The following is a 57,671-nucleotide window of genomic DNA, read 5'->3' as shown; positions in this document are numbered from 1 at the left end:
TTAAAAGCGGAGTTTAAATATCTGCTTATGGGTGGAAAATTTAGTATAATACCAAGCATTAAAAAAGAAAGTGTTCAAATAATAAGCATCCGTTTCGCATACTTTATATAAAAGTCTATTTGACCAAAAAGATAATTTACAACATCAAAAATGGTATTAAATTTATTAATTCTGGCTCCTGAATTAAGAATTATAAATTATAAATTATAAATTCAGAATTCTATTCTAATAACTGCTTTAATTTTTGCTCATTCCAAAGTGACTGATATAATCCAGTTTGCTCTACTAATTCTGCATGATTTCCAGTTTGTATAATTTTGCCTTTATCCATGACAAAAATTCTATTGGCAGTAGCAGCAGCAGACATTTGATGAGAAATAAAAATTACAGTTTTCTTTTGAGTTCCAGTTGATAAATTTTGCAAAATATGAGTTGCTGTCTGATTATCTACGCTGGAAAGTGCATCATCTAAAATTAATATTGGGGCATCAACTAATAATGCTCTTGCTAATGCCGTTCTTTGTCTTTGTCCTCCTGATAAAGTAATCCCTCTTTCTCCAACTATCGTTTCATATTGTTGGGGAAAGGTGAGAATTTCTTCGTGAATTTGTGCTTGTTTAGCAGCCACTTCTATTTCTATTTGTTTTGCTAATGGGTCGCCATAACAGATGTTATTTTTAATTGTTGTACTGAAGAGAAAACTTTCTTGAGGAACGTAGGCGATCGCCCTGCGTAAATCTGTTAATTTTAGTTGAGTTATGTCATAGCCATCTATAAATAGTTGGTCAATATTAATATCTAAAAGTCGAGGTAATGTATTTGCTAAAGTTGATTTTCCTGCACCAATAGAACCGACAATAGCAATAGTTTCTCCTGGTTGAATCAGAAAATTAATGTTGTCTAAGGCTGGTGTTTTACTACCCGGATAAGTATATGTTAACCCTTGGCTTTTTACCCAACCTTTTACCACTTTTGGAAAATCTAGAGGTGATTCATGGTCTTTAATTTTCGGTTCAACTGTGAGAATAGCTTCTATACGATCAATACTTACTTCTCCTCTTTGATAAGCAGTAATAGTAAAACCTAGTAATGCAGTGGGAAAAACTAAACGCTCAACATAAAGAATTAAAGCTACAAAATTACCAACCGTTAATTCACCATTTTCCAAGTATATTGACCCATTCATTAGCAATATTAATAAACTTGAACTTGCTAAACTAACTAGAATAGGAAAAAGAATATTACGAGTTTTAGCCAACTCTAAATTTGCCTCTAAAAGTCGCTGATTATAATCACTAAAACCTTGTCGCTCATTTTCCTCTTGAGCATAAATTTTGATAAGAGAAATACCATTCATATCCTCTTGAATCAAATCGCTCATATTAGAAAGTTCTTCTTGTACAGCTAATTGTTGACTCTGCAATTTATTACTAAATATTTTCACCAGTATTAGCATGATAGGATAAACAGAAACTGCTAATAAACTTAACCGTACATTAATAGAAAGCATAACTGGCAGAGTTAAACCATAAGCAAAAATTGTATTGCTAATACTTAATACTGCAAAACCTAATAACCTGCGGATATTATCAACATCACTTGTGGCGCGGTTAATTAAATCTCCTATTGTATTATTACTAAAATAGGATGGCTCTAATTTTAAGAGTCGATTAAAAATCTTTTGTTTGAGGTCAAATTCTACCTGTCTCCCTACTCCAAATATGAGTATGCGCGATACTATTCTAATTACCCACATAATGGAGGCAAAAATTATAATTGCTACTACATAGTATAAAAATTCATCAATTTTAGTTGCTACTTTTAAATCATCTATTGCTTGACTAATTAATTTGGGAATATAAATTCCTAAACTATTGACTATTAGTAGAGAAAAAACTCCTAATGATGACTTTTTCCAGTGGGGACCTAAATAGGAGGCTAATTTTTGCAGTCGTACTTGAGAAGATTGAGCCATAGTAATTATTTTAGATTTTAGATAATGTTATGATTGTAGATATAGCAGAAGGAAGAAGGAAGAAGGAAAAAGGAATAAGGTGTTTAGTTATCTACCAGAGAAGGAAAAATCTGGCTTTGTCTGAGTTTTAAGCTTTTGATCTGTCCTAACATTTCCTTCGACTGCTATAGTTTAAAGATACAAAAAAAATTAACTAGCTATCAGCTTTTAGCATTTCCGTACCGGAATGCTCCGCAAACAGCTAGCTTCTTGCAGAGGAACTGCGAAATTCAGCTTTTAGCAGCTCTGGTTAAATCCCCTGTAACCCCAAGCGCAGGATTGTTTAGGAGGGGTTTAAATTCCCTTAGTTAGCTTTAGAAAAATAATCTTGCTGACTGCTGACTGCTGACTGCTAACCGCTTTTATATTAAAAATCCATGAAAAAATTGTTAGTTCTTGTTAAAAATGAGCTGTATCAATTGAAGAAGAAAAAAAGTAGATAGGAATACTGAAAAACTGTCCCTCCGCCTCTACAAACTCCAAGCAATTGTAGACACCGAGGGCTAAGTGTGAGGTATTAAATCTATAAAGGAAAAGATAAATGTATGGCTCCTAAATAATTTTTTCTCAAATTAAACTCAAAATATTACTAAAATTATCTTAATATCTTAACCATAATATTTGCCACAATAGGAATAACAAATATGGGCAAGCAATTTTCTCTTTCGTTTGATGTAAAAGACGATAACACTATCGAAACTGAATCTATTAAAGTTAAACTCGAAGCACCAAAAGAAACCGCCAAAAGCGCCTCCCGGACAAGATTTTGTGATTAGATTGTTATTGATATTTTTAGGTATTTGGTTGATTGTTACTTTTTTAGTGCCTGGTGGTAAAAAAAGCATAAATGAGCAGCCATCTACTCCTGCTTCTCCTGCTTCTACTGCTTCTCCTTCTAATTCAGATAACAATCCAACAACTACGTCCTCTAGTAATTATGACCCATTAGAAATAATATCTTTGGAAGAAGATTAAGGTATGGCAGAAGAAAGAAGAAAGAAGGAAGAAGGAAGAAGGAAGAAGGAAATATCTGGCATTGTTTGAGTTTTAAGCTTTTGATATTTCCTAACCTTTGCTTCGACTGCTATAAATTCACTACAAATTATTTAGTGAATTTTTTGAATATAAATTATCATCAAAATCATTATTAAAGATCATAAAAATGCCCCTCTGCTATTCCAATTTTTTGAGGGGCATAAATTTAGATTTTGTTTCAGTAAAAACATAAGCATTTCCTGCGGAATGCTGCGCAAACAGCTATTAGCAGTCAGTTAGCCTCCTAGGTCGGAACTACGTTAACAGCAATTAGTAATGAGTAATTACTTCTAAGGTTTAGGAAAGGGACTTTACCAGTAATTTTTATTCAAATTCAATTTCAAAGGTTGCTTTTATCTTCCTCCAAATTAATAGCTGAAGTTCGCAGTTCCGACCATAGGAAGCTAGCTAATAGCTGACGGCTGAATGCTTATGTAAAAACAATATAGTTAGTTGAAAATACTTCCTCAAAAACCAGGAGCTAACCAACCGCGTAGGAAGTAGTAAAATAAAGCTAAATATTCTTCCCAAACTTCTGTAGTTAGTAAAAGTGCTTGAGCATTAGGTAGAAAATCTGCTAGTACAAAACGATAGGAAGAATCTTCATAAGGATTTACAGTATTAAAATCTGTTGGAGCTGGAATAACCCTCATTCCTATATCAGTAAAAGTTAAACTAGCACGACGAATATTAACAGCAGAAGTAACAAGAATAACTGCAGTGTCTAAACCTTTTGCATCCAAAATTTCCCTTGTTTCAATGGCACTTTCATAGACAGTCCTTCCATCTGGTTCTAGAATAATAGCCCCTCTTGGAACACCCAATTCAATTAAAATGTTCTTGATATCTACAGCTTCAACCGTACTATTATCATCTCCAATTCTCGGACCAGCACTTACTATAATATAGGGAGCTAAACCTTTCTTATATAGTTGAGATGCATAAATAATCCGCTCTGCTGTTTTAGTAAGCTGAACTTGTATTCTGTCTGGTATTACTGGCTGAGTTGTTCCCTGACCCAATAATACAATCGCATCTGCTTTTTCGTCACAACAAGCTGATACAGAAACAAGTTCTATAGCGTCCTCTTCTGCTTGTTGAGCTGCCCATACAGCAAATACTGGCGAGCTAGAAATTATCAGAACTATTAAAGCTGTAATAATCAGAGTTGGAGCTGGACTTTTTATCCCCCCATTCGATATGAGAGTAGTGGCATAGATCAAAAGTATAATCGAAAAACCAAGTGGTTTAAAAGCAAAAGCTAGAAACCTAAAAACAGCAGCTCCTACTGGACTATCTGGTGCATAAAATGCCAGTATTAACAGAATAATTGAAAATACTAACAACAACTTAGAAATTAAATTTTTCTTATCTCCACCAGAACTATCCCAGAGTGACTTAATTATACAAATTAACAGTATTAAGAATACTATTCTTGTTAAAATTATCAGCATAATTTTTTGATTTTTTCCTTAGAAAAGTTTGATTGTTTGCTTAATCAGCTAACTTGATTGATGCAGTCTTTCTCATAACATAAAAAATAAGGCGTTGCTGAATTATTGTATAATTTTTAGTGGTCAGTAATCAGTAGTTAGTAGTCATTAGTTAGTAGTTAAAAGAGACGCTCTATTTTTACTTACTATTAATATCTACTCACTCATCAGTTTCATACCTTACTTCAGCGAAGCTAAAAATAAAAATCAACTTATTTTATCGGTACTTAAGTTGAGCATTAATTGCTTCCGTCACTGTTTGGATTACTTTAACACGAGCATAATGTTTATCATCACCCCCAATTAAAGTCCAAGGTGCAGTAGGCGTACTTGTAAGCTCAATCATTTGATTAACAGCTACTTCATAAACTTCCCACTTTTCTCGATTGCGCCAATCCTCCTCTGTAAGCTTATACTGCTTAAATGGGTCATTTTGTCGCTCAGTAAATCGCCTTAATTGTTCCTCCTGACTAATATGTAACCAAAATTTGACCAAAACATAACCTGCACTGGTCAATTGTCCCTCAAACTCATTAATTTCCTGATATGCACGTTGCCATTCTGACTCTGTAGCAAATCTTTCCACCCGCTCCACCAAAACTCGACCATACCAACTGCGGTCAAAAATACCAATATTTCCTGCTTCTGGCAACTGTTTCCAAAACCGCCAGAGATAATGATAGGCTTTTTCTGACTCCGTTGGTGCAGCAAAAGCACTAACTACATAACTTCGGGGGTCTAAATTATCCGTTAATCTTTTAATTGCCCCACCCTTACCCGCAGCATCCCAACCCTCAAATATTACCAGCACAGGGATTTGATGTTTGTAAATTTCCAATTGCAGTTTATTCAAAAGTGCTTGCTGCTGCCGTAAAGATTTTTTATACTGTTTTGGAGATAAGCTTTGGGTCAAATCTACTTCAGCTAAAAAATCTGGTTCCCTTGATTTGAGCTGTTCTTGAAGAGGATTTTTGAGTGGTGTGGCCTGAATCTGCAGTCCATCCAAAGCTTCGCTCAAAGTTGAGACCATTTCTGTCAGAACTTTGACTCTTGCCCAACGTTGAGAGTTTCCTTCCACCAATGTCCAGGAAGCAAATCCTGTGTTGGTATGAATCAGCATTTCTTCAGCAAAAACAGTATATCGTTCATAATTTTTTGCTTGTTGCCAGTCTTCACTTCTGACCCGCCAAGCTTTTAAAGAATCAGCAGCAGTTTTTTTTAAACGCTTCTTCAATTCTTTTTTGCTCAAATGAATCCAGAATTTAGCGATCGCCACCCCATTATCCACCATCTGACGCTCAAAAGCATTAATTTGCTCTAATCTTATAGGAATTTCTGCCTCTGACACTCTTTTAAATAGTCGCTCTTCCAGGACATGAGTGTACCAGCTATGATAGAAACATCCAATTTGTCCCGCTCTCGGAAGTCTTTGCCAAAACCTCCACATAAAAGGATATTGTCGTTCTTGTGCTGTAGCAGGCCAAATTGGATGTACCACAAATCCTCGCGGGTCCATATTTCCCACTATTTGTTGAACTAAAGCACCTTTACCAGCAGCTGCCCAACCTTCTAATACTATCAGCACAGGTAATTTCTTTTGCCAGCAAGCTCTCTGTAGGGTTCTTAACTTCTGCATTAAAGCTTCGAGCTTGCTTATATAAGTTTCTTTATCTAGGGACAGTTCTAAATCTAAGGTTTCTAACATCTGTCTTTTTTTATCAAAATAATTGGGTCAGGACTTACGCAAATCAACCTTGAAAACGCCATATGTAGGGGCGAATGGCATTGGCTAACGCCAAGCTCCGAATTGCGCCCTCACTGGATTTAGTGTCTGTGCGTAAGTCCTGTGGGTTTAAAACCCCGCCTTTTAAGGCGAAATATAGCAATGAGCGCTGGTATATTCACAAATTGCAGGAGAGGCCAAATAGCTAAAAGTCTTATATTATCGGCAATTTATTCCCCCAGATGAGCTGTTACCTGCGCACAGCGAAATATTTTTGGAGCCTTACTCAAATCCCCTACTTCCCCTCCTGGGAAGGGTTAGGGTGGGTTCACAAATGAGTTCTGACTTCGTTAAGTGGGCCGGGACGGTCTTCAAACTAGGAGCCAATATCCTTTAGTTTGCTGCACCATTCCACTTATACTGGTGAGGATAGCAAGCTTTCAGCCTCCATCATCCTAAGATTTATGTTGCCTTAATTTAAGGCCAAGATTCTAAAACACATTAATTGCAACACTATGTTAAATACAACACTTAAAAGCAAATTCCAAGCATATCTTCCCTTGAAGAAAGCACTCTCAAGAGTGGCACTCGGTCTAGCAACCCTGCTATTTACGGTAATCTTTTGTGTCGCAACTCCCACTGCTTCAGCAAGCGAGATCGATGACTATATCAGTCAATATCAGCCAGTTATAGAAACATTGCATGGACTACAAGTAACTGAAAAAACAGTAACGATCTTAGTGACTAGCACTGGCTGCACGAAGAAAGAGGACTTCATAGCCGTATTGGACAAATACCAGCCTCCGACTGCCACATTCATCCGTCTGATACCCGATTTTTGTAGGGCTGCTTCCAGGGCTATTCCCATTACATTCTCCCTGCAGGAAGTGGGTGCGACAGAGTTCAAAGTTGCCAATACTGTTGACCCCAGCCCCAGCTTTTAGCCCGGCCCCAGATGGGGTGCATTTGCATCAAGCAAGGCTGGCACATTCGAGGAGTAGATATTAGACATCTCCAAAATCAAAAATAAAATCAATTCTTACCCATAAATTATCAATTATTCCCCTCCTGGGAGGGGAGGGGCGAGGGGTGGGTTCCCTGTTCCCAGCTCCGGTGTTCCCTGTTCCCTCTTTTCTGGAGATGTCTATCAAAAATGGAGTGAGAGGACTCCCGGTATAATCTTCGATTTACCGGGAGATGAATCGCGACCAAACAAAAATAAGCACTCCATTGAGATAGAAGTATGATATAATAGGCATATGATACCATTGAGGTGTCACTGCGGTCGGGCAGACCGTGGACTAAATTGACTGTGTAGGCGTACTGTCGGGGACTGGCAACAGTCTAGATAAGTGCCACTTAAGCAGTAAACCTAAATCGTGAGGTTTGGGAATCTCCCGTTATAATCTTCGATTTAACGGGAGAGGATGTCAATGAGCTTCCAGAAATTTGATGAGTAGCCCAGAAACCTGGTTTCTCCTAAGAAACCGGATTTCTTAATTCGATGCACCTCTTGTCCCAGTTCCCCAGGGTCAGGACCCAGTTAAAATAAGCTCAACTTATACATTCTATTTAAAACCTTATGAATTAAACATCTTTACAAAACGAAATAAACTAGCTATATTATTAACAACGGCGCAGGCAAACAAAAAAATACCTGCACCACCGTACCTCGAAAATTTCATACATACATAACAGCAATCATACATACTATGACAACTACCTTACAACAGCGTGAAAACGCTAACGTATGGGAAAAGTTCTGTAGCTGGATTACCAGCACAGACAATCGTTTATACATCGGTTGGTTCGGTGTATTAATGATCCCTACCTTGTTAACAGCTACTATCTGCTACATCATCGCATTTGTAGCAGCTCCTCCTGTAGACATTGATGGTATCCGCGAACCCGTCGCTGGTTCCTTAATGTTCGGAAACAACATCATTTCCGGTGCAGTAGTACCTTCCTCCAACGCTATCGGTCTACACTTCTATCCTATCTGGGAAGCAGCAAGTTTGGATGAGTGGCTCTACAACGGTGGCCCATACCAGCTAGTAATCTTCCACTTCCTCATTGGCGTATTTTGCTACATGGGTCGTGAGTGGGAACTATCTTACCGCTTAGGTATGCGTCCTTGGATCTGTGTTGCTTACTCCGCTCCTGTAGCAGCAGCAACAGCAGTATTCTTAATCTATCCTATTGGACAAGGAAGCTTCTCCGATGGAATGCCTTTAGGAATCTCCGGAACATTCAACTTCATGTTAGTGTTCCAAGCAGAGCACAACATATTAATGCACCCATTCCACATGTTAGGTGTAGCAGGTGTATTCGGTGGTTCATTGTTCAGTGCAATGCACGGTTCTTTGGTAACTTCTAGCTTAGTACGTGAAACAACTGAAACAGAATCTCAGAACTACGGTTATAAGTTCGGTCAAGAAGAAGAAACTTACAACATCGTAGCAGCTCACGGCTACTTCGGTCGTTTAATCTTCCAATATGCATCATTCAACAACAGCCGTTCCTTACACTTCTTCTTAGGAGCATGGCCAGTAGTAGGTATTTGGTTCACCGCTCTAGGTGTGTCCACAATGGCCTTCAACTTGAATGGTTTCAACTTCAACCAGTCCATCATCGATTCTAGTGGTCGTGTAGTAAATACTTGGGCAGACATTATTAACCGCGCTAACTTAGGTATGGAAGTAATGCACGAGCGTAACGCTCACAACTTCCCTCTAGATTTAGCTGCTGTAGAAGCTCCTTCTATCAATGGTTAATTTTTAGTTGATTGAATTATCAAAAGTCCTCTATTTAGAGGGCTTTTTTTTTTGCTTAAAAGCTTAATAAGCAATAGGAAATATCATGTCCGCCTGAATATTTATACTTTGGTGGAAGGAAGACAGAAGGGTTTCTTACAATTGTGACTTACAGCGGTTTTCAATGTCGAAGATTATTCTCATTCACTTATTCCTTCTTTTTTCTTAATTACTTTTTCCTCAAGCTCAAAGAGATTATTTAATTATTAAAGCTAAGTTCTTAAGCCAAGAGTTGTTTCTAGAAATCTAACTTCAATATTTGCAATTTGTTTGCCAATATCATGAAAACCACTTAATTTTTTTATTTCATTGGCATTATTTTCTGATTCTATATTTGCGAAAACACTGAGTTGATGTAGGGCATAATTTTTATCACTATTTTCGAGATAGTTATCTAGTAAAATTTGAAAATGTGCCATAAGCATTTTGTTTGTTGTACATCGGATAATATCTTTGAGGTTTTCTACTGAAAGTTGCTGATTATCATTGTTGGGATCGATTTTAAACTCCTTGCAGATTTGCTCAATAACTATTTCTTGAATATTCATTTTTATTTCTCCTTAATAATTGAGTGACTTGACTCAGATAGATCAAAAAAGAGATTCAGTTTCTCAATTGACTGGTGAAGAGACTTTTACCCTCATTTAACTTACTAACGTACTATTTGTATGATAGCCAAGGCTAGCAATGGGTGTCAAGTATTTGTCTAGATAAATAATATATAATCCGGATAATTAGTTATTATCGGGCGAATTCGCTCTTCTTGAAAACCATGTCGCTTCAGCCCATGGATGAAAAGCTTTCCGGGCGACTTCAGTCGCCTGTAGAAAATAGATGATTTTCTCAAGACATTTTTGAATGTAAAAGGTATGGTAAAAAATCGAAGGCTCGTAGGGGCGTTAACGATAGTTATGCGCAAGCTTTCGGCCGTTCGCCCCTACAATCAATCAGTGATGTTGCTTGGTCAACTTTCCGTGGCTGGCTAGAATATTTTGGTTTTAAGTATGGCAAGTCTACAGTAGCAGTACCACCTAACTATACAAGTCAGAATTGTTCTAACTGTGGGGAAGTTGTGAAAAAGTCTCTGTCTGTAAGAACCCATGTTTGTCCTCACTGTGGGTATGAAGCAGATAGAGATGTAAATGCTGCAAGAAACATCCTACAAAAAGCACTATGTACGGTGGGACACACCGGAACTTACGCTTGGGGAGACACGCACTCTGGCTTAGTTGGAGATATCCTGCTAGGTGATGGTGAGTCATTGAGCCAAGAATCCCCATCTCTATTAGAGTGGGGACTGTCAAATAATTCAGTAGTTAGTCAGGAGAGCTGTCGGATTGGCGACATACATTAGCTGGAAGAAAAGGAAGGATGAGAGTAGGAATTACAGCAGTTTCCGCGCGTTATGAGGTAATTATGTTGATAGTTTTAGGGAGTAGTAGGGAAGATAGGAATTAGGATAGCGAACAAGCACAAAATATTGACCCCGTCAGTTGTACCAAATTAGACATCTCTAGAAAAGAGGGAGTAGTGAATAGGGGGAAAGAATCGATAGTTTCTGTGCGATAATTGATTTGATTTTTTATTATTGGAAATGTCTATTAGTCTGAAATTTGCTGTATCTAGGGATATACCGACATTTTATCAAAATAATTGGGTCTAAAACCCCGCCTTTTCAGGCCAAATGTTTTTGTAGGGGGCTCAAATCCTCGTTACAAAAACAACTTCTGTACGTTGCCCTACTGACGGCTCCTCTATCTAACTTCTAGCTTCTAACTTCTGACTTCTGACTTCTGACTTCGTTAAGCCTATGTTGAATGGAAGTATAGAGTGAGACAATTGTATAACCGGATTTCATATAATTTATCAAACCCCATATCCCCTGCTAAAATAGAATTTAGCAATGGCTAGCAAAGGTTAAAGGTATGAAGAAACGAAGACCGAGAAACTCTGATGGGACATTTAAAGAAGACCCTGAAGCCTTGACCAAAAAATCTATAGGTCTGAGGATTAGCAAAAAGAAGATGCCCAAGTTAGAGAAAGTTGCGAAACAGAGCGGAATATCAACAACAGAAATTTGTAGAATGATTATTGAGGAATGGCTTGATTCTCTTGAGTCTAAAGATGAGCAAAAAAGGTCTATGATTTTTGAGGGGAAGTTATTAGCCCCCTCGGAGATTATGTGTCCAATCAGGTAAATCAACCTCTATCTTCAAAACATAGCCCTAAGAAACTTCACAAACAAAGAGCTTTAGAACTTCATCAGGGTGGGCTTAATTATCAGGATATAGCTGAAAAATTAGAGTTTGAGGGTTATAGAAATCTTGACTACTCCCCGGACTCAAGTCACGGGGATTCTAAGTAGATACTGCGCAACAGGATAAATCGGTGTTGCTCCGTCTATTCTTAGCTGACTAAAGATAAACTCTCTGGGGACAAGTCAATGTGCCCCTACACAGTTGGCTTAAGTCTAAACTTAGCTTTCTGTTTACTTTTGTGATGATATTTGCAGCGACCTTACAGTCTGCATTAATACACCAATTATTACTACTTCTATACAAACCACGCTTTATTCTTTTTCCTGTTAGAGAAGCTTGTCTGAAAGACTTAGGTTTCCAATCATTGGGTTTTTCACCATAAATAGGCAGATCGTCACCATCTAAAAACGAAGGGGCGAATGCCATTCGCCCCTACAAGTATAACTTTCTTCGGTTTCTATAAATATTATTCCATATTCATCACACAACTGAGCTATTCTTTCTTTGAGTCTAGCTGTGGCAATTGGTACAAATTCTGAATTACTTTTTTTTCCTATCCCCCTATCCCCTCTTAGTAAGGGGGGAATTAAAGGGTGGATATCCTTTATTCCAACCAAAAACTATTGTACCCATAAGATTTTTAAACAATGATTAATTACTATTCTGGCTGCTTTATTAATACCGTCACGGATTTGGCGGTTACGCTTTTCTGTAATGGCAGCTAGTTTATTTGACCAAAATCCAGTCGGTTGATTTTCTTTAAGAGTTGATACTTGTTTGTTGTACCAACCCACCCCTATCCTCCCGGGAGCAGGGTCTATTTATTGTCACGAGAGAAAAAAGAAGTAGGGGAGTGGGGGATGGGGAGTAAGGTCCATTCATCGTCACGCGATCGAAAAATTGTATCCTTTGAAATTTTGAGATTTTGTGCATCTTGCTAGGTGAGTTAACCAAAAATATACAGTTGTAAATATTCTAGGCGCGACAATGAATTAGCCCTGGGGGAACTAAAGGGGTGGGTGTTTCCCATCTACAACCCGCGCTTGTTCCTACATTCGATACACAGGTCAACCAATTATTTAAACCTTGGTCTATTCCTAAGAAATTTTCTTGATTTAATTGAGGTTTAATTACCGAATAATTAAGGTTTAAAGCCTCTCCTTTTAAGGAGAAACAAGAAAAATTTTCCTTTGATTCAATCCTCTTCCTTTTAGGGAGAGGTAATTATCAATTATCCATTATCAATTATCAATTATTGAACACTTCTTTTTCATAGACACCATAACCAATAAAAACATCTGTTCCTTGGTAATATTCTCAGTTCTTTAATAGCAGAAAATGCTCTTATACTAGGCACTGAAATTAAAAAGCTATCTACTCCAAACCAGCGTTTACAGGTATTCTAAGCGTGGTACTCTAATTTAATTATCTTTAAGTTTTAATGCATGAGTTGGGTAACTAACTGTAGCCATTCCTCCTTTTTTTCTGTAGTTAGGAATCCTTGGTCTGTCTGAGATTTTTCCTTCTCTGTAGGCTTTAATTAGACTATAATAAGAGCCTATGGGATTCAGCTACAGTTCTCAATATTTGTTGTGCTGAAGAGCGAATATAAAACTTTGTAATGATAGTTGTGTTTATAGACTAATTCCTGCGTCAAACTTGCCCAGAGTTTTGTGAGACTTAAAATATAATTGCCGACCATAATATATTCTCATGTTAGTTAGCTTGTGAGACTCTTCGCATAAGAATGTTAAGATAGCAATTAATTCAGAATTTTTATTTACTAAAACTTGCTGACAAGAGTACATTTGAAACGAGGGCTGGAAAATTTATTGTGATAAATAATAGCACAGGACTACTTTAGTTGTCTAGTCTAAACGACTCGGTTGTTTTCATCCCCCGATTAAAACACGGGGACCTTCAACGTGGCTTTTCACTCAAAAAAATACATCGGATTAAAATCCGACGAGTAGCCTTTCATCCATCGCTTAAAAGACGATTGCTTTCATGCTCCGATGTTATTTAGGTAACGAATAAGATATCTTTACTTCATACAAATAACTGCTAAAAATACTACTTAATAATTGAAGTGTTTAATAAGTATAGTATTATTTTGATCCATTGGTCTAAATTATCTTAAATGCTAGATATGAAAGATAATTTTGAGCGATCGCTACTAACATACGTCCAAAATTTTTACTCAATCAAAAACAACTAATTAACCTCATAAGTTTTACTTGATAGGCAACAATATTTCAAATTCAGTTCCTACTCCTGGAGTTGAGTTAATATGTAACTTTCCCTGATGGTTGTCAACAACAATTTGATAACTAATTGTTAATCCTAAGCCAGTACCTTTACCTACAGCTTTTGTAGTAAAAAATTTATCAAAAATTTGCTTTTGAATTTCATAAGGAATACCAGGACCATTATCAATGATACGAATTGAGAGCCAACCATAAATTGCTTTAGTATTTTCAGTAGCAATTACACTACTTTTCATCTCATAATTAGAATTTAATTCTACCTCATTAGCAGATTTATCTACATTTTGATCTGTATTTTCAGATAAATTTTTAACTTCAGTATGAATCCATATTTTACCCGGTCTACTATCAGTTTCTTTTTCTTGATTTTCTTCTAGAGCATCAAGAGCATTCGTAATCAAATTCATAAACACTTGACTAACTTGACCAGAATGACACAAAACCAAAGGTAAATCTCCATAATTTTTAATAATTTCAACTCTACTAATCTTCCAACGATTCTTTAAAATTAATAGAGTACCATCCAAACATTCATGAATATTTGTTTCTTGGTGTTTGGTACCTTCCATGTGAGAAAAATTGCGGAGACTACTAACAAGTTGCATCATTCGGTCAGCCGAAATTTCTATACTATTCATCATCTCCAAGTAATCTTGTTTGACAAATTCAAAATCAATCTCTTCTTTGAAATCTTCAACTTCTTTTATAGGTTCAGGAATATTTTTCTCATAAGTATTAATCAATTTCAGAAAGTCTTGATAATAACCAGACATAAACTTAGAATTACCTGCCACACAATTAATTGGATTTCTCAGTTCATGGGCTAAACCTGCCACCATTTGCCCTAACATTACAAGTTTCTCTGTTTGAATTAGTTGTGCTTGAGTTTGTTTCTGCAATAAATCTTTGGCAAGTTGATGAATATAAGATTGAGCAATAAGTAATTTTTGAGTTTCTAAAACTTGATAATCTTCTGGAGAATTTTCTACAACAACTGGTTCATAAATAAATTCTTGAGGTCTCTTTACTGCTTTATCAGCAGCATCTACAATAGGTGTATCTCCTGGGAAGATTAATAATTCAGACTTAATAAAGTCGTATAATACCTTAACAGAACGATTTAAAAAAATTTCTCTTCCATATTGGCGACTCAACGTTTTGAGAAATTGCTGTTGAGAAACCATACCAATGAATTTACCCGATTTTGTTAAAATAATACCTGGAAGTAGGGGATTTTCTTCAAAAACTTTAGCTAATCTAATTCCTGATGTATCAATTTCAACCCGGATACTATGAAGTTGTAAATCTTTTACTGTGGAACCTAAATCAAGATGGTTATTTAAGTAAGGAAACATAGATAATAAAAATAATTAATGACTATTGTAAAATTTGAGTAACTTGTTCTTAAATCTTTTTCGTTTAAGATATTGAACGACTTTAAATATAGTTCCAGATGAAGTAATAACTGGTAAATATTGATGGTTTTCTGATGCTCAAATTCTTTGTATTAATTCACTCAAAGCATTACCAAATCAGTAATTATTAACTGATGATTAAACACCTGAATTTACTCCCAAACTTGTTTAAGATTGGTGGCCTATATCACCTTGAAATTAAGTGGACAATTTCTGAATCAGCATATCCCAAAATTGCTTTTACAGCAGTTTTGGAGTTGATGAGGTACAAAATTTTAGGACTTTAAGGAGTAGGGAGTAGGGAGTAGGAAGTAGGGAGTAGGGAGTAGGGAGTAGGGAAAAAAAGATTAGCCTTAAAAGCGTACCTTACTATCCTAAAAAGTGCTGTAAGTTTGTGGAATAAAATATTTCGTTTGTCTTGAGGTTCTAATCAAATATGCCGTTGCCTGTTTTTTGAAGAGCTAATTGCCAACATTCTTGAATATTCCGGTTTACAAATATAAACATATTTTACAAAAATTATAAACTATGTATTTTTCCATTTTACTTCAAGTTAAGTATTTATACTAAGCTAACAGATAAAATTTATAAGTTTATTGATAGTTTTCCTCATATTCTTAACCTTTCCTTTACCTAAAAATAATCTTTGTCTGAATTTATATCGAATTTTTTGAGTTATTTATCTCTATATAATTATGCATAAAAATTATTTATATAACTAAGAAAGAATTGGTTAGGACTTATGCAGTAAGCAGTAAGCAGTAAGCTCTCAGCAATAATACCCTGCTTTTAAGGACCTAGTTTAAATGAATATAGACTTTAACGAATTTTGTAGTAAGATTAATTCTAGCTCAATTAATACAGCTTTAAAGCTACACGAAAAGCAATAGCTGAATGCTGTTTGTGCAGCATTCCGCAGGAAATGCTTACCTTATGCAAATGAGGAATATTAGACTAGAAAATGTTTTTCTAACTGCTCCCTTCCCTGTTCTTTGTTATTTGTTATCTGTTCCTTGTTATAGCAATTTGAAAAAGAATGCTATACTTAAATTTGAATTCAATTATTAAGTAATTAACACAGACTGAATAACTTTTTTGATAATTTAGCACGCTAGTTATTGTTAATTATTCTTATCTTTACTTCGATGTACGGACGTTGCATACAACGTCCCTACCCACTCCGCTACTCCCCGCTCAAGAAAATGTAGCAAACATTTATCAAATTGGTATTATAGGCGATCTTTTCAGCTCATTTATAACAATTTTCAATAAAAAAGTATTATATCTATCTAAATAGAAATCGATAATTATTAGCTAAATAATCTTGATTATTAATAAAATTATTTAGACTTACTTAATTCACGAAATAGAGTCAGATTTTTTGTTTGCAAAGCGACATCAAATACTTCTTATACCATTTTCATAAAATATTGCTACAGTGATTGATTTCTAGGTGTTAGGTGTTAGGTGTTAGGTGTTAGTTATGAGAGGGAACAAGTGCCAATTTTCCAATTCTTTGACCCCTGGATTTTACTGTAACAATCTTTCTTGAATTTGGTATTAGATAAAATTTTTGCCTTTGTGTTTTCCATAAGCAATACCTATTTTTGACTTTTGACTCTTTTTTTTTGAACTTTGTCTAACATGAATAATCTCAACAATTAGATTTAAGATTCAGAGTGAAATCCGGTTTCGATCGACACTATAGTGCTTAAAGGTAAAGGGTCAGCAGCAAATGATAGATGCTCACCCTAATTTATTCCTATCTAGAAAGGTTTGGCTCCAAACCTACTATTTTTTGTCAATTCTATTGTAACGATGACAAATATTTTTTATCAATTTAATAAGGGTAAATATATTACCTCTTACCTAGGGCAAACTCAATCTAGACAACTACAGAGAAATCCAATTGGCATCTTTGATAGTGGTGTGGGCGGAATTGGTGTCTTAAAAGAATCATATTGTCAACTCTCCGGAGAGACCTTTATATATTTTGCTGATACAGCACGACTCCCCTATGGTACAAAATCTCAGGCAGAAATCGTACTATTTGTACGTCAAGTGCTAACATGGATGCAAAATCAAGGCGTAAAAATGGCGATCGTTGCCTGCAATACTGCTACTGCTGCAGCAATAGATCGAGTAGCAGTCGAATACAATTTTCCTATTATTGGTATGATTGAACCTGGTGCAAATACAGTTGTCAACAGAGGTAGCAAAAAAATAGGCGTCATCGCCACTCGACAGACAGTCAACAGCAATGCTTATCTAAATACTATTCTTAAATTAGATCCTTCAGTTTTAGTATTTCAAGTAGGAGCGCCTGCTTTAGTACCATTAATTGAACAAGGCCGCATTAATGATGTGTATACTTTTGAGGTAGTACGACAATATCTTAAACCCCTAATTGCACAACAGATAGATACCCTGATCTTAGGATGTACTCACTATCCACACCTACTTCATTTATTTAGAGAAATTTTAGGCAATTCAGTACAGGTAGTAGACCCTGCCATCGCTGTTGTTCGCAGTGCTGCTCGGGAACTTCAACGTTTGGGGATATCAAGCGATCGCCCTCCGCACTGTACTAACTTCTATGTCAGCGGTAACCCAGAAGAATTTGCAAAAAAGGTGCAGCTATTCCTGGGTTTTACTCCGACAGTAGAGCAAGTTTGCTTAGAAGTGGAAAGAGTAGCAGTTCAATCTGAATCTGTAGCTTGACTTATATAGCAGGGAATAAGCAACAGGGAACAGCTCATCTGGAAAAAGCATTTCTAGTACTATTGAGGAAATAATTGATGAATATAGAGTGAGGGAGTAGGGAATATAGGGAAATAATTGATGAATAAAAGTGCAATAATTGATTTAATTTTTGATTATTGGAGATGTATATTTATCTACTTACAGCACTTTTGATGAAGCATGAGGTACAGTTGAATACTAATCTCTAATCTCTATTCCCTAAATTAGTAAAACTTTGTACCTCTTGAAAATATCCTTTTTATTTGGCGCTATTATGAGACTTATATTGTATTCAGCAGCGTCAAATATTTTTTTAGTAGAAATTAGATTAATTTTATTTTTTTAGACATTAATTTTATTTTGTTCTATTTAAATTGAGCCTTAATTAATTGATTTCAATCAAGTTAAATTAGTTTATATGTATCAAAAATAGGTATAAATATATCCTATATGTTCATAAATTGTATTTGCTATGCTAAACTATTCTGCATTAATATGGTCATTAGTGAGGAAAAAAATTTATGGCTGAGATTACAGTTTTAGTTCAGAATGTAGCTTCTGGAGCAAGTCCCAGTAGTAGTATATTCTTCTCTCAGATGTGGGTGGGATTTCATGATGGTGGCTTTGATCTTTTTAATGAAGGCGAAACTGCTACTCCTGGTCTGGAAAGATTAGCTGAAGATGCTACTATTAACCCAACAGTTGGATTTACAACTACCCTATCTACTGAATTTACCAGTAGTGGAGCTGGTAATACTCAAGGAATAGTTGGACCAGATTTTTTCCTAGGAGATATTGGTGTTGGGGGATTTACAGTAGATGAAACTCAGGACAGATACTTTAGCTATGCTTCTATGATTCTGCCCAGTAATGATGCCTTTATTGGTAATGGCAATCCCGTTGCCTTTGAGATTTTTGATGACAATGGTGGTTTCTTAGGAGAGGATTTTTTTGTTACTGGAAATCGAGTTTGGGATGCAGGAACGGAAGAAAATGACGAAATTTCTGGAAATGCAGCAGGACTAGGTCCAATGACTCCAGATACAGGAGTAGATGAAGGTGGAACAGTTGAACTACACCCTGGTTTTATTGGCAGTGTGCGAGAAGGTGGTGGCGCACCAGGGAATATTTTACAAGCACGCTCTGACGCTGATTTCACCACAGACAATGATGGTGCTGGTAATGAAATCGCCCGCATCAGTGTTTTAGAAAATACGGTAGGTACTTCAGGTGACGATCCACTCAACGGTTCCGATACAGGGGATTTTCTCTCCGGTCTTGGAGGTGATGATACTTTAAATGGTTTTGATGGAAGAGACTGGTTACTTGGTGGTAGGGGTAATGACCTGCTCAGAGGTGGTGATGGCGATGATATTTTGGCAGGTCAGATTGGAAACGATACTCTATCTGGCGGTAATAACGATGATATTTTAAATGGTGGTGGAGGTAGTGACCTACTAATAGGTGGTAATGGCAATGATGTTTTGGAAGGTCGGACTGGGTTTGATAATCTACTTGGTGGTGATGGTGATGATATTTTAAGTGGTGGTAATGGTCGCGATCGCCTCAATGGTGGTGCTGGCAACGATACTCTAATTGGTGGTGCAAGTATTGACCGCTTCATCTTCAACAGTAATAGTCCATTCCCGACGGTAGATATAGGTGTAGATACAATTACTGATTTCAATCAAGGGCAAGACTTGATACTCCTTGACAAGACTACTTTTGCTGCGCTCCAAAGTAATGCTGGAGCAGGATTTAGTGTTAATGGTGAATTTGATGTGGTTGCCTCAGATGCTGCTGCTGAGACTTCTCCAGCTTTAATTGTTCAAAGTACAGCAACTGGTAACTTATTCTATAATCCAAATGGTGCTGCAGGAGGTTTTGGTAATGGTGCTCAGTTTGCTAATGTAGATACTGCTTTAACTTTAACTGCAGGCGACTTTATTTTGCGAGCTTAGGAACCATATAAAAATAAGAGGAAATTTCAGAAATTCTCGGTTTAAGTGTTGAGGAAGTTCAGGAAATTTTGGAGTAATAGATATCAAAGCAATGTAGGGATGTTCTGTAGAACATCCCTACTTATTTGTCAGATAATCCGTTCTACTAAACTTACCCAAACTTACCCATACATGGTTGCATGAGCTATAGTATTCTTTAGCTTTATCTCACCATTCTCAAAAGTGCTGTCAATATCAGGAGAAGTCAAAAATTAGGAAAATCAAAATTTTCTACCTTAATACTGTGACGATTTCCCAAAAACAAACAGCACAAAGCCTGCTGAAGTTATTGTCAGTTAAACTCTCTGAGCGAATAAATATTTTTGCGAAATTTAAAATGCTTTGAGCCTCCTAAATTTTGATGAACACTTCCAAGACATAATTACTCCAAGACGAAATCAGACGCGCTAATTCTCGGCGCACCTTCTAATGTCGCGATTTTTCCTCCACCGCCAAAACCAGGTAAAGCACTATTGGGGTTGTAATATAAGTCTCCAGTGGAGCGAACGTAAACGATATCTGCGACAGAACCAGCAACAGCTTGTCTGTTTCTAACGGATGCAAATTCTCGCTCAATGCTAAATCCTTCTCCTATTTCACTGCGGAGGGTAACAAATGTGTCTGTATTGAGAACGATGTCGTCAACGTTAGGTCGAAAGTCTCTGATAGTATCAACGCCCAAGTCGTTTCTCCTGTAAGCTCTATTGCTGCTGAAAATAAAATCATCGGCACCGCCACCACCTGTTAATGTGTCATTTCCTCTGCCACCAAAGAGTTCGTCATTACCGCCACGACCTATTAATGTTAGGAATTTTGAGAAACTTTGCCTCATTTTTTTGTATTATTTGTAGAAAATGTAGTATTCGTTTGTTATAATCCTGGAAAACCTAAAAAATGGCGCTCAGAAAGTTCCCGGAAGATTTATCCCCTGGTTGAATAACGACCCGCGGGTAATAAAGCGGTATTTAATAGTGCTATTATATCCACAGGAGGTGATAATTAATTAATGTATGGATGTCAACAACACCTAGTCAAGAATACCTCAGAAGTAATGGCTGTGCTTGAATACCTATGCACAGAAGCAAATAAGTTGACAAATTGTGGTATTTACTATTGTCGTCAAATGCTATTTAAAGCAGGACGCTTTGTGTCTAAAGCTGAACTAGATTTTGAGTTAAAAAGTAATCTGCATTTTAAGGCTATGCGTTCAGCCTGTGCCCAACAGACATTACATTCTGTAATTGAGTCCTTCAACTCTTATGCAAGACTTGCCAAAATGTTTACTTCAGGTGAACTGGCACAAAAGCCAAAACCACCAAAATACCGCAAAAAGAATGGTTTAGCAGTCGTTAGTTATCCAGCACGCTGGGTCAAGCTAGTGAATGGAATGCTTAAGTTCCCTCTAGGTAAGCAAGTCAAAGCATGGTTTGGAATAGACCACTTTTTATTGCCAATGCCTAGCAACTTAGATTTCAATCAAATTAAAGAATTGAGATTTGTTCCCAGAAACAACTGCTTCTATTTAGAATTTGTTTATGAGCAACCTACACTAGAAAAAGGCCAACCAATAGCAGAAAACGTCTTAGGCATAGACCCAGGATTAAATAACTGGTTAACCTGTGTGAGTAATGTGGGAAAGGCTTTTATAGTTGATGGGAAAAAGGTTAAATCTCAAAATCAATGGTACAACAAGCAAGTAGCCAAAATAAAATCAGGCCAGTCTGGTGACTACTGGGACGATAACTTAGCAGCTATTACTGAAAAGCGCAACCGTCAGATGCGGGATAATGTGAACAAAGCAGCTAGATTTGTGCTCAACTGGTGTATTGAGCATCAAATAGGCACAATAGTTTTTGGGTGGAATCAACGCCAAAAAGATAGCATTAACATCGGCAAGAAGAATAACCAACAGTTTGTTCAAATACCAACAGCCAAGTTAAAAGCCAGGATAGCTGAATTGTCTGAGCGGTATGGAATTAAGTTTGTTGAGACTGAGGAAAGTTACACGAGTAAGGCTAGTTTTCTAGATGAAGATTTCTTACCGACATTTGGTGAAAAACCCAAAAGGTGGGAGCCATCAGGAAAGCGTGTTAATCGTGGCTTGTACCGTTCAGCAACAGGTAAATTGATTAATGCCGATGCTAATGGCGCTGGAAATATTATCAAAAAAGTAGCAACACAGCTAAGTTTAGATTTAGCCAAGGTTGGTAGGGAAGTTTTGATGCTTCCACAACGATATAAGTTGGACGATCTAACTAGAAAATATCGTAAGCAGTGCGTCGCGTGGCAATAGCGCCCGCAGCCAGCACATCCGCTTAGAATTCAGGGTGTTTTAACCCCTGGAGACATCAATTTCTCACTCTTACTTTTAACCTGATAAATATGACCGCTTTCAACTTGACAAACCAAAACCTAGAGACAATTTTAAATCGCGCTTTAGAAGGTTATGACCTATCTACAGCAGAAACACTATTATTGTTATCCCCAACTTCTCAAGCAAATTTCGGAAAACTTCCCTTAACTCAACTTCCCACAGAAATAACTACTATCCAGAAAACCGCAGATAAACTCCGACAACAACAAGTAGGAGATACTGTTACTTACGTTATCAACCGCAATATAAATTTCACCAATATTTGCGAACAACATTGTAGTTTTTGTGCTTTTCGCCGAGATGAGGGAGATGCGGGTGCTTTTTGGTTAGATATTGGTCAAATTCTGGAAAAAGCTAATGATGCAGTACAACGAGGGGCAACAGAAATTTGTATGCAGGGAGGATTAAATCTTCAAGCTAAAATTGCAGGTAAATCTTTATCTTATTATTTGCAAATAGTAAAAGGTATTAAAGATGAGTTTCCTCAATTACATTTACACGCTTTTTCTCCCCAGGAGGTACAGTTTATTGCTAGAGAGGATGGCGTAAGTTATGAATATGTAATTGCTGCTTTGCGGGATGAGGGGGTGGGGTCGATGCCAGGTACTGCTGCGGAAGTTTTGGATGATGCAGTCAGAAGAGTTATTTGCCCAGAAAAAATTGATACAGCGACTTGGTTAGAAATAGTCAGCACAGCACACCGCTTGGGAATGCCAACCACAAGTACAATGTTGTGCGGTCATATTGAAACCCCTCAACAACAGATTTTACATTTGGAGAGATTACGATCGCTCCAACAAACTGCCATTGAGAAAAATTATCCTGCGAGAATAACAGAATTTATTTTATTACCATTTGTCGGACAAGAAGCACCTGCACCTTTGCGTCGGAGAGTGGGGCGCGACCAACCTGTTTTGCTGAATGTTTTGTTATTAACAGCAGTGTCGAGAATATTTTTAGGAAATTGGATTATTAATCATCAACCAAGTTGGGTAAAAATTGGTTTGGATGGAGCAAAAGAAGCGTTGAAGTGGGGGTGTAATGATATTGGCGGTACGTTAATGGAAGAGCATATTACAACAATGGCAGGTGCTGTCGGAGGTACTTGTATGGAAGTCGAAAATTTGCAAGAAGCTATTAGGAGTTTGGGGAGAAGCGATCGGCAGAGGGATACACTTTATCAACCAAGTCAAAAGTCAAAATTTAAAAGTCAGAAGTTAGAAGTCAAAAGTTTTAAGTATTTGTAGGTTGGGTTGAAGTTATGAAACCCAACAAAGAAAGTAACAGTTATACATAGATTTGTTGGGTTGCGCTATCGCTTAACCCAACCTACAACTACAACATATTATACATTTTCTGGCCAGCAATGCCTAAAAAAACAACTAGATTTTTGTTAAAATCAGACAACATATCAAATATGGATGGGTTAGTGATGACAGAAACAAAAATTCAAACTGAACTACCACCGTCTTTTCCAGACCATACCCAACTGCCAGAGTCAGACGGTACATTTGTGAAAAACTTCCAAGAGCATCCCCAAAGTATTATTCTTACAGATTCCATTACTCCTGTTTTGCAGCGTATTCACCCTGATGGAGAATATGCGATCGGACAAGACTGTGGCATCTATTGGCGGGAAACAGACCCTCCCGAACAAGGTGCAGTTTGCCCAGATTGGTTTTATGTTCCTAATGTACCGCCTTTACTTGATGGTCAATATCGTCGCTCTTATGTTATCTGGCGAGAACATATTGCACCATTTATTGCTTTAGAGTTGGCATCAGGTGATGGTGCAGAAGAACGAGATCGAACGCCTGTATCCCGAACATCTGAGGGAAAGAAAATTAAACCTGGAAAGTTTTGGGTATACGAACAGGTTATCCGAATTCCTTATTATGGCATTTACGAAATTACAAGTGGTCATCTGGAAGTTTATCACTTGGTGGATGGGTATTACCAGCAGATGTCACCAAATGAGCGGGGTCACTATCCTATTGAGCGTTTGGGGGTAGAATTAGGACTTTGGCAAGGTAATTATGACAATCAATTTATGTTGTGGTTACGTTGGTGGGATGCAGAAGGTAATTTGCTGTTAATAGGAAACGAACGTGCGGAAATTGAAAAAGCAAGAGCTGAACGTGCTGAGTCTGAACTTGAAAAGGCGTTGCTTGTCCAAAGGAATGCTATTTCTCGGTTGTTGGCAATGGGTTTAAGTATGGAGGAAGTTTCTGAAACTCTTGGTTTGAGTGTTGAGGAAGTTCAGAAACTTTTGGAGTAATAGATATCAAAACAATGTAGGGATCTTCTATGGAACGTCCCTACTAATTTGTCAGATAGACGATTTCCCACAAACAGCACAAAGCCTGCTGAAGTTATTGTCAGTTGAGCTGCTCTGAGCTTGGAAATATTTTTTGGTGATGATCGGACTGCCTTTGAAACCAGGCTAGGCGTAAATTTGTTTGCTAGATTGCCTTGCAGTGGCTGGATTGGATTTAGTATCTATGAATTGCACAGAATCAAAAGTATTAATCCACAAGTGAGCGCCACAACTTGCTGGTTTGTAAGGTCGATAGACGATTTGGCAAGGACCTGAAATATATAACTCATAACCATAATAGTTATTATTGCCGTGTTTGAGTGACACTACAGCTTCCAATTCTGCTGGAGGCTTACCTTTATTACTTTTAATTTTGTGTTGATTGACATGAATCATTTTTGGTGTAGTAGTTTCTTTCTTGCGCCACATACCTTTCGGACCGCGCCGAGCCGGAATTATTACGGGCATTCCATTCTCAAAAGCTGGTATTTCCCAGAATCTACCTTTTTTTTCGGCTCCTTTGACTCTTCCTTGAGCGAGTAAAACTAATAAACGTTGACGAGACATACCTAATAAAAAAGATGCTTCTTTAGTACCCATGATTTTTTCCTCAACTGTTGGACAATAGTTAAATATACTAGAATGGGAAAATATAAAAAAAAAAAGAAGTTACCTGGAAATAAGTATAAACAAAATTATTGGTTTTGTCAACAGGAGAGTTTGCTGAAAAATTATGAGTGTTTATGGTAGGAGGTAGGAGGAATAATTTTCCCCTAATCTTTCTATGGTTGTCTGCCCAAAATCATAATTTTTTGGCCACTCAAAAAGAGAGAACAGGGAATAAGGGAGAGTATTAATAATTTATAGATAAGAATGCCTTTGTTGCATAAAAGTTTTAGAAGCATTATAAAACAAGGATTTATCAATAAATTTTATTAATGATAAAGTATTACACTGCAAGGACTGATATTTGTGCAACAAAGGCAATAAGAATTGATTTTATTTTTGATTATCGAAGATGTCTATTTGATTTGCTCCCATGTAATCAACTTACCATCTTTACCACCACTAATGAGTTTGCCATCACGAGTAAACACTACTGAAGTTACAGCTTTTGTATGTTTATTCCCTACAAAAACAGCGGTTTGACTTTTCAGACTCCAAATTTTAATATTTCCATCATCGTCTCCACTCGCAATTAACTTCCCATCAGAGCTAAAAGCTACCGAGTTAACAATAGCTGAATGTTTTCTTTGGTGGCGATCGTATAATTCACCTGTTTCAGCATTCCATAGTTTGATGATGCAGTTATCACCACCAGTCGCCAGGATTTTACCATTGGGAGAAAACGCTAATGAATTAATAGAGCGTGTGTCAGCAGAAATAGTCATTTTTTCCGTGAGACTTCCTACTCCTAATTCCCAAATTTTAATATTACCTTGTTTGTCTCCACTCGCAAGAATATTGTTCTTTTTATCAACTGCCATACACCTAATTTGAGTATCATGTTTTGGGATAGGTTGAGTTGTTATTTCCCCTGTTACAGTTGCATCCCATAGTTTAATTTTTCCGTCACTCCCACCAGTAATAACTGTCTCACTATCAGGATGAAAAGCTACTGCTTGTACTCTATTGAAGCCGCTTATTCCATTACTCCCCAATTGTTTAAATTCTTCCGTGTTTAAATCCCAAAGTTTGATAATATTGTCATCAAATCTTTCAATGACAGAAGTTACGAGAAATTTACCAGTAGAGTCAATTATAATTGGAGTTGCATTTCCCACCAGTAATTCTATTTCATATAACAGTGTCCTCTCTTCAAAACTTTCAAGACTTTGAATAACTATTTTGTTTTGATCGTATCGAATGGCAATTTCTTGACGATTAGGAGATATAGCAATTGAATTAATTTCTAAGCCAAACCTATTTTCGTCAATAAATTCCTTGATAATGTTAAATTGCCATGACGGAGGAATAGAGCGATCGCCTAAAGATTCTTCCTTAAATTTTTCGTTTTCTGATAATTGTTCGTTAGTTACTAATTTGGCTTGTTTTTGAGGTTTATTTCCAGCAATATAATTTTCTAATTTAATCAGTTGAAAAGGATTATCATCCTTTTCTTTTTCTGATAATGAAAACGATTGAGAAGCATAGGCAGGAATTGGGCTGGTTTCATGCCAAAACTGTTGATAATACTCAATAATTTGCTGGTGAATTTTATCAAAATCTTCTGAAGTTACTACAAGATTTTTTGCAGGAAAATCACCTTTAAAAACAAAACCTTCAATTAAACTAATGACTCTACCAAATGAGTCTTTAAGAACACCATCTCCAGAAATACCTATATCTATTTCCAAAGCTTCAATAATTCGGAAAACTAAAGTTAAATCTCCTACTTTAGAGTTAATAATTTTCCGGTAATATGCAGTACCTTCGTCAGTTATTTCTCCTTCTGCTACCCGAGCAAGTATGAGCGTATAATTCTGTTCGCGCATAAAATTAGGAGCCACAACTGTTCTATAGTCAAGGTACTTATTTCCACTTACTAAAAAACACCAAACTTCTTGATTCATAATACATTTCTCAAATCCGATTCTGGAAAATCAATATCTAGTTGATTTCTAATTGACAAAAAAGAATTAACAGCAGAGTCTAGTGCTGTTTTTTCATCAACAACTTTGTTGAGAGATTTTGCTTGTTTAATACGCAACTCTTCCGTTCTTCTTTGAGCCACTGCTTTTTTTTCTCTAGCAGGTTTTTCGGCAAATTCAATTAAAACTTCGAGAATATCTTCATCAAACCGATATCCTTTAGGTAAAAATTTCTGTATTGTTTTGACTCCCTGACCAATAGAACCTAAAGTTTTCCCGAATTTGTCTCTCCAATTTAATTCTGGCTTAACTTCAATTTCTCTAGCTTGTTCTGCTGCTATTTTTTGCCTCAATTCTTGAACCTTCTTTTCAATGATGTCAGGTAAAGTACAAGCTAAAGGTACTTCAACCTGAAATGGTTTAGGGAAAACACCATCGTTTTTTGCCATACTACCATCTTTGTTTAAAGTCGCAAATCCTTTGCCAACTGAACTTACAGGAATTAGTCTGACTGGAATACCAGCTTGATTTCTAGCTCTGACTAAATTAGTAAACTCCTCAATTTCAAGTAGGCGATCGCGTATTTTTCTGAGGTTATAGTATGGTTCAACAATATCCCATTTACTAATAACAAAATGTACTGGCCTGCGTTGATTGTCTTGCACCTGCTGTAACATACTTGGCAAATCTTTGGCAGCCCAGATCATGTCCGATCTTTTCCCACCCATCAAACCACAAAGTTTTTGACCATCTAGTAAGACTAGCATAATATCTGCGTTCTTGGTTATACTGTTAAACTCCTCATCTTCTTCCTCCATTTCGTCAATTAATCTACCTCCTGCGTAGTCTATATAAGCAAATTTACAGGCATCATAAGTAGACAAACTTTGTGTTTGTACACGACAAGTAAATTCCCATTCCGATACTTCAGACATTCTTGTTCCCCTTGGCCATTCTTCCTCAAAAGCTACTTGTGTGTAGATATTATTCAAACGCTTTCTTTTTTCTGTGCTTTCAACTTTCAGAAAAAAGCCTAGTTTCCCCTGTGTAGATAGCTTTTTGTACATACTTGCTAAGAACACAGTTTTCCCAGAACCCCGTGGCCCAAGCATAATAACTGAGTAAGTATTCATAACTTGCGGATTAGTTCATCTATAATAATGTCCTAATAATCCATCTTTCCTCATAGATTCTGGCTTTGTCAGTTGGAATTGTTGGAAATTTCCCTTCAATTTGCTTGTAGGATTTGTAGGAAATGTACGATTTGTTAGCTATAATTTTCCCAACCCCCTAACATTTCCTAATATATGGATATGGATATTCAAGAAGTTTTGAAGTTGGCTGAAGAGCTAATTTATGACCATACTGGAGAAAATTTAGACTACTTGCAAAAAACTATATTGCAACGTACTTTAGAAGGTCAGACTTACAAAAAGATTGCTGAGGAAACTTATGCTAGCGAAACTCATGTTAGGTATATCGGCGCTAAATTATGGAAAATTTTATCGGAAATACTGGGTGAAAATATTACTAAAGCAAATTTTAGAACAATATTAGAAAATGCAAAAATTTACAATTTGGCTATTGGTAGAGATAACATAACAAATAACATTAATATCTGTCCGTCAAACCCTCGCAATTCTTCAACAAAAACCAACCCTCCACAAACACCAACTCAATATATTATCGACCTAGACAAAGCACCGGAAATTATCAATTTTTACGGTCGCACAGAGGAACTTTCTACCTTATCAAAATGGATAGTGAGCGATCGCCTTCGTGTAATCTCACTTTTAGGAATAAGTGGTATTGGCAAAACTACTCTTTCTCTACAATTAATCCAGGAAATAAATGGGTTTGGAGACCAAACCCCTACGTTTAATTACATCATTTATCGCACCCTCCGCTTTTCTCCCACCCTCACCACAACTCTCACTAACCTCCTGCAAATTTTCGCACCAGAAACAAAAACTTCAGACAATATAGAAACCCTATTATCAGAACTACAAAAATACCTGAAAAAATATCGTTGCTGCATCATATTTGATGACGTACAAAAATTATTTGCTCCAGGAAAACTTGCAGGTCAATACAAATCTGGTTATGAAGATTATCAGGATTTTTTTCAACTACTTGTCACAGTCTCCCATCAAAGTTGTTTGCTATTAATAAGTAGAGAAAAAATCCCAGAAATTACCAAATTAGAAACAGAAAATTATCCAGTACGAACCTTAATTTTAGGAAGTTTAGGAGCTGCTGCAAATGAAATATGCCAAAAACGCCAATTAGCAGATCGAGAATCCTGGGAAAAATTGATTAATAATTATCAAGGAAATCCCCGATGGTTAGATATAGTAGCAACAACAATTCAAGAATTATTTAGCGGTCAAGTAGCAGAATTTATGGAATATGAAACCCTAATTTTACCAGAAGCATTACAAGCAGAATTAGAACAACAATTTGAGAATTTATCTCCTGTGGAAATCAGAATAATGGAGAAAATTGCCAACCAAAACCAACCAATTTCAATAGGAGAAACAATTAGAAAATCAGAACTATCTATTCAGGAATCTGTAAACGTAATTCAATCCCTGAAAAAACGGTTATTATTAGATAGGCAATTAGAGAATAATTTGACAGTATTTACTCTAAATCCTGTTTGGAAAAAATATTTAATATCAAATAAAAAGTAGAGAAACCGGGTTTGTATTAAATCCTTTACCATAGGAAATATATCTCTCATCAATCCGGTTTATTGTAACATTATTATGTAACACAAGCAGATTTTTATGAAAACAAATAATATTTCAAGCCACCCTTTTCAAGAGGATAATAAAAATATTCTATTCAATATTTCAAGCCTCTAGCTTCAGACATAAATACTGATAACTGATAACTGATAACTGATAACTGAAATTGCCTTGTTCAAATTCTGTTATTCCTTGGCGAATTGCCGCAACTGATTCAGCATAATCTAATCTTTCTAGTAATTTTTGATAGGCAATTGTATCTTGAATAACTATTTCTGCTTTACCATTAACTGTTAAGACTATGGGTTTTTGTATTTCTTTAATTTGCTGCACAAAATACTTAGGGTTATGCTCGAAATCTGTGAGTGAATAGTTGGTCATATCATTTTTTTAATTAAAAATTAACTAGCTGTCTCACCAATTCCTGTCATTTTGGGGCAATTTTTCCAATTACAATATCAAAATTATATACTAAAAGTAGAAAATCATTTGCAATAAAATTTCCTCAAAAACTATGACTCAAACTCTTCCAGCAAAAGACGTCAACATCCGCTATCTTATTGATAACTTCGGACTTCAAAAAAACCAAGACGAGGAATTTTTCCGGGAATGGCAAGATAATTTACCAGAACTTACTGACTTAGAAAAACAACTCCTAGATAAAGTAAAAGCTGGATTTATTAACCTAACAGATTATCCGCCAGTGCTAGAAAATGTTGTGAGGATGGCAGTAGTTGACCCAATTTTATTTATTGGGGGATTTTTTCTTTATCCATTGTATATTCGTTCCGAACCTGCGATTAATTTAGCAGTCGAAGATGAAGATATTATTATTAAAGGTAAGATTGATACTTTGGTGTTAAAAGACCAATTCTGGGCAATGGTAATTGAGTCTAAAAAAGCTGAATTTTCTACTGAAGCTGGACGGGGTCAAATTCTGGCTTATATGTTAGCAAATCCTCATCCAAGTCGCCCTAATTATGGGATGATTTCTACAGGTGGCGGTTTTATATTTGTTAAATTAGTTAATGGAGAACCACCACAATATGCTCTTTCAAAAATGTTTATTACTATTAATCCTGGTAATGAACTTTATGATGTACTCCGCATTCTCAAACGCTTAACTCAAATTGCGCTAGAAGGAATTGATTGAAAAAGGCACAAGGCAGAAAGGAAAATTGCTTATTATTGAAGTCAGAAGTCAGAAGTTTGAAGTTTTAAGAAAGACTTTTGCAAGAGATATAAAAAAGGAAACGGGAAAGGTGAACATCATCTCAATTCATCCATCCCGTTTTAGGCAAATTAATATAAGACTTTAGTACAGGGTGGCGAAGCAGATACCATAAACCATAAAGTTTTCTGCCTTCTAGTACTAAATAGACAGGCAATATTACATCATACCCATGCCAGGCATACCCATGCCGCCCATGCCGCCCATGCCGCCCATGCCGCCCATGCCGCCCATGCCGCCATCCATATCTGGCATCGCAGCTTTCTTCTCAGGTTTCTCAACAACCACAGCTTCAGTAGTTAATACCATACCAGCAATGGAACCCGCATTTTGCAACGCAGAACGTACTACCATTGCAGGGTCAAGAATACCAGCAGCAATCATATCTTCATATTCACCAGTTATGGCATTAAAACCAACACTAAAATCAGTAGAACGTACTTTCTCTACAACTACCGAACCCTCTGCTCCAGAATTATCAGCAATCTGACGTAAAGGTCCTTCTAAAGCACGTTTGACAATATCAGCACCAATCTGCTCTTCCTCATTTAAACTACCTTTCAACTCATCAACCTTAGTCGCCAAATGAATTAAAGTAGTACCACCACCAGGCACAATACCTTCTTCTACAGCAGCTTTAGTAGCATTCAAAGCATCTTCTATTCTTAACTTGCGGTCTTTAAGTTCGGTTTCTGTTGCTGCACCAACCTTAATCACTGCTACCCCACCAGCTAACTTAGCGATGCGCTCCTGTAACTTCTCCTTGTCATAATCAGAATCACTCTCTTCAAGCTGTCCGCGAATTTGAGCAATGCGCTTTTTCACTTCCTCTGCTGTATCCCCACCAGCAACAATAGTAGTGTTGTCCTTATTAATAGTGATTTTCCGACCAACTCCCATCATCTCTAAATCTGCCATCTCCAGATTCAGACCTACTTCTTCAGAAATAAGTTGACCACCTGTGAGAATAGCAATATCTTGGAGCATTGCTTTACGGCGATCGCCAAAACCAGGAGCTTTCACAGCAGCAACATTCAATACACCCCGTGCTTTATTCACTACCAAAGTAGCTAAAGCTTCCCCTTCAATATCCTCAGCAATAATTAAAAGAGATTGACCCGCACGAGCAACTTTTTCTAATACAGGTACTAAATCTTGAATAGAGGAAATTTTCTTATCAGTAATCAGAATGCGAGCATTTTCAAATTCAACTACTAACCGCTCCTGGTCAGTAATAAAATAGGGAGAAAGATAACCACGGTCGATTTGCATCCCTTCCACAACTTCTAAGTCTGTAGAGAGAGACTTAGATTCTTCAACAGTAATTACCCCATCTTTAGTAACTTTATCCATTGCCTCAGCAATCATTTGTCCTACTTCTGCATCACCACCAGCAGAAACCGTAGCTACTTGAGCGATCGCTCCTCCTTCTACTGGTTTAGCAACTGCTTCTATTTCTTTGACTAGCTGATTAATGGTTTTTTCAATCCCTTTACGCACTGCTACTGGGTTTGCTCCAGCAGTGATGTTTTTGAGACCTTCTCTAATCATAGATTGAGCTAAAACTGTAGCGGTAGTTGTGCCATCTCCAGCAATATCTTTTGTTTTGGATGCCACTTCCTGAATAAGTCTAGCACCTGTATTTTCTAGAGGGTCTTCTAGTTCGATATCCTTGGCTACGGTAATCCCATCATTCACGATATGTGGTGCGCCAAATTTTTTCTCTAATAATACATTTCTACCCTTTGGACCCATAGTGATTCGGACTGCATCAGCTAGGGAATTTATTCCTCGCTCTAGAGCGCGTCTGGATTTATCATTAAATTCTACAATCTTGGCCATATACTTTCTCCTATTGCTTCCAAATAAAAATTTAGCACTCGGCGAGGTAGAGTGCTAGTTCGTGGAAACCGTACATCCCACATTCCGCAGCACAAAATGTAGTATAAAAAAATAAGTCAAAAGTCATGCATTCAAAAGTAAGAAGTAAGAAGTAAATTATAGTGGTCAATAGGAGTCAAGGATTCAGTAAGTGTTTATGCTGGCATAAGTAATCTGAGAATTTGACTCTCGATTGAGGTAAATGAAGATAATTTATATAGTATAAATACTTAAGCAAGCTACGGATTTTATACTGATTTTTATGTTACAAATTGAAGTGCGGAATATGGGGGTAAATACAGAAAGCAAAAACTTATCTAAAGTTCATCAAACTTACTCATAATTATAGCTATCAAACTAAAATGAGTAATTTTGCTCAGTTGTCTATTCATTGAGTCGTTATCAGCTACAATTAGGATATGAAGCTAGTTGAACGTCATGTTATTACCAAATCACATTATTTGTGGTCAGAAATAGACCACAAGGCTTTTTTGTCGAAAAATTTATTCAATTTAGCTAACTATTATTATCGTCAATACTTCTTTGAAAACAAAAAGAAACTAAGCTTTAATCAACTGTATCACCAGGTATCTAAAAGTGAAGATTATCAAGCTTTACCTACCAAAGTAAGTGAGCAAATAATCATTGATATTAGACTCAGCTTGGAGTAGTTATTTTGCGGCTTTAAGAGAGTTGCAAAAACAGTCAAATAAATTTTTAGGGAAACCAAAAATCCCCAAATATAAACATAAAAAATGCATGCCGAAATATTCTGCCCTATCCTGATGAATCAATATACAAAAAAACCTGAAAAAAAGGAATTTGTCATCTGTCAATGAGTGAAATAAAAATCCACACTTCACAGACAGAAATAATAGAAACCAGAATTATCCCCAAAAGTAGCTGTTACATAATAGAAATAGTCTATGAAAAATCGGAGTCAACAACAGAAAATCAACAAATAGCAGGAGTAGATTTAGGAGTAAATAACTTAATAGCTGTAACGACAAATCAAACAGGAACTACACCTCTGTTGATTAAAGGCAGACCATTAAAAGCAATTAACACCTTTTATAATAAACAACGCTCTTATTTACAATCCCAACTAAAAACCAACCACAATCAAAGTAATTCTCATCGGTTAAAAAAATTAACTCACATTCATGTCGGCTCTTAGCCGAAACGAAATTGTCGAGTAGAAAACTATCTCCATACAGCAAGTAAAAGGGTAATAAATTGGTGTATCAAGCATGAAATAGGAACCTTAATTATTGGGCAGAATCAGACTTGGAAACAAGAGATAAAATTAGGGAAAAAGAACAATCAACAATTTGTGAATATCCCTCACTATAGGTTAATAGAGATGTTAAGGTATAAAGCCCAACTAAGAGGAATAAAAGTAATAATTACCGAAGAATCCTATACATCTCAATCGAGCTGTTTAGATGGGGATGATTTACCGAAATATGGAGAACAAAAACCGAAATTTAGTGGAAAAAGAGTAACAAGAGGGTTGTATAAAACCAGAGAAAATAAATTATTAAATGCAGATGTCAATGGGTCGTTGAACATTATTAAAAAAGTAATTCCTGATGTCTTTGACCAAGGAATAAAGGGTTTGCCGTTTAACCCTGTAGTGGTCGATCCACTTGCGTTTGACTAGACTTTCAGACCTTCTCGTTCAGTTTGAGTAAGTTTAGTTGAGCGGTACATAGTTGAGAAAATTTGAGAATTATGGCCTTGTAGGTGGTAGGTGATAGGTGTTAGGTGTAAATTCAAGAGGGAACACTAGAAGTAAGCATTCAGCAGTCAGCCAGCCTCCTATGGTCGGAACTGCGGACTTCAGCTAGCCTCCTCCGGAGGAACTGCAGACTTCAGCTATTGCTTTTAGTTTAGGAAAAAGCAATATTTAATTGTCTTACTACAAAAGTGCTTCCCTTGCCCTTAAAGTCTATATTGATTTAAACACTGTCCTATATGAGAGAGTATTGTTGCGCTCTAGCTGACCGCTAATAGCTGTTTGCGCAGCAGTCCGCAGGAAATGCTCACCACTAGAATTGGCAGAAATATCAGATATTTATTAGACATCTCCGATAATCAAAAATAAAATTAACTATCGCACAGAAATTATCAATTCTTTCCCGCTAATCCCTACTCCCTCTTTTCTGGATATATTTTTTCAACATTTAGAGGAGAACATTAACTTTAGAAATACCATACTATTCTGAACGATGTTTGCGACAAAAACTTAAAGTCTTTTTAGTACTTATCAGTAGCCAGTAGTTAAGTTGACTAAAATATACCTATTTCTAACTTTTAATAATTTTTATTATTAGCCATTATCTTTCTAGGTTTAATACGCCACTGTCTACAGGGTGTTGACAATTAGTTGGAGTTTAAGTCCTCATACACTTTTTCTTTCTTCTCCAATAATATTCTCTTAATCTCTTTTCCATTGCCGGAGAACAACACTTGATATTGAGTCTTTTTATTAGTTCAACATATCTTCTTAAAGGTAAGCATTCAGCGGTCAGCCATCAGCTATCAGCTATAAGTTATTAACTCATTATTTTGGCAGGAAGAATTAGTCTAGAAAAAGAATGAAAAGTTATTAATGAAATTGGTCATTAGCGAACCTTAGTCGTTGCTTGATTCTTTCAAAAGCTTTTTGCGTAGCATGACAAACAGAAATGCTATTTGTGCAGCATTCCGCAGGAAATACTTACTCTTATACCAATTTCATAAAATATTGCTACAGTCATGGTATAGGGAACAGGGAATAGGGAATAGGTATGGAGGGAAAGAAAAATAGAATAAACAAAGAGGAAAAAAAGGTTGAATTGTTAGAATTTATGGGATTTATATTTTTTATTGTAGGAATAAATCATCAACTAAGATGTAACTACCTTTGCGTGAATTTGGTATTAAAGTAAGCATTTTAAAGAATAAAAAACTTAATTTAAGATTAATATATTAGTATTACTATCTTATTAGTAGTCTTAAAATTTTGGCGTTGGTGAAAAGAGGTATGGTATCTTGTCCGGATAAGAGCGCAAACAAAAAACTTTCTCCTTCTACTACTCTTTCTTCTTCTTTCTTTCCTCCTGACTCCTGACTTCCCCTCCCCTCCACGGTCGGGGTTAGGGGTGGGTTGGGAGGGGTTAGGGGTGGGTTGACTCCTGATTCCTAAATAATTAGGATTAATATCATACACGCGCTTCACAAACGCCAAAATTTTGTTGAACCAAAGTGAGTATTATGAAAAATTTACAGAAAAAACAAGTTGAGCAAGTACTAGAATATATTAATAACTATTGGCATAGCTTACAGCGTGAAGCTAAGAAACAAGAAAACAAAGGTGGTACGTTACTTGATTTACCTCATCCATACTTAGTTCCTAGCCATCAAGGAATGTTTCAAGAAATGTATTATTGGGATTCCTATTTTATAGCCCTCGGATTAATAGGAACAGACTATGAAGAATACATTATTTATATGACAAAAAATTTAGCTGTTTTATTCGAGCGTTTTGAAATTATTCCTAATGGTAGTAGATATTATTTTACTTCTCGCAGTCAACCACCTTTCTTTACACAATTGATGTGGCTTGCTTACGACGTAATGATATCTCAAAAGCGGGATGATGAAGCAAAAATTTTTTTAGCCGAGATGACTGAAATAGCAGAAAAAGAACACATTAATGTCTGGATGGCAACAACAAAAGATAATAACCGCTTAGTTTTTTTTCCTGACAAAAACTCACCATCAATAGGATTATCCCGCTATTTTGATGTAAATTATTTACACGAATTGGCTTGTTGTGAAAGTGGTTGGGATCATTCCACAAGATGTGACGATCTTTGGTTAGACCACATACCTGTAGACTTAAATTCTATTCTTTATATTAGAGAACTTGATATTGCTAAAGCTAAAAAAATTCTCGGACAAAATGATTCTGTAGCTGAGTGGGAAGAGAGGGCAAAAAAGCGAAAAGAATTCATCAATCAGTATTTATGGGATAGCGATCGCGAGTTTTTCTTTGATTATAATTACCAGAAAAAAAGACGCAATCCACATTTATCATTAGCAGGCTTTTTTCCCCTATGGGCGGGACTAATGGAAAAAGACCAAGCTGAGAAAATGGTACGAAAATGGCTACCTGTATTTGAACATCACGGTGGCCTTGTTACTTCCCTGCAAGAAGTATCAGGAAGGCAATGGGCTTTTCCTAATGGTTGGGCACCCCTTCAGTGGATCGTAGTTGAGGGATTAGAGAAATATGGATATGACGATGACGCAATGCGAATTCGACAAAAATGGTGTCAAAATTGTTTCACTGTTTACGATCAGGGTATTTCTATCACAAATCAAGATGGAACAGAAACTAAGGAACACAGCCTCTGGGAAAAGTATAATGTTGTGAATGTAGGGGAAATTGCTGGAGATGGCTGTTATGGTCCATCTGTTCATGGCTTTGGTTGGACTAATGCTATTTTTAAAGTCTTTGCGGAACATCTAAAGTTTGACAATATTTAGATCAGGACTTACGCAAAGGCACTATTTATAGAGTGTAAATTCTATTGGACAATAGTTTTAAGCGCTATATATAGCGTATCTGCGTAAGTCCTATAGATATTTTGGTGTTGTTGAATGTTGAATATTTTTTGTCTGGAATTTATCTGAAAAATCACAATTTTACATTCCATCAATAATAAATATTATTACCATTACAGCAACATCTAAACAGGGCTTACCGAGCAAATCTAAAAGCACTGACAGATAAAGAATTTAGCCTTTTTAGGTAGAAAAAAATGTCTGGTTTTCAGTTGAAAACCCTCAAAAAATTAGGATAGAAGGCAGAATAATAGCAGAAAAATCAAGGAACAAATATATCTGACTATCTTCTAATTAATTCCTCGTTTCTCCTCACTACTCTCTACTCCCCTACTCCCCTACTCCCCTACTCCTGACTCCTGACTCCTACCCTTGTAATTTTCAAGATTTCTGAAACAAAATTACAAAATTAACTTGTTTTTTGCCTTGCTGCAAACATTCTTTCAAAGCTCATCGCAGCAACACCAATAATTACCAATAACATTCCCACAATTTGTTTGAATAATAAAACTTCTCCAATAACAAAAAGAGCAAATAAAGCAGTTAAAGCCGGACCAGAAGTACCAATTATAGATGCTCTTGCAGCTCCAGCAAATCTAATAGCAAAACTATTTAATACATAACTAGAAAGTGTTAAAATCCCCAGAATAATACCACCAACAATTAAACCAGACCATACATTAACACTAGGGTCAATATTAATATTAACCGACCATTCTATAGGTAAAGGCATCATCAAACCTAAAGCAGAAAATACAAAAATTCCGGCAAAATTCACTAAACTAAAAGGAATAGGATGAAGTTTTCCAGCTGACATTTGTGTGAGAACAACATACCCAGAAAAAGTAATTCCAGCACCCACAGCAGCCAAAATTCCTTGTTGATAATCACCCTCTCCACTAGGAAGAACTAAAAACCCTCCTATAACAATCAAAACCATAGCAAAAATTCTTACCATAGAAGGGCGATCGCCAAATAATCCCCAAGATACTAAAACAGTAATAATTGGATAAATAAAGAAAATTGTAATAGCAATAGCAGTAGGTATATTACCTATAGAAATATATATCAATACCTGAGATAAGAACAAAAAGAAAGCACTACCAATAACCTTCCACCATAAAGAAAAATTTCTAGATTTGATCAGTCGCTCAATATCGCTCCAAACCGCAGGATAGAGAAATGTTGCGACTATAGGCATCAACAACATCACTACAATGAGTCGTAGTAATAAAATTAACAAAGAATTACCAACATTAGGATTTATCAACCCTTCCACCGGAAATAAGCCGAAAATTGTACTAGGTTGTGGAGGCGTATTGAGTATAACTTTAATACAAACATTAAATAAAGATAAAAGTGCTGCAGAAAGTAAAGCCAAAATCAAACCTACCTGAACTTGAGAAGCAGATTTTTTAGGTTTGGCAGTAGACTCAGTTTTGGACTTAGGAGATACTTCTGAGGACTCCACAGGAGGTGTCGTCAACATTGATTTTCCTGAAGAAGTAGTATTTGCCGAGTTCTTAGACCCAGACTGAGAAACTTCATAAGTTCCAGATGAAACTACACTACTATTTTCCAGTTGTGCCTGAAGACGACTGACCAAAGCTTCTAGAATGACCTCACCCTGCTGTTCCATACTACGCATACTATTTAACTGTACAGAAAGGTCACTTTGGTAACTATCCAACTCTTGTTTTAATGCATCAAATGTCCCACTCACAACATTAGATAAAGAATCTCCAAATTCATTAGCAGTCCCATAATAGTCATTTAAAGGATTAGTCATTGGTAACTCTCCCCCAGGAATACCAGCTTGTTGTAGTCCCGGATCGACACTCTCCGTTAAATCTCTAATTTTTTGGCCTAACTGTTTTTGTAAATTATTAGCCAAAACCTGAGCTAGTTGTTTAAGCCATAATTGTTGCTGGGCTATTTGTCGCTGAGATAGAGATTCCAGTTGTTGAGATTGCAACTGTTCATATTGCTTTCGTAATTTACTTACATCCTCACTAAGCTGTTCTTTCTCGACTCTCAGTTTGTCTATATCTTGGCTTAACTGACTTGTCAGATTTTGACGAAAACTATCTAAGTCTTGAATCACTAATTTCAGGACTTCTTCTGGTGATTTAGGAGTTTCAGCTCCACGATTTGGGGGTTGAGTATTCATTTTCCCTATAGATATTTTAACTGATACCGCGAAAAGTCCCACTCCATAAGGTACGTTGGGATTGGGGCGGAACGAATAAATATGGGGAATATTTTTCCACCTTTTTCTCCTATTGCCTCTATCCCACGGACGACTCCATGGCTCAAATCAAGATACCAAATGGCTTCTATAAAATTTGGGACATATTACCGAAAAGCGACGTTGAAGGCCCCCGTGTTTTAACCGGGGGATGAAAACAAGCGAGTCGTTTAGACAAGACTTCTTTAGTTGTCCTGTGCTATTTTTTTTAACAAAAAGTAAGCAGAACGCTAGGTATTAGCCTTAGCCGACTGTGTAGGGGCACTTTGACTTGTCCCCAAAGAATATATCTTTGGTCAGCTAAGAATAGAGGAAGCAAGACGGATTTATCCTGTTGCGTGGTATCTACTTAGAATCCCCGTGACTTGAGTCTGGGGAGTAGTCAACTCCACAATATCTCCACATTAATATTAAGATGATTAAGCTTTAATGCGGAAAGTTTATTTTTTAACGGAGATAATTTTCCTATTGGTTGTGCATTGTCATTATTTTTGTCACGAGACACCGCAGTGGGAGCAAGATGCTCCCGTACCAAGAATTATCTACCATTACGCGAGCAGGGCAACCCTTTTTCTTTACTCACAGGACTTACGCAAAAACGCGATTATACACCATTTGTAGGGGTTAACGGTCATTAACCCCTAATACATAAGATGGTTATGGGTAAGTCTTGACTCAAATACTGACTAAGATGTCCAAGGCATAATCATCAAGCTAGCAAAAGTAATATTCGATCAGCAATGGGCAGTCTTTCATCATTTTTTTGCTGCTTGCGTTGCTCATAATAATTGATATATACTTACAGATTGTGAGTTTTAAAGAATATTATGACAGCCCAAGAAATAATTCGCTCAATTGAAGCCGAGGAAATAGAAAACATTAAACAAGGCTCGAAAAAGAAATTGCCTCAAATTTATGTAGGTGATACTGTCAAAGTCGGAGTCAAAATTATAGAAGGAGGAAAAGAAAGGGTCCAGCCCTATGAAGGTACTGTAATCTCCATGCGGAATGGAGGAATCAATGAAACTATTACAGTCCGTCGTGTTTTCCAAGGTGTCGGGGTAGAAAGGGTATTTTTGCTTCATTCTCCTAGGATTGCTAGTATAAAATTAATCCGTAGAGGTAAAGTCCGTAGAGCTAAACTCTATTACTTAAGAGATCGTGTTGGTAAGGCCACTCGTGTGAAGCAAAGATTCGATCGCCCTTTATAGTCTCCAAGATGGTTTAAGAAATTATTTGGAACTTGATGAAAAGTTATGTTATAGTACATTAAGTAGAGGTCATTAAGGTTGAATCTAAGACCTCAACTATGCGCTCTTAGTTCAGTTGGTAGAACGCAGGTCTCCAAAACCTGATGTCGGGGGTTCGAGTCCTCCAGGGCGCGCTTAATTCTTACCGAAAAGCAACGTTGAGAGCAAGCGTGTTTTAAGCGGGGGATGAAAACAAGCGAGTCGTTTAGACAAGACTTCTTTAGTTGTCCGGTGCTATTATCTGGATGTACAAACGTTTAAACAAAAGTAAGCAGAAAGCTAAGTTTAGAGCTTAAGCCGACTGTGTAGGGGCACAATGACATCGTCCCCAAAGAACATATCTTTGGTCAGAATCATGAGAAACGAAGCAACAAGGATTTATCGGTGTTGCGTAGTATCAACTTAGAATCCCCTCGGCAACAGCTGCGGGGAGTAGTCAAAATCCAACTAAATGTCGCTCTGGGTCTCCTGTTATAATCTCCGATTTAACGGGAGAGGACTTGCGACCGGAAACAAAACTCATCTCTACAGTAAAGTAACATCAATTATGCTATAATTAATGCCCAAATCGAGTAGCGGTAATACGCACCTGAAAGCCGAACTGATTTGTCGGTAAAATCACAGAAGGTAGCTAGGTGATTACAGAACTGGACAATACAAAACGGCGGTGGGTCTCATCGTTGCAGTTTGTGGACGCGCGCGAGGATGCTCAACCAGCAAACGCAGGAAGCCCTTTTCTGTGAGGGAGGGAACCCCTCGTTATAGCGCTAGCTTAACTAGGCAGAACGTCACAACTTAGGGAGATAATTTATTGTGGCCAAAAAAGAGGAAGTTAGAGTACAAGAAAATAAGGAAAGTTTCCAGCTTCTAGCTTTTTTCAAAGAAACAAAAGAAGAACTAGATAAAGTAGTATGGCCAAGCAGAGAGCAGCTAATCAGTGAGTCTGTTGCTGTACTGTTAATGGTTATTCTCTCGGCAACAATTATTTATCTAGTAGATGAGTTCTTTAGTTGGGCAGCTGGGGTGGTGTTTGGATGACATTATATCCAGAAGAAACACAAGATACAACGCAATCAAACCAAGAAGAAGAAAACTCCAGAGAGTTTCTCAAAGGAGAATTACGGTGGTATGCAGTACAAGTGGCCTCTGGTTGCGAAAAACGAGTTAAAGCTAATTTAACCCAGCGTATTCAAACTCTTGATGTTGCAGATAAAATATTTAAAATAGAAATACCTCATATACCCGCAGTTAAGCTTCGTAAAGATGGCAGTCGCCAACATAGTGATGAAAAAGTTTTTCCTGGCTATGTATTAGTACAAATGAGGCTAAATTGGATAGAGGAACAAAAAAAATGGACAATTGATGACGAAGCATGGCAGGTTGTCAAAAGTACCCCACATGTGATTAACTTTGTAGGGGCTGAACAAAAGCGTCGCTACGGAAGGGGTCGTGGTCATGTTAAGCCGTTACCACTAACTCCTTCAGAAGTAGAAAGAGTCTTTAAACGAGCTCAAGAGCAAGACCCAATGCTCAAGGTGACAGTGGCAGAAGGAGATCATATTACAGTGCTCTCAGGGCCATTCAAAGAGTTTGAAGGTGATGTAATTGAAGTAAGTCCAGAAAGAGGTAAATTGAAAGCGCTATTATCCATTTTTGGACGAGATACGCCAGTAGAATTAGAATTTAATCAGGTAGAAAAGCATAAATAATGGCAAAAAAAGTCGTGGCGCTGATCAAGTTGGCTATTACGGCGGGAAAGGCTAACCCTTCTCCGCCGATAGGTCCTGCTTTAGGTCAGCATGGTGTGAATATTATGGCGTTTTGTAAAGAGTATAACGCCAAAACTGCAGACCAAGCTGGTACGGTAGTTCCAGTAGAAATCTCGGTTTATGAGGACCGTAGTTTTACTTTTGTGCTGAAAACTCCTCCTGCAGCGGTCTTAATTAAGAAAGCAGCAGGTGTAGAACGTGGCTCAAGTGAACCAAATCGTTCAAAGGTAGGCTCAATTACACAAGCTCAATTGCAAGAAATAGCCCAAACAAAAATGCCAGACCTCAATGCCAATGACATTGATGCTGCGATGAAAATTGTAGCAGGCACAGCGAGAAATATGGGTATTACGATTGCTGATTGATTTGATTAATTAATCCAGTCCCGAAATATCTGCATTCTACAGTAGAAATAGAAGCAAAAGTAAATTGATATTTAGGGGGAGAAGCAGAGCTTCGTTAAGTACCCCAGGAGAATAAAATGCCAAAAAAAGTCTCTCGTAGATTACAAGAACTGAGAAAAAAAGTAGAAGAGCGACCTTATGAACCTCAAGAGGCGCTTCAACTTTTAAAAGAAACAGCTACAGCAAAATTCCCAGAAGCAGCAGAAGCTCATATTCGTTTAGGGATCGATCCTAAGTATACAGATCAACAGCTAAGAACTACAGTTGCACTACCCAAAGGAACTGGTCAAACAATCCGAATTGCTGTCATTGCCAAAGGTGAAAAAGTTAACGAAGCTCTGGCCGCAGGAGCGGACTTAGCTGGCTCAGAGGAGCTAATTGAAGAAATTAGCAAAGGGATGATGGATTTTGATACGTTGATCGCTACACCTGATGTGATGCCTCAAGTAGCCAAACTAGGACGCTTATTAGGACCGAGAGGTTTAATGCCATCTCCTAAAGGGGGTACTGTAACTTTAGATCTGGCACAAGCTATTGACGAATTTAAGGCAGGTAAGTTAGAATTTAGAGCCGACCGGACAGGTATAGTTCATGTTATGTTTGGTAAAGCTTCTTTTTCTGCAGAGGATTTACTGATCAACTTAAAGGCTTTACAAGATTGTATTGACCGTAACCGTCCTTCTGGTGCAAAAGGTCGCTATTGGCGTAGTATATTTGTATCAGCAACAATGGGACCATCAATTCAAATTGAAGTTAGCGCCCTGCGGGATCTAAAATTAGAAGCAGAAGCTTAGTCTATTTAAGTAAGCGGTCAGCGGTCAGCGGTCAGCTTTCAGCAGGTTTTTTTTGAAATGGCTTCGTTTGCGGAGCATTCCGGAACGGAAAGGAGATTTTAACTCCTCCGAGGGCTATCCTGCACATTGGAAACCGGGTATTTTTCCCAGAGCTACTAAAAGCTGATGGCTGTTAACGAAGTTCCTCCGATAGGAGGCTGGCTAATTGCTGATAGCTAGTTAAATAAAATTTCTCAAGCTAAAAAAATCAAAATCAAAGAGCTGAAGACAGTAGGTGCTAAGAGCTTAATTTCCTGCCGAGGTTCAAGAATTAACTATTCAAAAACAGGTATTAAGGGATTTTTGTCAAAATCTCTACTAAATTACTTGTTTTGGATTCATAATTCTTTGCCCTGGCAGATAGTATAGTCCGCCAGGGTTTTTGGTTTGTCAAGGAGGTGATATGGCGCTACGCGCAAGTCAGAAGTTAGAAGTCAGAAGTCAGAAGTAATACCTGACTCAGTTTGAGGATTTATAAACGTCCTCAGGACTTACGCAAAAAATGGAATTATACACCATCTGTAAGGGTAAATGCCATTCGCCCCTACTAAATCGGGTGGTTATGCGTAAGTCCTGGTCCTAATCTATTTTTGTACTGCTATAAATATGGGCAAAACGAAGGAACAAAAACAAGAGATGTTGGCAGACATCAAGCAAAACTTGAGTGAAAGTCAGCTTGCACTTGTAGTTGATTATCACGGACTATCCGTGGCAGAAATTACAGACTTGCGTAGACGACTACTCCCTACCGGTAGCTCTTGCACTATAGCCAAAAATACTCTGATGGGAATTGCAGTTAAAGAAGATGCTAACTGGCAACCTATGGAACAGTTGCTGGCAGGATCTAATGCTTTCTTATTCCTGAAAGATGATATCGGCGGTGCTATCAAAGCGTACCAAGAATTCCAAAAAACCACCAAAAAACAGAATTTAAGGGTGGCGTGATGGAAGGGCGACTGCTGGATCAAGACCAGGTTAAAGCGATCGCCGATCTACCATCTAAGGAAGAGTTGCTTGCTAAAGTGGCTGGTGCTCTTAACAGTATAGCTACTAAGTTGGCTGTTGGTCTAAATGCTGTACCTACTCAGCTTGCTACTGGTATTAATGAGGTTCCAGCTTCTGTAAATAGAGCTATTAAAGCAATCTCAGAAAAAGAACAACAAGGCGATGGTGCCTAACACAAAAAAGATGAATTTTTGACTAATATCCTATCAGTTTTATTATGAGAATAATTCCAGTAATTTAACTATATTAAAGGTAATAAAAAGTCAAATTTCTAGCAAAAAATAACCGCAAACTAACAAAAATAGGAGATTACTAATGTCTGCAAAAACCGATGAAATTCTAGAACAACTTAAGTCTCTTTCTTTGCTCGAAGCATCTGAATTAGTTACACAAATAGAAGAAACTTTTGGTGTTAGTGCTGCTGCTCCGGCTGGTGGCATGATGATGCCTATGGGTATGCCTGGTGCTCCTGGAGCTGCTGCTCCTGCTGAAGAAGCTGAAGAGCAGACAGAATTTGATGCCATTCTTGAAGAGTTTCCTTCAGATAAGAAAATTGCTATTCTTAAAGTTGTTCGTGCCCTGACAGGTTTGGGTCTGAAAGAAGCAAAAGAGTTGGTAGAATCTGCACCTAAGCCAATTAAAGAAGGTATTCCTAAGGAAGCTGCTGAAGATATTAAGAAGCAATTAGAAGAAGCAGGAGCTAAAGTTACAGTTAAATAGTTAGTTATAACGACAAAAGTAGAAAACCGGGTGATTAGTTATAATAAAATTTTGTTTGTAGTTTTGCTCTAGCCCTTTAAATACTTGTCTGATCGCTAGAGCAAAAATATAAGCATAATTATAACTATTTTACCGATAGCGTAGCTCCCCTGGAAGGGGCACATGATATTAGTTCTGAGTTGAATATTTTTGTCATGCTTGGTTTATATATTTTGTTGTTATAACTATCAGTAATAAACCAAAAATTAGATGAATTTCTTTCTAAATTGAGAGAAAATTTTGAGGAAATTTTTAACAGCTTGTAGTTGGATGCAGGCTGTTTTATTTTTAACTTTGCTAGACTTGAAGAAAGGAGAAATAGGAAAAAGTTTTTTTGGGTTTGTTTTTTTCTTTTGGGTTTATAAAAGTTGCCACTATAGTTAGGAAATCGGGTCATTTCAGTTATCAGTTGTAATTATGATGATTCATAACGCGAGCAAGATGATCGCACTAATTTTCCTAATGGGACTTACACAAAATAGAGGTAGAAAATAGGCTCAAATATAGACAGGAATAGTCTTTTAGATCAAAAGGCGTAAATCCTTAATTACTGAATAATTAATAATTCAATAATTCAATAATTCAATAATTCAGGTTTAAAGCCTCCGCTTTAAAGGGGAAAAAGCGGTCGAGGGATGGCGAGGTTTCCTCGCCATATCCAATCGACCAAGAGAATAAATTTTTTCCTTTTATTCAATCCTATCCGTTTTAGGGAGAGATAATTATCAATTATCCATTATCAATTATCAATTATTGAACCAGGGTTCTAGCCATTTTTAGGTCATTGAGGTAATTCCCTTTTCCTTCTTCCTTCTTCCTTCTTCCTTCTGCCTTTTTCAAGAGTAGAATTGACTTGCCCAATTTCGAGACTGACGCAGAGGACCATCATCTTGATATAAAGGTGGATTATGAATATCTTTTTTATTCTCTAAAATACTAACATCTTGTTCAAAAGTTTCTAAAACATCTTGTTTTAACATCTTATTTAAAATCAAACTTAAAGGAAAAGGTAGAACTTTTTCACACTATAAAATATGGCAATATCAAGATACTCATTATCTATAGGTGTACCTGTAAAAATAGTTAACAAACCTAACTTTAACTTTCCTTCTGTCCAGTAAAAACTCACATCATAAGCAGGTCCGTAATAAATAGTAGTAACTGAACCATCTTCTAATACTAATTTTCCTGCTGCTAAAGAAGATAAATTATATTTCTGAGACATTCTATGAGTTAAAATTGGTCCGTCAATTTCTACCCCATGACTATGAGCGCTTTTAAAAGTACGGCTGTGCAAATTATATAAGTGAGAGACATCTACACTGTTATCCATATAATCTTGAAGGGTAGTGCGGACTTTCCACTGACGGACTAAACGTAGGGGAGTCCATTCAACCGAATTTAATTCTGGTATTTGAGGTATTTCCCAGTCTGGCAGTTTTCCTTGATGGTGATGGTACATCATTATGAGACCATTAAGCTCAAGTACAGGCCAACTCTGTATTTTTGCTTTGGGTTTGGGTTTATCTGGATAAGGAATAGCAGCACATTGTCCATTTGTATCCCAGAGCCAACCGTGGTAAGGACATCTCAGAGTTTGGCCTTGTATTGTACCTCCATGAGCAAGATGAGCGCCTAAGTGAGGACAGTGAGCATCAAAAATATGAGGTTTGCCATCTTCTGTACGAAATAGTACGAAGTCTTTTCCGAAGTAATGAAGTGGTATGACTCCTTTGGCAGATAAATCTTCACTTCTGGCAACGCGAAACCAACTATTGGGCAGGTTTGAATACATAATTATGTTAGAGGTAGACAAAAATCAGCTATTAGTATAACTACGCATAAGTCAAAAGTGAGTGTGTAATTTGGTAGTGCTATAGGATAGCGATGGCTTGCCAACTTATTCGGCAAGGGGTCTGCCGTTATAATCTTCAATTTAACGGGAGGGAAGTTGCCAATCTACTAATTAATTAGCGTTGGAGTTATTTGATGCTTAACATATTTCAGGACTTACGCAAAGGCACTATTTATAGAGTCCAAAGACTATTGGACAATAGTTTGGAGCGCTATATATAGAGTATCTGCGTAAGTCCTAATATTTTTTTAAGTTCAGGAATCACAAAAAGCACTATTTATAGGGTTGTTGTCCGTTAAATTACCGCTAAAATCCCATACAAATAGCGTTCATGCGTAAGTCCTAAAGTTGTTCAATGTTACGCCTCCGCAACTAACAACAAAATAAGTATAAATTACGCATAGGCGCTACATATAGCGCTTGTTACTATTGTCCAATAGTTTTTATTTCTATATATAGTACCTTTGCGTAAGTCATGATCAGAACCAGTCCACAGTACAGGTTTCCGATAAAATCTTGCTAAATAATCCTTAAAATCTCTCCTGATTAACTGACTGGAAAAGGTTTTGAGATTAGCTATGAATTTACTCAAATGACTGACTTCAGGACTTACGCAAAGACACTGTGTATAGAGTCCAGTAACTATTGGACAATAGTTATGAGTACTATATATAGCGTATCTGCGTAAGTCCTATGACTTAATTGCTGTTGTAGACGCAGAGCGACGTGCCGAAGGCAGACCTTAATATTAAAGGTTTAGCTAGAAACACTAAACTATCAAAATCAATATATGATGTTGCTTGGGGAGTTTTTCTGGAAAAACTTGCAGCAGTAGCGGTGAAACGCGGTTGTTATGTTATCAAAGTAAGTCCTCATCATACATCAACTAATTGCAGTAATTGCGGTCAGAAAGTATCAAAAACATTGTCAGTTAGAACTCATTCTTGTCCGAAGTGCAATTTAGTGATGGACACAACATATGTAAGCATAGCTCCTCTACAGGAGGCAAATGCTGTAATCAACATATTAAATAAAGCATTAAACGAGGTGGGTCTCATCTTGTCTGCCTGTGGAGGCGTAAGACGTTAGTCTGCCGGGGAAACAGGAAACTTTATCTGCGAAGAGAAGCCCCCGTTATACCGCTGGCGGTTAACGATGGGATAACGTCACAGAATGACTGCGTATAAATTCCTATTATATTAAGGAATGAAAACTCTGAATAACCTTCTCAAGTTTTTTTTATGCAAACCACAAAAGTAGAACGAGTCAGAGGTGTCAGGGACATTCTGCCAAACACCTATCACATTGATAAACAAATCAAAAATGCACTGAGTGATAGCTTTGAATCTTATGGTTACCGACCCATAGATGTACCACTAATAGAATATACTGAACTCTATCTGAAAAAATCTGGTGAGGACATAGTTTCTCGCCTCTACGACTTTATTTATCGTAACCGTCGCCTCTGTCTCAGGCCAGAATTTACAGCTTCAGTGGTCCGTGCTTATCTGGACAACTTCCAAGAAATACCCCTGCCAGTAAGACTGTATTATACAGGACCAGTATTTCGCTATGAAAAGCCTCAGAAAGAAAGATATCGTCAATTTACCCAAATGGGAATAGAGTTAATTGGGGCAAAAGGGGCGATCGCTGATGCGGAAGTTATTTCTATGGCCTGTCAAGGTTTAGACAGTTTAGGTTTAACTGAATATCAAATGTTTATTGGTCATGTTGGAGTTATTAACAAATTCCTCGACCATCTTGAGTTAGATACTCGTCTTCGTAGTTTTCTACTTACTCAGATGGAAACTCTGAGAAAAGAAGGTAAACAAGTAGTAGAAAATTTACTCTCTGAAATTTATCCAGCGTTTCAAAAAAATTCTTCTGCTCAACAACAACCAGGTAAAAATATTACGACAAAAAAAATTACAGACCTCCTACAAAATTTAGAAGAAGAGGAGGCTAGAACAGCCATTTTTGAGTTTCTCGAAAGTATGAATATCGAACTCTCAAGCACTCGTGAACCTGAAGAAATAGTTGATCGTTTGTTAGTAAAAATCAAACATCAAAATCAAACTAAACAGCTGAATCAAGCATTAGATTTTATGACAGAGTTGAGTCAACTAAAAGGAGAGCCGAATGCTGTTTTAAAAGAAACAGAAAAATTACTTTCAGCTTACAGTATTGATGATTACGGCTTAAAACAATTACAAGATATTCTTGAAAGTTTAGATGCCTTTAATGTAGATAAAAATCGTATTAATATTGACCTCGGAATTAGTCGGGGTCTCCAATATTATACAGGTATGGTTTTTGAAATTTCTGATAGCAACTTAGGAGAAAGAAAATTATGTGGTGGTGGTAGATATGATGATTTAATTGTTAGTTTAGGAGGCAAAGAAACTCCAGCAACTGGTTTTTCTTATGTAATGGAAGAACTCAGACAAGTATTAGCTGAAAAATCTCATTTGAATATCAATAATTATCAATTTGTCGAAATTTTGGTAGTTGGTATGAGTTCAGATGATTATGTTTATACTGTCGAAATTGCTGAAAAATTAAGAAAGTTAGGTTTGCGGATAGAAACTGATATTATCGGGAGAAATATTGAAAATAATATTGAGTATGCAGTTAAGCATAATATTCCATTTTTAATTATTTTAAATTCTGTAGAACAACAAGATAGTAAAGTACTTTTGCAAAACCTGGAGTCTGGGGAAAAGCAAAATTTGGAATTAAATGAAGTAGTAAAAAGTTAGAAATACTTGAATTACTGAAAAATTAATATCCTTAAATCAAATGATAAACCTTTAGCCGTCAGCATTTAGTCATCAGTTTTTCCTGCGGAATGCTGCGCAAACAGCCATGGGTTTCATTAGATTGAATTGTATAGGTTAAAAACTCAAAACAAGTCTTTCTTGTGCTTCAATTTATGGGTTGAAAATGTAGTATTAAGTTAAACAAATTTTTACTTCATTCATTAAAAGGTTAATCCGAGCACATTCCGCACCGAAGAGATGACCGCTAATAGCTAAATGCTTACATCAAATGACCGAAAAATTCTGGTAAATAACCTCCCCTTTTAAACTATCCCTAATAAGGAACTCCTGAAAACCTTGTGGGGAGCAGGGGAGCAGGGAACAGGGGAGAAGGGAGAAAAAATCATAGTAGATAGGAAAAACTACTTAAGTCATCAAAAAAATTACTTTTTAATACACTTTTTCTCTGACAAAAACCTTTTAAAGACTCGTATATAACTTGTCTATAATGTCTACGTTTTATGTCAAGAAAGATGTTTATAAAGCATAGCCTTTTAAGGAGATCAAAAAAGAGAATATTCCAGATTTTAAGCCTCCTTATTCCAGAGATAGAGATACTGATATAGCAATGTACACTGGCATATTTAGGGTTTGCTGAATAAACTCTTTTTGCTAGGGTAGGCAGTAGGCAGTAGGCAGTAGTTAGGAGGTAGAATAAATGGGAATTACAGAGTCAGTGGCCAAAACAATATTAAGAGTTATTTTTCGGCTTTTGCTGCCCGAAAATAATCACTTTTTTAACCACAGAAACTGAAAAGCTCATACTTTTTCCAGACATAATTTGCCTAAAACCAATATCAGTCAATGCTTTGATATTAGATGGGTAAGCCCTATTTACAAATTACAAGAACTTTCCAATAGTTAAAAGTTTTATACTATTCCTTCGGAATGCTGCGCAAACGGTTTTTTCTTCCCCCTTCCGGAGCTGTTGCCTGTTGCTTGTTGCCTGCGCACAGCGCTATAACTAATAACTGATAACTGATAACTTATAACTGATAACTGATATGACCGCCGAGCAAATTTTAAAAATAGCTTTACCCAGTAAAGGTGCATTAGAAAAAGGAGCCATGAACTTATTATCCGCTTGTGGTTTAACTGTATCTAGACCCAGTGAAAGACAATATTTCGGCTCTATTCCTGCCTTGCCACAAGTAAAAGTATTATTTCAAAGAGCAGCAGATATATTTACAAAAGTAGAAGAAGGAAGTGTTGACTTAGGAATTACAGGTTATGACGTAGTTTCTGAAGAAAGTCAATCCGATGATGATGTAATAGTTATTTGGGATAAATTAGGTTATGGTAAATGTGAAGTTGTTTTAGCTGTTCCGGAAAGTTGGGTAGATGTGTCTTCCATAGAAGATTTAGCAGAGCTAACTTTACTATTTAAAGAGAAAGGTAAAAATCTCAGAATTGCTACAAAATATAATAACCTGACTCGAAAATGGTTGTATGAAAAGTTAATTGTACATTTTTCCTTAGTAGCAGTACAAGGTGCAATGGAAGCCGCACCAAGTATGGGATATGCTGATATGATTGCTGATGTAACTAGCACTGGCACAACCCTTAGAGAAAATCGTTTAAAGCGAATTGAAGGAGGTACACTTCTTAAGTCTCAAGCTTGTTTAATTGGTAATAAACGTTTGTTACAAGAAAGTGAAGCTAAGTTGGAAACAACTAAGGTCTTTTTAGAGTTAATTGAAGCTCAGATGGAGTCAAAAAAATATGTGTCGATAACTGCAAATGTAGATGGAAAGTCGGCAGATGAAATAGGTGATTTGTTAATGAATAAAAGTGGATTAAGTGGCATTACCGGTTTACAAGGACCGACTATTGCTAAAGTATATTCTGGGGAAAAAAATGACTGGTATGCTGCGACAATTGTAGTGAAACAAGAAATGTTATTACCAGCAATTAATCATCTCAGAAAAGTAGGTGGTACAGATATTACAGTTTCTTCTCCTAATTATGTTTTTGGCTCTAAATCTCAAACTTATGAAGCATTTTTGGAAAAGTTAAATTAACCTATTATATCATGTTCGGTTGAATACTTATAAATAAACGACGGAGTCCTCAGGAGTCTACCCACCCTAACCCCTCCCAACCCACCCCTAACCCCTCCCAGGAGGGGAGGGGAACTCAGGAGTCAGGAGGGAAGAAAGAAGAATAAAGAATAAAGAGGAGGAAAAGGAGAAAGTTTTTTGTTTGCTGGCGCACAACTTTCCTTACGGAATGCTATCACAAACGTTAACGCGTCAGCGGAACAGAGTTCTATTGCTAATTATCCGGACATGATATTATTGGTGGAGAAAGTCTATATTTCCTAGAAAAAAATATCGACTTAACTCTCCTCTTAACAACAGGGAAATATCCCCTAAAAATTTTGAGTTTTGACATTATAAAATAATTAAAATGCCACATACAATTGTTACTAATATTTGCGAAGGTGTTGCTGACTGTGTTGGAGCTTGTCCCGTTGCTTGCATCCACGAAGGACCTGGTAAAAATACTAAGGGAAATGATTGGTATTGGATAGATTTTGATACCTGTATTGACTGCGGAATTTGCCTAAGTGTTTGTCCTGTAGAAGGGGCAATTTTGGCCGAAGAAAGACCAGAATTACAGAAGACTCCCTAGTAATTAGGGCTTGCTGATTAAATATCGCGCGCATTGACTGATATTGGTTTTAGGCAATTTATGTCTGGAAAAAGTATGAGCTTTTCAGAAGTTATTGTTAAAAAAGTGAGCATTTTCGGCTTTTGCTACCCGAAAAATCACTCTGACTATTGTTTTGGCCACTGATATAGTATCCGGATAATTAGTTATTGTATGATGAGAGGAGTCAGGAGTCAGGAGTCAGGAGGAAGAAAGGATAAGAGTTGGAATTATCTGTAGATATTCTGGTATTTTATTTCTGCATTGAATGGAAGTAGAAAGTGCGATAACTGTATAACCGGATTTTATATGACTCTGTAATTCGCATTTATTCTACGTTCGCCCCTACTCCCTACTCCCTACTCCCTACTCCCTACTCCCTACAAAGAGCAAAAAGACTTTATGAGCGCAAACCCTAATTAGGGTCTGCGCTCATAAAGCAGAGTGTGGGAAGTGTGGGAGGGGTGGGGAGTGTAGGGAGTGTGGGAAGAAATTAAAAAGGCGTTGGTGAATCAAGCTATGATATTCAATCCGGTAGCATCGGTGTTATTCACCATTATAAAATTGTAGGGGGCGAATGCCATTCGCCCCTACTGACTTCATTAAGATGCTACTTTTGCAGTAGACCGACGTCTCCGTCTTCCCACTGGTTGTTTGACGATAGGCAGTTCTTTTTTCTGTTCTACTTTCTCTTCTGCATTTCTATCTTGTACATCCTCTGCTTCTGGAGTTTGCATTAAGAAAACTAGCAAAGGTTGACCTTGAAGCTCTCGTCTCAACATCCGCTGAACACCACATTCAAGATCATTTTTCAATCCAGACCAGTCAACTTGAGTATTGTCTGACTTAGCATACTCAGACCAGTTATTACTCAAGCTTTTTTCTAATGTTTTGATAACCAGTTCACGCATTTCTGCTTTTTCCATAGCACTTACCACACCACGCAAATGTAATTGAGGTCTATCAATCAATTTACCATCCGAATTTACCCCTAACGCAACAGTCACAACACCATCCTCTGCCAATTGTTGCCTTTCCTTAAGAATGTTGTCCTCAACCATACCAGAACGAGAAGAGTCTACCAGTTCTATACCAGAAGGTACTTGAGCTGCAACACAGATAGAATCTTGAGTTAGTTCCACCACATCACCATTTTGCACCACTACCATATTTTCTGGAAGAACCCCCATACTTTGAGCAGTTTTACTATGTTTAACCAACATCCGATGCTCCCCATGAAACGGTACAAAGAATTTAGGACGAGTAAGTGCCAACATTAATTTTTGGTCTTCCTGACAACCATGACCGGAAACATGGATACCCTTATCTTTTCCATAAATCACATTTGCTCCTAACATCATTAGTTTGTCAATGGTGTTAACAACAGCGATCGTATTACCGGGAATAGGGTTAGCAGAGAATACAACTGTATCTCCTTTACGAATTTTGATTTGCCTATGTTCCCCCTTAGCAATACGAGTTAGTGCTGACATTGGTTCGCCTTGAGAACCTGTAGTCAGAATCAATAGTTTTTCATCAGGTAAACTTCGGACACTATGCAGAGGTACAAATAAACTATCTTCACACTTAACATAACCAAGATTGCGAGCATGAGCAATCACATTCAGCATCGATCGCCCTACTATTGCCACCAACCTACCATGTTTTTTCGCTAACTCTAGAACTATTTGTAATCTATGTACGCTAGATGCAAAGGTTGTCACCATTAAACGTCCAGGAGCGTTGGCGAATACTCGGTCTAAGTTTGGATAAACTGACCTTTCTGAAGGGGTGAAACCGGGTACTTCTGAATTTGTGGAATCACTTAATAAGCAGTGAACTCCTTTTTCTCCATACTCTGCTAACCTTTGAAAATCAAAATTTTCTCCATCTACAGGAGTATGGTCAATCTTGAAATCACCTGTATGTATAACTACTCCTACTGGTGTTGTGATAGCGACTGTAAAGCTATCCGCCATTGAGTGAGTATTACGAATATATTCAACACTGAAATATTTACCTAACCGTACAGTATCGCGGGGACGAACAGTCCTTAATTCTGTGCGATTTTGGACTCCTGCTTCCTCTAGTTTTGGGTAGAGTAAAGCCATTGCCAATCTTGGTCCATAAATGACAGGAATTTCTACATTTTTCAAATGGAAAGGAATACCACCAATATGATCTTCGTGACCGTGGGTGACAATCATACCTTTGATTTTATGACGATTTTCAGTCAGATAAGTTACATCTGGTAAGACGATATTTACACCATGCATTCCATCGGTAGGAAAAGCTAATCCTGCATCAAGCAGAATAATTTCGTCATCATATTCAAATACGCAGGTATTTTTACCAATTTCATGTAGTCCACCTAGAGGAATAATTTTTAGGTGAGATGATGATTTCTTTCTTGTCATAATTATCCTATTTTTGTTGTTGTTCACTTTGAAAGATTTTGAATGATTGTTATAGCAGAAGGAAGAAGAAAGAAGGAAGAAGAAATAAGGAAAAATCTGGCGTTGTCTGAGTTTTAAGCTTTTGATATATCCTCACCTTTCCTTCGACTGCTATATACCAATTTGATAAATGTTTGCTATAAATAGCTTGGTTATTTCTTAGGAGTCTGGATAACCGAGTCAGGAGCGATAATGAATAGCTTTGATACCATGCCTGATATAACTCATCTTTTTAGTCAAAGGGACATCTCCTGCAAATTCTTTTAATTACCCCGATTATTCTAAACATTCTTTTTCAAAATAACATTACTGATTTTCAATACTCATTAGTTAAAAGCAGAAAAATTAATCTGTTAAAAAATCAAGATTTTAGCGATTTAGTCAGGGGTAACTAAATCATTATTTAGATCGATGGTATTCAATTGTCTGAAAACTTTATTACCCGTGAAATTGACTCACAATAAACCTAGTTGACCCATTTCTGCTAATAATTTTTCAGTTACTTCAGTGGTCGGGTCGCATAGTGGAGGGCGAGTAGAGCCTACTTTCCAGTTTAGCAGATTTAGTGCTGCTTTTACAGGAATTGGGTTAGTTGTTGCAAATAAAGCTTTGAATAAGCTGAATAGTTTTAGATGAATTTCTGTAGCAACTTGTACCTTACCTGTTTCAAATGCTACTATCATCTCTTGTAGCTGTTTTCCTACTAGGTGACTGGCTACACTAACAACACCACTACCACCAACAGCCAAGAGTGGTAAAGTTAGGGAATCATCTCCAGAATAAATCTTAAACTCTGGTGCAGTCAAGTGCCTAATCTGACTTACTTGATCTATGTCACCACTGGCTTCTTTAATCGCAACAATATTAGAAATTTCGGCCAGTTTTGCTACAGTTTCAGGAATTAGATTTTGACCAGTACGCCCTGGTATATTGTAAACCATTATTGGAAATTCTGGGGTGGCTTGAGCGATCGCTTTAAAATGTTCATAAAGTCCTGACTGTGGCGGCTTATTGTAATAAGGTACCACCTGTAATGAACCATCTAATCCTAATTTAGCAGCTTTTTCGGTGGCTGCGATCGCTTCTCTTGTGGAGTTTGACCCAGTACCAGCTATTACTTTAGCTTTTCCTGCTACTGCTTTTTGAACTACTTGAAATAGTTTATATTCTTCTTCCCATGTTAAGCTTGGAGATTCTCCTGTTGTTCCACATATTACTAATGAATCTGTCCCATTTTCTGTTAACCATATAGATAGCTTTTCTACCTCTTCATAGTTAACACTACCGTCTGAATTAAACGGCGTAATCATTGCAGTTATAACTTTACCGAAATCTACCACACTATTTCCACTCCTTATGGGTTTTTTATTGCTTTGTTAGGTCTTATTCTTTTTTTTTGGCCCTCTTACTAGACCTAATTTTTTTTAGATTAACATCGCTTTCGCTTTACTGTCTCTCTGCAAATTTTTTTTCTTTTTGTATGATTGAACTATTGTTAATTACCCATTTCATTACATTGTATAAATAGGAACTAACCTTACCGAATAATGAAGGTTTTAAACCTCTTCTTTCAAGGATAAACAAGAAAAAATTTTCCTTTGAGTCAATCCTCTTCTTTTCCAGGAAAGGTAATTACTAATTATTAATTGTTGAAGACTCTTTTTTTTTCTGCACCCTGAGTCTAAACTGTTGCTGCTTTTACCCTCAACCAATTCTTTTTCACCAATAACTCAGCTATTTGCACTGCATTCAAAGCAGCTCCTTTTCGGATCTGGTCTCCACTTAACCATAATTCTAATCCACAAGGATGAGAAATATCTTGACGAATTCTCCCCACTAATACATCATCTTTACCACTTGCTTCTATTGGCATTGGAAAATAATTTTTTTGCCAATTTTCTACCAGTGTTACTCCAGGTGCTTGACTTAATATTTCCCTAGCTTTGTCTACACTAAATGGTTGAGCAAATTCTAAATTAATAGCTTCTGAATGGGCGCGTAATACTGGTACCCTGATACAAGTTGCTGTAATCCCGATTTCGTTAGTTTCTAATATCTTACGAGTCTCATTAACCATTTTTATTTCTTCTTGACAGTATCCCT

General features: G+C 36.9%; 44 protein-coding genes, 1 tRNA gene, 2 pseudogenes and 1 other annotated feature (1 of these 48 only partly in view). Of the genes and pseudogenes, 27 read left to right on the top strand and 20 right to left on the bottom strand.

The features are described 5' to 3' along the window. Positions 1–220: 220 nt before the first annotated feature. Positions 221–1,975: an ABC transporter ATP-binding protein gene (locus SAGCYANO_RS03215; RefSeq protein WP_202218759.1), complete on the bottom strand. Its 1,755-nt coding sequence runs from the start codon at positions 1,973–1,975 to the stop codon at positions 221–223. Between the two features lie 807 nt (positions 1,976–2,782). Between SAGCYANO_RS03215 and SAGCYANO_RS03210 the strand changes: the two genes are divergently transcribed. Continuing rightward, a complete protein-coding gene (locus tag SAGCYANO_RS03210) occupies positions 2,783–2,989 on the top strand; it encodes a hypothetical protein (RefSeq protein ID WP_202218758.1) in 207 nt (68 codons plus the stop codon). Positions 2,990–3,516: 527 nt separating this feature from the next. On the opposite strand, the gene SAGCYANO_RS03205 is transcribed toward SAGCYANO_RS03210, so the two are convergent. Then, positions 3,517–4,503 (bottom strand): YdcF family protein, encoded by a 987-nt coding sequence (locus tag SAGCYANO_RS03205; RefSeq protein ID WP_202218757.1) that lies wholly within the window; start codon positions 4,501–4,503, stop codon positions 3,517–3,519. A 256-nt stretch (positions 4,504–4,759) separates the two neighbouring features. After that, entirely contained in the window at positions 4,760–6,247 is a 1,488-nt protein-coding gene (gene pap / locus SAGCYANO_RS03200; RefSeq protein WP_202218756.1) for a polyphosphate:AMP phosphotransferase, read from the bottom strand. 533 nt (positions 6,248–6,780) lie between these two features. On the opposite strand from pap, the gene SAGCYANO_RS03195 reads away from it, so the two are divergent. Beyond that, on the top strand, positions 6,781–7,209 hold the full coding sequence (locus tag SAGCYANO_RS03195) for a hypothetical protein (RefSeq protein WP_202218755.1): 429 nt from the start codon (positions 6,781–6,783) through the stop codon (positions 7,207–7,209). Between the two features lie 768 nt (positions 7,210–7,977). Continuing rightward, complete coding sequence (gene psbA / locus SAGCYANO_RS03190) at positions 7,978–9,039, top strand: photosystem II q(b) protein (protein ID WP_124143731.1); 1,062 nt, start codon at positions 7,978–7,980, stop codon at positions 9,037–9,039. A 251-nt stretch (positions 9,040–9,290) separates the two neighbouring features. Here the strand turns inward: psbA and SAGCYANO_RS03185 are convergent, their stop codons facing one another. Next, positions 9,291–9,626, bottom strand: coding sequence for a hypothetical protein (locus SAGCYANO_RS03185; RefSeq protein WP_202218754.1), 336 nt, complete (start codon positions 9,624–9,626; stop codon positions 9,291–9,293). Between the two features lie 392 nt (positions 9,627–10,018). On the opposite strand from SAGCYANO_RS03185, the pseudogene SAGCYANO_RS03180 reads away from it, so the two are divergent. After that, a pseudogene (locus SAGCYANO_RS03180) lies at positions 10,019–10,432 on the top strand (RNA-guided endonuclease InsQ/TnpB family protein); the annotation flags it as partial. A 1,060-nt stretch (positions 10,433–11,492) separates the two neighbouring features. On the opposite strand, the gene SAGCYANO_RS03170 reads toward SAGCYANO_RS03180, so the two are convergent. The 4 genes from SAGCYANO_RS03170 to SAGCYANO_RS03150 all read right to left on the bottom strand — a co-directional run bounded on the left by SAGCYANO_RS03170 (position 11,493) and on the right by SAGCYANO_RS03150 (position 14,958). Continuing rightward, positions 11,493–11,762 (bottom strand): hypothetical protein, encoded by a 270-nt coding sequence (locus tag SAGCYANO_RS03170; protein WP_202218752.1) that lies wholly within the window; start codon positions 11,760–11,762, stop codon positions 11,493–11,495. Further along, entirely contained in the window at positions 11,738–11,953 is a 216-nt protein-coding gene (locus SAGCYANO_RS03165) for a hypothetical protein (protein WP_202218751.1), read from the bottom strand. The genes SAGCYANO_RS03170 and SAGCYANO_RS03165 overlap by 25 nt, the downstream gene beginning before the upstream one ends. Before the next feature lie 3 nt (positions 11,954–11,956). After that, a complete protein-coding gene (locus tag SAGCYANO_RS03160) occupies positions 11,957–12,130 on the bottom strand; it encodes a hypothetical protein (RefSeq protein WP_202218750.1) in 174 nt (57 codons plus the stop codon). Positions 12,131–13,569: 1,439 nt separating this feature from the next. Beyond that, entirely contained in the window at positions 13,570–14,958 is a 1,389-nt protein-coding gene (locus tag SAGCYANO_RS03150) for an ATP-binding protein (RefSeq protein WP_202218748.1), read from the bottom strand. 1,836 nt (positions 14,959–16,794) lie between these two features. Between SAGCYANO_RS03150 and murI the strand changes: the two genes are divergently transcribed. Further along, the gene (murI, locus tag SAGCYANO_RS03145; RefSeq protein ID WP_237395693.1) at positions 16,795–17,739 is read left to right on the top strand and encodes a glutamate racemase; all 945 of its coding nucleotides are present in this window, start codon (positions 16,795–16,797) and stop codon (positions 17,737–17,739) included. A gap of 542 nt (positions 17,740–18,281) precedes the next feature. Further along, on the top strand, positions 18,282–19,721 hold the full coding sequence (locus tag SAGCYANO_RS03140; protein WP_202218746.1) for a spondin domain-containing protein: 1,440 nt from the start codon (positions 18,282–18,284) through the stop codon (positions 19,719–19,721). 421 nt (positions 19,722–20,142) lie between these two features. On the opposite strand, the gene SAGCYANO_RS03135 is transcribed toward SAGCYANO_RS03140, so the two are convergent. Next, on the bottom strand, positions 20,143–20,592 hold the full coding sequence (locus SAGCYANO_RS03135) for a calcium-binding protein (RefSeq protein WP_202218745.1): 450 nt from the start codon (positions 20,590–20,592) through the stop codon (positions 20,143–20,145). Positions 20,593–20,766: 174 nt separating this feature from the next. On the opposite strand from SAGCYANO_RS03135, the gene SAGCYANO_RS03130 reads away from it, so the two are divergent. The 3 genes from SAGCYANO_RS03130 to SAGCYANO_RS03120 all read left to right on the top strand — a co-directional run bounded on the left by SAGCYANO_RS03130 (position 20,767) and on the right by SAGCYANO_RS03120 (position 24,412). Next, positions 20,767–22,053: a transposase gene (locus tag SAGCYANO_RS03130; protein WP_237395692.1), complete on the top strand. Its 1,287-nt coding sequence runs from the start codon at positions 20,767–20,769 to the stop codon at positions 22,051–22,053. A gap of 89 nt (positions 22,054–22,142) precedes the next feature. Then, entirely contained in the window at positions 22,143–23,381 is a 1,239-nt protein-coding gene (gene cofH / locus SAGCYANO_RS03125) for a 7,8-didemethyl-8-hydroxy-5-deazariboflavin synthase subunit CofH (RefSeq protein WP_202218744.1), read from the top strand. Between the two features lie 185 nt (positions 23,382–23,566). Next, positions 23,567–24,412, top strand: coding sequence for a Uma2 family endonuclease (locus SAGCYANO_RS03120; RefSeq protein ID WP_202218796.1), 846 nt, complete (start codon positions 23,567–23,569; stop codon positions 24,410–24,412). Positions 24,413–24,577: 165 nt separating this feature from the next. On the opposite strand, the gene SAGCYANO_RS03115 is transcribed toward SAGCYANO_RS03120, so the two are convergent. From SAGCYANO_RS03115 to SAGCYANO_RS03105, 3 genes are all read right to left on the bottom strand, one after another. Beyond that, a complete protein-coding gene (locus SAGCYANO_RS03115) occupies positions 24,578–25,051 on the bottom strand; it encodes a hypothetical protein (protein ID WP_202218743.1) in 474 nt (157 codons plus the stop codon). 422 nt (positions 25,052–25,473) lie between these two features. Next, complete coding sequence (locus SAGCYANO_RS03110; RefSeq protein ID WP_202218742.1) at positions 25,474–27,024, bottom strand: WD40 repeat domain-containing protein; 1,551 nt, start codon at positions 27,022–27,024, stop codon at positions 25,474–25,476. Beyond that, a complete protein-coding gene (locus tag SAGCYANO_RS03105; RefSeq protein WP_202218741.1) occupies positions 27,021–28,175 on the bottom strand; it encodes a hypothetical protein in 1,155 nt (384 codons plus the stop codon). Before SAGCYANO_RS03105 ends, SAGCYANO_RS03110 begins: the two co-directional genes overlap by 4 nt. 180 nt (positions 28,176–28,355) lie before the next feature. Between SAGCYANO_RS03105 and SAGCYANO_RS03100 the strand changes: the two genes are divergently transcribed. After that, the gene (locus SAGCYANO_RS03100; RefSeq protein ID WP_202218740.1) at positions 28,356–29,735 is read left to right on the top strand and encodes an AAA family ATPase; all 1,380 of its coding nucleotides are present in this window, start codon (positions 28,356–28,358) and stop codon (positions 29,733–29,735) included. 162 nt (positions 29,736–29,897) lie between these two features. Here the strand turns inward: SAGCYANO_RS03100 and SAGCYANO_RS03095 are convergent, their stop codons facing one another. Then, positions 29,898–30,173 (bottom strand): type II toxin-antitoxin system Phd/YefM family antitoxin, encoded by a 276-nt coding sequence (locus tag SAGCYANO_RS03095; RefSeq protein WP_202218739.1) that lies wholly within the window; start codon positions 30,171–30,173, stop codon positions 29,898–29,900. A 133-nt stretch (positions 30,174–30,306) separates the two neighbouring features. Here SAGCYANO_RS03095 and SAGCYANO_RS03090 point away from each other — a divergent pair, with 133 nt between their 5' ends. After that, a complete protein-coding gene (locus SAGCYANO_RS03090; RefSeq protein WP_202218738.1) occupies positions 30,307–30,945 on the top strand; it encodes a restriction endonuclease subunit R in 639 nt (212 codons plus the stop codon). Positions 30,946–31,182: 237 nt separating this feature from the next. Here the strand turns inward: SAGCYANO_RS03090 and groL are convergent, their stop codons facing one another. After that, entirely contained in the window at positions 31,183–32,865 is a 1,683-nt protein-coding gene (groL, locus tag SAGCYANO_RS03085) for a chaperonin GroEL (protein ID WP_202218737.1), read from the bottom strand. A gap of 458 nt (positions 32,866–33,323) precedes the next feature. On the opposite strand from groL, the gene SAGCYANO_RS43910 reads away from it, so the two are divergent. The 4 genes from SAGCYANO_RS43910 (at position 33,324) to SAGCYANO_RS03075 (ending at position 37,440) form a co-directional block, all read left to right on the top strand. After that, complete coding sequence (locus SAGCYANO_RS43910; protein WP_237395691.1) at positions 33,324–33,575, top strand: hypothetical protein; 252 nt, start codon at positions 33,324–33,326, stop codon at positions 33,573–33,575. 164 nt (positions 33,576–33,739) lie between these two features. Continuing rightward, the gene (locus tag SAGCYANO_RS43905; protein WP_237395689.1) at positions 33,740–34,081 is read left to right on the top strand and encodes a transposase; all 342 of its coding nucleotides are present in this window, start codon (positions 33,740–33,742) and stop codon (positions 34,079–34,081) included. A gap of 54 nt (positions 34,082–34,135) precedes the next feature. Continuing rightward, complete coding sequence (locus SAGCYANO_RS43900) at positions 34,136–34,567, top strand: transposase (protein ID WP_307785817.1); 432 nt, start codon at positions 34,136–34,138, stop codon at positions 34,565–34,567. Positions 34,568–36,162: 1,595 nt separating this feature from the next. Next, positions 36,163–37,440 (top strand): trehalase family glycosidase, encoded by a 1,278-nt coding sequence (locus SAGCYANO_RS03075; protein ID WP_202218736.1) that lies wholly within the window; start codon positions 36,163–36,165, stop codon positions 37,438–37,440. Between the two features lie 487 nt (positions 37,441–37,927). On the opposite strand, the gene SAGCYANO_RS03070 is transcribed toward SAGCYANO_RS03075, so the two are convergent. Next, positions 37,928–39,688: an EamA family transporter gene (locus SAGCYANO_RS03070; protein WP_202218735.1), complete on the bottom strand. Its 1,761-nt coding sequence runs from the start codon at positions 39,686–39,688 to the stop codon at positions 37,928–37,930. Between the two features lie 905 nt (positions 39,689–40,593). On the opposite strand from SAGCYANO_RS03070, the gene rplS reads away from it, so the two are divergent. The 8 genes and pseudogenes from rplS to rplL all read left to right on the top strand — a co-directional run bounded on the left by rplS (position 40,594) and on the right by rplL (position 45,747). Next, on the top strand, positions 40,594–40,977 hold the full coding sequence (rplS, locus tag SAGCYANO_RS03060) for a 50S ribosomal protein L19 (RefSeq protein WP_202218733.1): 384 nt from the start codon (positions 40,594–40,596) through the stop codon (positions 40,975–40,977). Between the two features lie 100 nt (positions 40,978–41,077). After that, positions 41,078–41,150 (top strand) — tRNA-Trp (locus SAGCYANO_RS03055). 679 nt (positions 41,151–41,829) lie between these two features. Further along, positions 41,830–42,054, top strand: coding sequence for a preprotein translocase subunit SecE (gene secE / locus SAGCYANO_RS03050; protein ID WP_124146810.1), 225 nt, complete (start codon positions 41,830–41,832; stop codon positions 42,052–42,054). Further along, positions 42,051–42,725 (top strand): transcription termination/antitermination protein NusG, encoded by a 675-nt coding sequence (gene nusG, locus SAGCYANO_RS03045; protein ID WP_202218732.1) that lies wholly within the window; start codon positions 42,051–42,053, stop codon positions 42,723–42,725. Before secE ends, nusG begins: the two co-directional genes overlap by 4 nt. Then, positions 42,725–43,150 (top strand): 50S ribosomal protein L11, encoded by a 426-nt coding sequence (gene rplK / locus SAGCYANO_RS03040; RefSeq protein WP_202218731.1) that lies wholly within the window; start codon positions 42,725–42,727, stop codon positions 43,148–43,150. The genes nusG and rplK overlap by 1 nt, the downstream gene beginning before the upstream one ends. 116 nt (positions 43,151–43,266) lie before the next feature. Then, complete coding sequence (gene rplA, locus SAGCYANO_RS03035) at positions 43,267–43,983, top strand: 50S ribosomal protein L1 (RefSeq protein ID WP_202218730.1); 717 nt, start codon at positions 43,267–43,269, stop codon at positions 43,981–43,983. Between the two features lie 243 nt (positions 43,984–44,226). Further along, positions 44,227–44,416, top strand: a sequence feature (ribosomal protein L10 leader region). Between the two features lie 212 nt (positions 44,417–44,628). Further along, positions 44,629–45,200, top strand: a pseudogene (gene rplJ / locus SAGCYANO_RS03030) (50S ribosomal protein L10). Positions 45,201–45,342: 142 nt separating this feature from the next. Beyond that, positions 45,343–45,747, top strand: a complete 405-nt coding sequence (gene rplL, locus SAGCYANO_RS03025) for a 50S ribosomal protein L7/L12 (RefSeq protein ID WP_202218729.1) — start codon at positions 45,343–45,345, stop codon at positions 45,745–45,747. Positions 45,748–46,622: 875 nt separating this feature from the next. Here the strand turns inward: rplL and SAGCYANO_RS47260 are convergent. Next, the gene (locus SAGCYANO_RS47260; RefSeq protein WP_255502446.1) at positions 46,623–46,766 is read right to left on the bottom strand and encodes a hypothetical protein; all 144 of its coding nucleotides are present in this window, start codon (positions 46,764–46,766) and stop codon (positions 46,623–46,625) included. A 17-nt stretch (positions 46,767–46,783) separates the two neighbouring features. Continuing rightward, a complete protein-coding gene (locus tag SAGCYANO_RS03020; RefSeq protein ID WP_255502445.1) occupies positions 46,784–47,581 on the bottom strand; it encodes a Rieske (2Fe-2S) protein in 798 nt (265 codons plus the stop codon). Positions 47,582–48,367: 786 nt separating this feature from the next. On the opposite strand from SAGCYANO_RS03020, the gene SAGCYANO_RS03010 reads away from it, so the two are divergent. The 4 genes from SAGCYANO_RS03010 (at position 48,368) to SAGCYANO_RS02995 (ending at position 53,094) form a co-directional block, all read left to right on the top strand. Further along, entirely contained in the window at positions 48,368–48,730 is a 363-nt protein-coding gene (locus SAGCYANO_RS03010) for a zinc ribbon domain-containing protein (RefSeq protein ID WP_202218727.1), read from the top strand. Positions 48,731–48,882: 152 nt separating this feature from the next. After that, positions 48,883–50,400, top strand: coding sequence for an ATP phosphoribosyltransferase regulatory subunit (hisZ, locus tag SAGCYANO_RS03005; RefSeq protein ID WP_202218726.1), 1,518 nt, complete (start codon positions 48,883–48,885; stop codon positions 50,398–50,400). Positions 50,401–51,464: 1,064 nt separating this feature from the next. Next, positions 51,465–52,481, top strand: coding sequence for an ATP phosphoribosyltransferase (hisG, locus tag SAGCYANO_RS03000; RefSeq protein WP_202218725.1), 1,017 nt, complete (start codon positions 51,465–51,467; stop codon positions 52,479–52,481). Positions 52,482–52,869: 388 nt separating this feature from the next. Continuing rightward, positions 52,870–53,094, top strand: coding sequence for a ferredoxin family protein (locus SAGCYANO_RS02995; RefSeq protein ID WP_202218724.1), 225 nt, complete (start codon positions 52,870–52,872; stop codon positions 53,092–53,094). 620 nt (positions 53,095–53,714) lie between these two features. Here SAGCYANO_RS02995 and SAGCYANO_RS02990 read toward each other — a convergent pair. The 3 genes from SAGCYANO_RS02990 to SAGCYANO_RS02980 all read right to left on the bottom strand — a co-directional run. Beyond that, complete coding sequence (locus tag SAGCYANO_RS02990; RefSeq protein WP_202218723.1) at positions 53,715–55,529, bottom strand: ribonuclease J; 1,815 nt, start codon at positions 55,527–55,529, stop codon at positions 53,715–53,717. Positions 55,530–56,023: 494 nt separating this feature from the next. After that, positions 56,024–56,908, bottom strand: coding sequence for a 4-hydroxy-tetrahydrodipicolinate synthase (gene dapA, locus SAGCYANO_RS02985; protein ID WP_202218722.1), 885 nt, complete (start codon positions 56,906–56,908; stop codon positions 56,024–56,026). Between the two features lie 341 nt (positions 56,909–57,249). Beyond that, positions 57,250–57,671: the 3' end of an aspartate-semialdehyde dehydrogenase gene (locus SAGCYANO_RS02980; RefSeq protein WP_202218721.1), read on the bottom strand. It continues 616 nt past the right edge of the window; only the last 422 of its 1,038 coding nucleotides appear in the window; its start codon lies off the right edge, out of view; the stop codon is at positions 57,250–57,252.

Origin of the sequence: Okeania sp. KiyG1 (assembly GCF_014132355.1) — a bacterium.
Lineage (GTDB): Bacteria > Cyanobacteriota > Cyanobacteriia > Cyanobacteriales > Microcoleaceae > Okeania.
This window is presented reverse-complemented; position numbering and strand designations above follow the sequence as displayed.

What these genes read in the sequence shown, in the direction of transcription:
- SAGCYANO_RS03215 (WP_202218759.1), bottom strand. Translation starts at nt 1,975, where the DNA reads ATGGCTCAATCTTCTCAAGTACGACTGCAAAAATTAGCCTCCTATTTA.
- SAGCYANO_RS03205 (WP_202218757.1), bottom strand. Translation starts at nt 4,503, where the DNA reads ATGCTGATAATTTTAACAAGAATAGTATTCTTAATACTGTTAATTTGT.
- pap (WP_202218756.1), bottom strand. Translation starts at nt 6,247, where the DNA reads ATGTTAGAAACCTTAGATTTAGAACTGTCCCTAGATAAAGAAACTTAT.
- SAGCYANO_RS03195 (WP_202218755.1), top strand. Translation starts at nt 6,781, where the DNA reads ATGTTAAATACAACACTTAAAAGCAAATTCCAAGCATATCTTCCCTTG.
- psbA (WP_124143731.1), top strand. Translation starts at nt 7,978, where the DNA reads ATGACAACTACCTTACAACAGCGTGAAAACGCTAACGTATGGGAAAAG.
- SAGCYANO_RS03185 (WP_202218754.1), bottom strand. Translation starts at nt 9,626, where the DNA reads ATGAATATTCAAGAAATAGTTATTGAGCAAATCTGCAAGGAGTTTAAA.
- SAGCYANO_RS03170 (WP_202218752.1), bottom strand. Translation starts at nt 11,762, where the DNA reads ATGGCATTCGCCCCTTCGTTTTTAGATGGTGACGATCTGCCTATTTAT.
- SAGCYANO_RS03150 (WP_202218748.1), bottom strand. Translation starts at nt 14,958, where the DNA reads ATGTTTCCTTACTTAAATAACCATCTTGATTTAGGTTCCACAGTAAAA.
- SAGCYANO_RS03140 (WP_202218746.1), top strand. Translation starts at nt 18,282, where the DNA reads ATGGCTGAGATTACAGTTTTAGTTCAGAATGTAGCTTCTGGAGCAAGT.
- SAGCYANO_RS03135 (WP_202218745.1), bottom strand. Translation starts at nt 20,592, where the DNA reads ATGAGGCAAAGTTTCTCAAAATTCCTAACATTAATAGGTCGTGGCGGT.
- SAGCYANO_RS03130 (WP_237395692.1), top strand. Translation starts at nt 20,767, where the DNA reads ATGTATGGATGTCAACAACACCTAGTCAAGAATACCTCAGAAGTAATG.
- cofH (WP_202218744.1), top strand. Translation starts at nt 22,143, where the DNA reads ATGACCGCTTTCAACTTGACAAACCAAAACCTAGAGACAATTTTAAAT.
- SAGCYANO_RS03120 (WP_202218796.1), top strand. Translation starts at nt 23,567, where the DNA reads ATGACAGAAACAAAAATTCAAACTGAACTACCACCGTCTTTTCCAGAC.
- SAGCYANO_RS03115 (WP_202218743.1), bottom strand. Translation starts at nt 25,051, where the DNA reads ATGGGTACTAAAGAAGCATCTTTTTTATTAGGTATGTCTCGTCAACGT.
- SAGCYANO_RS03110 (WP_202218742.1), bottom strand. Translation starts at nt 27,024, where the DNA reads ATGAATCAAGAAGTTTGGTGTTTTTTAGTAAGTGGAAATAAGTACCTT.
- SAGCYANO_RS03105 (WP_202218741.1), bottom strand. Translation starts at nt 28,175, where the DNA reads ATGAATACTTACTCAGTTATTATGCTTGGGCCACGGGGTTCTGGGAAA.
- SAGCYANO_RS03100 (WP_202218740.1), top strand. Translation starts at nt 28,356, where the DNA reads ATGGATATTCAAGAAGTTTTGAAGTTGGCTGAAGAGCTAATTTATGAC.
- SAGCYANO_RS03095 (WP_202218739.1), bottom strand. Translation starts at nt 30,173, where the DNA reads ATGACCAACTATTCACTCACAGATTTCGAGCATAACCCTAAGTATTTT.
- SAGCYANO_RS03090 (WP_202218738.1), top strand. Translation starts at nt 30,307, where the DNA reads ATGACTCAAACTCTTCCAGCAAAAGACGTCAACATCCGCTATCTTATT.
- groL (WP_202218737.1), bottom strand. Translation starts at nt 32,865, where the DNA reads ATGGCCAAGATTGTAGAATTTAATGATAAATCCAGACGCGCTCTAGAG.
- SAGCYANO_RS43910 (WP_237395691.1), top strand. Translation starts at nt 33,324, where the DNA reads ATGAAGCTAGTTGAACGTCATGTTATTACCAAATCACATTATTTGTGG.
- SAGCYANO_RS43905 (WP_237395689.1), top strand. Translation starts at nt 33,740, where the DNA reads ATGAGTGAAATAAAAATCCACACTTCACAGACAGAAATAATAGAAACC.
- SAGCYANO_RS03075 (WP_202218736.1), top strand. Translation starts at nt 36,163, where the DNA reads ATGAAAAATTTACAGAAAAAACAAGTTGAGCAAGTACTAGAATATATT.
- SAGCYANO_RS03070 (WP_202218735.1), bottom strand. Translation starts at nt 39,688, where the DNA reads ATGAATACTCAACCCCCAAATCGTGGAGCTGAAACTCCTAAATCACCA.
- rplS (WP_202218733.1), top strand. Translation starts at nt 40,594, where the DNA reads ATGACAGCCCAAGAAATAATTCGCTCAATTGAAGCCGAGGAAATAGAA.
- nusG (WP_202218732.1), top strand. Translation starts at nt 42,051, where the DNA reads ATGACATTATATCCAGAAGAAACACAAGATACAACGCAATCAAACCAA.
- rplK (WP_202218731.1), top strand. Translation starts at nt 42,725, where the DNA reads ATGGCAAAAAAAGTCGTGGCGCTGATCAAGTTGGCTATTACGGCGGGA.
- rplA (WP_202218730.1), top strand. Translation starts at nt 43,267, where the DNA reads ATGCCAAAAAAAGTCTCTCGTAGATTACAAGAACTGAGAAAAAAAGTA.
- rplL (WP_202218729.1), top strand. Translation starts at nt 45,343, where the DNA reads ATGTCTGCAAAAACCGATGAAATTCTAGAACAACTTAAGTCTCTTTCT.
- SAGCYANO_RS47260 (WP_255502446.1), bottom strand. Translation starts at nt 46,766, where the DNA reads ATGTTAAAACAAGATGTTTTAGAAACTTTTGAACAAGATGTTAGTATT.
- SAGCYANO_RS03020 (WP_255502445.1), bottom strand. Translation starts at nt 47,581, where the DNA reads ATGTATTCAAACCTGCCCAATAGTTGGTTTCGCGTTGCCAGAAGTGAA.
- hisZ (WP_202218726.1), top strand. Translation starts at nt 48,883, where the DNA reads ATGCAAACCACAAAAGTAGAACGAGTCAGAGGTGTCAGGGACATTCTG.
- hisG (WP_202218725.1), top strand. Translation starts at nt 51,465, where the DNA reads ATGACCGCCGAGCAAATTTTAAAAATAGCTTTACCCAGTAAAGGTGCA.
- SAGCYANO_RS02995 (WP_202218724.1), top strand. Translation starts at nt 52,870, where the DNA reads ATGCCACATACAATTGTTACTAATATTTGCGAAGGTGTTGCTGACTGT.
- SAGCYANO_RS02990 (WP_202218723.1), bottom strand. Translation starts at nt 55,529, where the DNA reads ATGACAAGAAAGAAATCATCATCTCACCTAAAAATTATTCCTCTAGGT.